Source organism: Corynebacterium sp. c3Ub_189 (assembly GCF_039907195.1).
Lineage (GTDB): Bacteria > Actinomycetota > Actinomycetes > Mycobacteriales > Mycobacteriaceae > Corynebacterium.
In genome coordinates this window covers 228,553-270,830 of record NZ_JASBOF010000001.1, presented here as the reverse complement: position 1 = coordinate 270,830, position 42,278 = coordinate 228,553, and the positions used below count along the sequence as shown (strand labels likewise).

At 58.2% G+C, this 42,278-nt stretch carries 38 protein-coding genes (1 of these 38 running past the window's edge); 17 read left to right on the top strand and 21 right to left on the bottom strand.

The annotated features are described in order from the left end of the window. Nucleotides 1-88 precede the first annotated feature (88 nt). Nucleotides 89-805: a TVP38/TMEM64 family protein gene (locus tag QKD99_RS01290; protein ID WP_284814763.1), complete on the top strand. Its 717-nt coding sequence runs from the start codon at nt 89-91 to the stop codon at nt 803-805. A gap of 54 nt (nt 806-859) precedes the next feature. Beyond that, nucleotides 860-1,438 carry a MarR family transcriptional regulator gene (locus QKD99_RS01285; protein WP_198493063.1) on the top strand — a complete coding sequence of 193 codons (579 nt, stop codon included), beginning with the start codon at nt 860-862 and terminating at the stop codon, nt 1,436-1,438. Here QKD99_RS01285 and QKD99_RS01280 read toward each other — a convergent pair. Continuing rightward, entirely contained in the window at nt 1,435-2,274 is an 840-nt protein-coding gene (locus QKD99_RS01280) for a DUF3097 domain-containing protein (RefSeq protein WP_347950499.1), read from the bottom strand. The genes QKD99_RS01285 and QKD99_RS01280 overlap by 4 nt on opposite strands. 33 nt (nt 2,275-2,307) lie before the next feature. On the opposite strand from QKD99_RS01280, the gene QKD99_RS01275 reads away from it, so the two are divergent. Further along, nucleotides 2,308-3,081, top strand: a complete 774-nt coding sequence (locus QKD99_RS01275) for a hypothetical protein (protein ID WP_284867938.1) — start codon at nt 2,308-2,310, stop codon at nt 3,079-3,081. Here the strand turns inward: QKD99_RS01275 and QKD99_RS01270 are convergent. The 3 genes from QKD99_RS01270 to QKD99_RS01260 all read right to left on the bottom strand — a co-directional run bounded on the left by QKD99_RS01270 (nt 3,078) and on the right by QKD99_RS01260 (nt 7,820). Next, nucleotides 3,078-4,151, bottom strand: coding sequence for a ferrochelatase (locus tag QKD99_RS01270; protein ID WP_347950498.1), 1,074 nt, complete (start codon nt 4,149-4,151; stop codon nt 3,078-3,080). The two genes, QKD99_RS01275 and QKD99_RS01270, sit on opposite strands and share 4 nt — an antisense overlap. Nucleotides 4,152-4,182: 31 nt before the next feature. Further along, the gene (locus tag QKD99_RS01265) at nt 4,183-5,637 is read right to left on the bottom strand and encodes an NlpC/P60 family protein (RefSeq protein ID WP_347950497.1); all 1,455 of its coding nucleotides are present in this window, start codon (nt 5,635-5,637) and stop codon (nt 4,183-4,185) included. 1,718 nt (nt 5,638-7,355) lie between these two features. Then, a complete protein-coding gene (locus tag QKD99_RS01260) occupies nt 7,356-7,820 on the bottom strand; it encodes a DUF6676 family protein (protein ID WP_347950496.1) in 465 nt (154 codons plus the stop codon). 329 nt (nt 7,821-8,149) lie between these two features. Between QKD99_RS01260 and acnA the strand changes: the two genes are divergently transcribed. Both acnA and QKD99_RS01250 read left to right on the top strand, forming a co-directional pair. Further along, nucleotides 8,150-10,963, top strand: coding sequence for an aconitate hydratase AcnA (gene acnA / locus QKD99_RS01255; RefSeq protein WP_239277736.1), 2,814 nt, complete (start codon nt 8,150-8,152; stop codon nt 10,961-10,963). 190 nt (nt 10,964-11,153) lie between these two features. Further along, nucleotides 11,154-11,729 (top strand): TetR/AcrR family transcriptional regulator, encoded by a 576-nt coding sequence (locus tag QKD99_RS01250; RefSeq protein WP_204609017.1) that lies wholly within the window; start codon nt 11,154-11,156, stop codon nt 11,727-11,729. Between the two features lie 75 nt (nt 11,730-11,804). Here QKD99_RS01250 and QKD99_RS01245 read toward each other — a convergent pair whose 3' ends face one another. The 5 genes from QKD99_RS01245 to QKD99_RS01225 form a co-directional block, all read right to left on the bottom strand. Continuing rightward, on the bottom strand, nt 11,805-12,941 hold the full coding sequence (locus QKD99_RS01245) for an ATP-binding cassette domain-containing protein (RefSeq protein ID WP_347950495.1): 1,137 nt from the start codon (nt 12,939-12,941) through the stop codon (nt 11,805-11,807). Continuing rightward, nucleotides 12,932-13,624 (bottom strand): energy-coupling factor transporter transmembrane component T, encoded by a 693-nt coding sequence (locus tag QKD99_RS01240; protein ID WP_347950494.1) that lies wholly within the window; start codon nt 13,622-13,624, stop codon nt 12,932-12,934. Before QKD99_RS01240 ends, QKD99_RS01245 begins: the two co-directional genes overlap by 10 nt. After that, nucleotides 13,624-14,370: an ECF transporter S component gene (locus QKD99_RS01235; RefSeq protein WP_284766500.1), complete on the bottom strand. Its 747-nt coding sequence runs from the start codon at nt 14,368-14,370 to the stop codon at nt 13,624-13,626. Before QKD99_RS01235 ends, QKD99_RS01240 begins: the two co-directional genes overlap by 1 nt. Nucleotides 14,371-14,516: 146 nt before the next feature. Continuing rightward, on the bottom strand, nt 14,517-15,488 hold the full coding sequence (locus QKD99_RS01230; RefSeq protein ID WP_347950493.1) for a nucleoside hydrolase: 972 nt from the start codon (nt 15,486-15,488) through the stop codon (nt 14,517-14,519). A gap of 21 nt (nt 15,489-15,509) precedes the next feature. Beyond that, entirely contained in the window at nt 15,510-16,184 is a 675-nt protein-coding gene (locus QKD99_RS01225) for an NAD(P)H-binding protein (protein WP_347950492.1), read from the bottom strand. A gap of 104 nt (nt 16,185-16,288) precedes the next feature. Between QKD99_RS01225 and QKD99_RS01220 the strand changes: the two genes are divergently transcribed. Beyond that, nucleotides 16,289-16,558 carry an ACT domain-containing protein gene (locus QKD99_RS01220; RefSeq protein WP_179386521.1) on the top strand — a complete coding sequence of 90 codons (270 nt, stop codon included), beginning with the start codon at nt 16,289-16,291 and terminating at the stop codon, nt 16,556-16,558. A 1-nt stretch (nt 16,559) separates the two neighbouring features. Continuing rightward, nucleotides 16,560-17,924: a PFL family protein gene (locus QKD99_RS01215; RefSeq protein ID WP_284766504.1), complete on the top strand. Its 1,365-nt coding sequence runs from the start codon at nt 16,560-16,562 to the stop codon at nt 17,922-17,924. Nucleotides 17,925-17,948: 24 nt separating this feature from the next. Here the strand turns inward: QKD99_RS01215 and QKD99_RS01210 are convergent, their stop codons facing one another. The 9 genes from QKD99_RS01210 to QKD99_RS01170 all read right to left on the bottom strand — a co-directional run bounded on the left by QKD99_RS01210 (nt 17,949) and on the right by QKD99_RS01170 (nt 27,296). After that, nucleotides 17,949-19,271 (bottom strand): DUF2254 domain-containing protein, encoded by a 1,323-nt coding sequence (locus tag QKD99_RS01210; protein WP_347950491.1) that lies wholly within the window; start codon nt 19,269-19,271, stop codon nt 17,949-17,951. 6 nt (nt 19,272-19,277) lie between these two features. Beyond that, a complete protein-coding gene (locus QKD99_RS01205) occupies nt 19,278-20,909 on the bottom strand; it encodes an ABC-F family ATP-binding cassette domain-containing protein (RefSeq protein WP_005328391.1) in 1,632 nt (543 codons plus the stop codon). A gap of 114 nt (nt 20,910-21,023) precedes the next feature. Beyond that, nucleotides 21,024-21,431 carry a metal-sulfur cluster assembly factor gene (locus QKD99_RS01200; RefSeq protein ID WP_239235298.1) on the bottom strand — a complete coding sequence of 136 codons (408 nt, stop codon included), beginning with the start codon at nt 21,429-21,431 and terminating at the stop codon, nt 21,024-21,026. Then, entirely contained in the window at nt 21,432-21,884 is a 453-nt protein-coding gene (sufU, locus tag QKD99_RS01195; RefSeq protein ID WP_005324831.1) for a Fe-S cluster assembly sulfur transfer protein SufU, read from the bottom strand. It lies immediately after the preceding gene. Continuing rightward, complete coding sequence (locus QKD99_RS01190; RefSeq protein ID WP_347950490.1) at nt 21,881-23,128, bottom strand: cysteine desulfurase; 1,248 nt, start codon at nt 23,126-23,128, stop codon at nt 21,881-21,883. Before QKD99_RS01190 ends, sufU begins: the two co-directional genes overlap by 4 nt. A 45-nt stretch (nt 23,129-23,173) precedes the next feature. Further along, nucleotides 23,174-23,932 carry a Fe-S cluster assembly ATPase SufC gene (gene sufC / locus QKD99_RS01185; protein ID WP_284766507.1) on the bottom strand — a complete coding sequence of 253 codons (759 nt, stop codon included), beginning with the start codon at nt 23,930-23,932 and terminating at the stop codon, nt 23,174-23,176. A 30-nt stretch (nt 23,933-23,962) separates the two neighbouring features. Beyond that, a complete protein-coding gene (sufD, locus tag QKD99_RS01180; RefSeq protein ID WP_005328395.1) occupies nt 23,963-25,117 on the bottom strand; it encodes a Fe-S cluster assembly protein SufD in 1,155 nt (384 codons plus the stop codon). A gap of 5 nt (nt 25,118-25,122) precedes the next feature. Continuing rightward, complete coding sequence (sufB, locus tag QKD99_RS01175; RefSeq protein ID WP_005324837.1) at nt 25,123-26,562, bottom strand: Fe-S cluster assembly protein SufB; 1,440 nt, start codon at nt 26,560-26,562, stop codon at nt 25,123-25,125. Further along, nucleotides 26,559-27,296, bottom strand: a complete 738-nt coding sequence (locus QKD99_RS01170) for a metalloregulator ArsR/SmtB family transcription factor (RefSeq protein WP_284867923.1) — start codon at nt 27,294-27,296, stop codon at nt 26,559-26,561. Before QKD99_RS01170 ends, sufB begins: the two co-directional genes overlap by 4 nt. A gap of 269 nt (nt 27,297-27,565) precedes the next feature. Here QKD99_RS01170 and mptB point away from each other — a divergent pair, with 269 nt between their 5' ends. The 5 genes from mptB (at nt 27,566) to QKD99_RS01145 (ending at nt 33,188) form a co-directional block, all read left to right on the top strand. Then, nucleotides 27,566-29,290 carry a polyprenol phosphomannose-dependent alpha 1,6 mannosyltransferase MptB gene (mptB, locus tag QKD99_RS01165; protein WP_347950489.1) on the top strand — a complete coding sequence of 575 codons (1,725 nt, stop codon included), beginning with the start codon at nt 27,566-27,568 and terminating at the stop codon, nt 29,288-29,290. Nucleotides 29,291-29,296: 6 nt separating this feature from the next. After that, complete coding sequence (locus tag QKD99_RS01160) at nt 29,297-30,226, top strand: ABC transporter ATP-binding protein (protein ID WP_347950488.1); 930 nt, start codon at nt 29,297-29,299, stop codon at nt 30,224-30,226. A gap of 57 nt (nt 30,227-30,283) precedes the next feature. Beyond that, nucleotides 30,284-31,048 (top strand): ABC transporter permease, encoded by a 765-nt coding sequence (locus tag QKD99_RS01155; RefSeq protein WP_284766511.1) that lies wholly within the window; start codon nt 30,284-30,286, stop codon nt 31,046-31,048. A gap of 69 nt (nt 31,049-31,117) precedes the next feature. Beyond that, nucleotides 31,118-32,146, top strand: coding sequence for a heme A synthase (locus QKD99_RS01150; RefSeq protein WP_347950487.1), 1,029 nt, complete (start codon nt 31,118-31,120; stop codon nt 32,144-32,146). A gap of 64 nt (nt 32,147-32,210) precedes the next feature. Further along, nucleotides 32,211-33,188, top strand: coding sequence for a quinone oxidoreductase (locus tag QKD99_RS01145; RefSeq protein ID WP_284766513.1), 978 nt, complete (start codon nt 32,211-32,213; stop codon nt 33,186-33,188). A gap of 85 nt (nt 33,189-33,273) precedes the next feature. Here the strand turns inward: QKD99_RS01145 and QKD99_RS01140 are convergent, their stop codons facing one another. Beyond that, nucleotides 33,274-34,218, bottom strand: coding sequence for a heme o synthase (locus QKD99_RS01140; RefSeq protein WP_239277702.1), 945 nt, complete (start codon nt 34,216-34,218; stop codon nt 33,274-33,276). 348 nt (nt 34,219-34,566) lie between these two features. Here QKD99_RS01140 and tkt point away from each other — a divergent pair, with 348 nt between their 5' ends. The 5 genes from tkt (at nt 34,567) to pgl (ending at nt 41,138) form a co-directional block, all read left to right on the top strand. Beyond that, a complete protein-coding gene (gene tkt, locus QKD99_RS01135; protein WP_284843952.1) occupies nt 34,567-36,639 on the top strand; it encodes a transketolase in 2,073 nt (690 codons plus the stop codon). A gap of 27 nt (nt 36,640-36,666) precedes the next feature. Continuing rightward, nucleotides 36,667-37,752, top strand: coding sequence for a transaldolase (tal, locus tag QKD99_RS01130; RefSeq protein ID WP_284843930.1), 1,086 nt, complete (start codon nt 36,667-36,669; stop codon nt 37,750-37,752). Nucleotides 37,753-37,851: 99 nt separating this feature from the next. Continuing rightward, entirely contained in the window at nt 37,852-39,384 is a 1,533-nt protein-coding gene (zwf, locus tag QKD99_RS01125) for a glucose-6-phosphate dehydrogenase (protein ID WP_347950486.1), read from the top strand. 14 nt (nt 39,385-39,398) lie between these two features. Then, a complete protein-coding gene (locus QKD99_RS01120; protein ID WP_347950485.1) occupies nt 39,399-40,334 on the top strand; it encodes a glucose-6-phosphate dehydrogenase assembly protein OpcA in 936 nt (311 codons plus the stop codon). A gap of 42 nt (nt 40,335-40,376) precedes the next feature. After that, entirely contained in the window at nt 40,377-41,138 is a 762-nt protein-coding gene (pgl, locus tag QKD99_RS01115) for a 6-phosphogluconolactonase (protein WP_239277698.1), read from the top strand. A gap of 145 nt (nt 41,139-41,283) precedes the next feature. Here pgl and secG read toward each other — a convergent pair whose 3' ends face one another. Beyond that, nucleotides 41,284-41,517, bottom strand: coding sequence for a preprotein translocase subunit SecG (gene secG, locus QKD99_RS01110; protein ID WP_005324856.1), 234 nt, complete (start codon nt 41,515-41,517; stop codon nt 41,284-41,286). Nucleotides 41,518-41,701: 184 nt separating this feature from the next. Beyond that, nucleotides 41,702-42,278, bottom strand: partial view of a triose-phosphate isomerase gene (gene tpiA / locus QKD99_RS01105; RefSeq protein ID WP_225746913.1) — the 3' portion only. Its footprint extends 206 nt past the window's final position; the window shows 577 of its 783 coding nt (coding positions 207-783); the start codon falls outside the window, past its right edge — the gene reads right to left on this strand; the stop codon is at nt 41,702-41,704.

Sequence of the window (42,278 nt, the reverse complement as noted above, 5' to 3'; positions counted from 1 at the left end):
CCCTCGGGCACAACGGACCGGCGGCTACCACTAAGGTAGCCGCCGGATTTTTCTATTCAGTACTCCCACAAGGACTACGATCTCCCCCATGACCACATTTTTGAGTTGGGCGCGCAGCTTCGGCCAGTTCCTCATGTCGCTCGCCCAGTCCGCCTGGCGGTCAATTCTCCAGTGGTCGATGCGTCGTTGGGTAGCCGTCCTCGCCGCCATCGCCACCGGCGCGATACTCTTTTACTTCTTTGATCTGCCGAACGTGTCCCAGCTTCGCGTCGCCTCCACCCGCTATGGTGCGTGGTTTCCTCTCCTTTTTATCCTAGGTTATGTCATATTTACGCAGCTTCCATTTCCTCGGACGTTGTGGACAGTAGCCGCAGGAATACTTTTTGGCCCATGGAAGGGCCTCGCCCTCTCCTTGTGCGCCTTGACGGTGTCAGCGACCCTCTCGCTCCTCATCGTCCGCACGCTCCTCGGAGACTGGATCCGGCCGCACCTAACCCACCCAGCAGTGTTTAAAATCAATGCCCACTTAGAGCGGCGCGGCTGGCTGGCCATCGCTTCGCTGCGGATGGTGGCCGGCGTCCCCTTCAGCCTCCTGAATTATGTTGCCGCACTAACACCCGTGAAGCTTAGCCACTTCACCGTGGCCACTCTCCTCGGTTCCGTCCCAACTACTGCCCTCGGCGTCTTCTTCGGCGATGCCCTCACCGGCCACACCTCGCCCAGCATCATTGTTGCCATGGTAGCTTTTGCCGCCATCGGTATGGGCGGGCTGTATATGGATTCACGTCTACCCACTCGCCCATAAGTCAAGTACGAGCGGTAGACTAATTCGCAATTGGTTCCTTAAGGAGGATTTTCTGTGCTTGCTGTCCACGCTCGCTACCGGGGCCGCTCCGTGCGTCGCGCAGAGTTGGTCCAACGCTCCGCAACGGCTCTATCCACCCTCAATGGTGTGGGCGAGTTCCACGTGCTCGGCGTGGAAGATATTTGCGCCGTAGTTGATTCAGCAACTGCCGTGTGCGACGTGGTCATGGCTTTGCTTGCCGACGGCGACTGGGCCATCGGCATCGGCATTAGCCCCGGCAACCAAGAAGATGAGGAAGGCGCGCGCCAGGTAGCAACCGCTGCATTGCGGAAGTCCGCCCGCATGGGGCAGGTCTACGCCAAACTCAATAAGCGCGGCCGCGCCTCGGAGGCGAGCGATATTGCGGCCACCTTTGCTCTGCTTGGATACGTTCTGCACAAACGCACCATCGAAGGGCGTGAAGCAACCTCACTCGTCCGTGCGGGGCTCAACCAGAATGAGGCCGCCGAAGAGCTAGGAATTTCCAAGCAAGCCATGTCGCAACGCCTCCAAGCGGCCGGCTGGAGCGCGGAAATGGCGGGGTGGCAGTTGGCCGTCAACCTCATTGAACGCGCCAACCTTGCCCACCCCTAGAGCAAATCAGATTTGCTCAACTCAGGTGTAGTAACGAAGTCCACGAGGCGCTCCACGGCACCGATTAGGCTGGAGTCTAGGTCGCGGAAAGAATGCACGGCGTTATAGACATGACGCCACCCATCCTTCGGGTCGCTCCACCCTACGCGGCGGCAAATACCGGTCTTCCAATCCTCGCCATAGGGAACATCTGGCCATTCGCGCAGGCCAACGCGCTGTGGTTTTACCGCCGCCCAGATATCGATGAAGGGGTGTCCAGTCACCAGGACATGCTCTCCCACGGTTTCCGTTAATCGGGTTTCCTTGGAGCCTTGAACCAAGCGATCCGCCAATACTCCGACCCTGCGGCCTGGCCCTGGCTGAAACTCTGCGAGGCGCGCCTCCAAGTTGTCCAAACCCTCGAGGTATTCGACTACCACGCCTTCCACACGCAGGTCGTGGCCCCACACTTTTTCTACGATGGCAGCATCATGCACGCCTTCTACCCAAATGCGCGACGGCGCGGCGACTTTAGCCTCCACATTCTCTACGCGGCGGGAGCCGGAGTTGGACTTACGAGGAGCCTGCTTTTCGACGTACCGGGTAAGCGTCACAGGTTTTCCTTCCACCAGGAACCCGCCTTTAACCAGGTTAAAGACCCGTTCTACGCCGTGGCGATCCTCAAGGCGTACCACCTCACCGAAAACGGTTTTATCCACGCCCATAACAGCGCCCACAAAGTCGTCGCCGCGCACTTCCACTACCATTCCGGGCTCGGCTGGCACTTCTGGGTACTGGCGCGGCTTCGACCGCGAGTGGCCAGCAAAAATATCTCCGCCATAAGGATCAAAACTCATGGCCCGTTAGTCTATCTACTAGACTGGCTCGCCATGGATATGCGCGCCGAAGTATGGTCACCTTTACAAAACACTGCCGTATGGCTTGGCTCGTGGCTGTGGGGACATGAAACCACCGATGACCTACTGGACGCGCTTACTGAACTAGGCGGACGTCCAGAATGCTGGGACGAATCCCCCTTCGTCGATCTATTAGCCATGCTGCGCGCGGAGACCACCGAGCTCACCGCTCATCGCGGTGTACGTGCAGAGCCTATTGTGCGTCTCGCACTGTCCGGGCCAGGCGAGCCGCCCGCATTGCCTGCAGGATCGGAGTCCTATCGCGCGGCCACACAAAGTTCTGCCGGAGCAATCATAGTTCGTACCAATGATCCCTTGCGTAACTTAGTCCTCGTACCCCACATTCGCCACAGCCATACTGCGTGGCAAGTGGTCGTCGAAAAGCAGCAGCTCCCCGCGCCCGCCTGGCTAAGCCCCGGTGAAGCCGACGCACTCCTCTCTCAAGCAACCAATGAGTCCGCCGATCTCATCGCCGCAACTGGGTATAGCACCGAGGCCTTGCCCAGCCCACGCCTCACCGTGGGAACCCTGAGCGACTTCTATGACACGCCCGGCCTTCCCCACTCAACGCCAGCTCGAGCAGCCAAGCTCTTTGCCCGGGCCGACCGAGTGGCCGCGATCATCGAAACCGTTACTGACCGCATCAATGACCACAGCCTTGATCCACAATTGCTTCGCTTGTGGCGCCATATCCGCCAGGCGCGCATGACGGGCGTGTCTTATGCGCTTGGAGAATTTGCCCGTTAACGGGACCGAATATCGCAGCACCCCGCTGCACACGGCTCACCATTGACTGTGCACCCTTGCACCGTGACACTCCCGCTGGTCTCCCACTCGCGGCTCTGCTCTAGCTCATCGATGAGATCAACAACCATCTCCGCAAAACGTGGAGTCGGACCCGCTGTACGGGTGCGCAGGACCTTGACACCCATCTCTTCGGCTGCCTTCTGCAACTCGGAATCAAGATCCCAGATAACCTCCATATGATCGGAGATGAAGCCAATCGGGCATACCACGACCGTGTCGACGTCTTCGTTGTTATGGATGTTTGTGGTGTGATCAACAATGCCTGGCTCGAGCCACGGAGTGCGGGGATTACCCGACCGTGACTGCCATACAAGGTCATAATCAGAAATACCGGCCCGTGCGGCCACCAACCGCGACGCCTCAGCCACCTGGCGGGAGTAAAGGTTTTTGTCGCCTTCCGCGCCGCCCGCGTTATCGTGTGCAATGGGAACCGAATGGGCGGTAAATAGCAAGCGAGTGGATTCCTTCTTTTCTTCCGGAACCTCTCCCCAGACCTCCGTGACAGCGGCTGCCATTTCGGCAACAAACTTCGGATGATCGAAGAATTGGCGAATCTTAGTAAATTCAATGTCCGGCAAACCCTGCTCCGCCAGATGCTCACGCATCTGCTGAATGTCCTCATCATATTGCCGGCATGCGGAGTACCCACCCCATGCAGAGGTAGCGAAGACAGCTACCTTGCGCACCCCGTCCTGAGACATCTTCTCCGCAGTCTCACTGGCAAAGGGATGCCAATTTCGATTGCCAAAGTAGACCGGTAGATTATGTCCGCGTTTGTTCAGCTCCCCTTCGAGATGATCGATGATTTCGCGGTTAAGAGCATTGAGCGGACTTACCCCTCCGAAGTGGTAATAATGCTCGCCCACCACTTCTAGCCGCTCGCGAGGGATACCTCGACCTCGGGTAACGTTCTCCAAAAAAGGAACGACCTCCTCGTTTCCTTCCGGGCCACCGAAAGAAAGAACGAGGAGGGCATCGAAGTTTTGGGCATTCTGTTGTGCGTCAGTCATGCCCTAAACCATACCAACCAAAAGTTGGAGATTAGAGAAGGCGCACGACATCGGGAGTAGCGCCACCCCAGCGAACCGGAACTACTGAAACAGTCTGACCAGACTGTGGCGCTTCAATCATTTGGCCGTCGCCTAGGTAGATAGCTACGTGCTGGCTTCCACCAGGTCCGTAGAAGATAAGGTCACCGCGCTGTGCGTTCTCGCGGGGAACCTTCTTACCCTGCTGGTACTGCGCACCAGTGTAGTGAGGAAGGTCCAGGCCGGCTGCCGCGTAGGCGTACTTGACTAGCCCCGAGCAATCGAAGCCAGACTGTCCATAGTCCCCGAAGGAATCAGCCACGCCACCATCGCGAAGCCCACCAGTAGGACCGTTATTATCGCCGCCACCCCACACATAAGGGACGCCGACCTGAGACTCAGCGCGAGAAATGACGGCCTCGATCTGAGCGTCTCGGCCCGCGTCTGCACCGGTGGTGCTTTCCTCTACTTCAGCCACCTCATCCACCTCGGGAGCGTCAACACTGGCGGCAGGTGCCGTATTCGGGCTGCCCAAACCTAGTAGGTCAGACGAGCTCTGCATGAGGGTGCGCACATCGTCCTCATCAACGGCTGCAGCGATATCATTCGCAAGTCCGAGCGCATCATTCACGGAAGACCCAGTGCCGAAATCGACGTTCTGGAACGTAGGCGTTGCACCCTTATTGAGGGCGTTTCCAAAGTCCGCTTCTGGAGTAGTCTTCTGCTGCTCTACAACGGATGAATCCTCCGGATTATCGGCAACGTCCGCACTGCCCGGAACCTCGGACGGTCCCTGATCCACTACCTCATCCGTAAAGTCTTGCGGCTTGACCTTTCTCGTCAAGTCATGAGGGTTGACCGAGAAAGCATTTGTTGACACCTCAGAATCAAGATTATCGCCTTGATTTGGCGCAACTGGAAGAGAATCCTGCTGCGAGAGCTGCACCCCGCTTGCTACCTCCCCTTGAGGCGCAGCCTGCTGCTGGCGGGCAAAAGTGGCTTCCGCAAATCTTTGGGTAGCGTTTAGTCGCGCTTCATTCTGGGCCAGCTCTCGGCGCTCCTGCGCAACACGATTCTCGGCTTCTCGCTTTTCCTCACCCGCCTGGCGCAGCTCATCTGACAAGCTGGCAACATACTCTTCATTAGTGCCCGGCTCGCCGTTCACTTGTTCCAATTGGGTTCGAATCTGAGCAATACGGTCTTCCGCTGCGGAAACATCTGCTTCCGCGCGACCTAGCTCTGCCCGGGATTCCTCTACAGCGCCCTGCAGTGAATCTGCGTTGGCAACCGCACGGTCAATTGCTACGTGGTCTGAGTTTTGATCCTGTACCGTACCTGGGTTTGGCGTCGATACTTCATCGGCGCCCGCTGGGGCTACGGTGGAAAGCGTTGAAATAGCTGCAGTACCTGCTACTGCAGCAATGAAAGCGCGAACATGTCGAATGCGCGGAAGGCGAATGGTGGCCACTGAAATACTCCTAGTTTGGGCCCACGTTGCTCCTTTAGTGAGGGTCCATGAAGACCTCCGGACATAGGTATGCCCGGGCTCCCCGCCTGCATATTTCGCACAAACACAGGCGTTATCGCATGCCTTATTGGGTGGCCCAGAGGTTCGCCTCGAGTCGGTATCAATAGATACACGAAGCCAACCCCTTGGTGCCCTCAGACACTAGAGCGGTAATTATTGATGGACTGCCTACTTCGGCTGAGACTTCACTCCGGGTGTGCACTTTCGGTGGACCCTCAGCAGCCTTAGGGCTTCCATGTAGGAACTAGAGAAAGTTGTGGACTTGCCGCGCCAAATTTTGGCCGCCTCAAATCGCTACTGTTTCCCCACAACAGCGACATCCAGACAATTCGTACCCCGGCAAGAAAGCCTAAAGGTCTACTTGCACGAGCCCGACAAGTCGGACACAGATGGTCTACAACTATCCCCTGTTCAAACAAAGTCCCACGGACTGTGAAATCCACTTCTACTCTTGCGCTGCGCGCGACATACGCTCCAGGGTGCGTTTTACAACCCGCGGTTCCGTATGCCCCGATCACGTCTTCGTTGCACTGAGCACTGTGAGAACTGCTCTACGGGTTCTGGCGGACCTCGCCGCGGCGCCAACTGGAGTCCAAAAGGTCTAACCTTTTGAGCACTACCGAGCCGTCGAGGGCAAGCAGCCACAAACCATGAACAGGCCACACGAGGCTGACCCTTGTGGAGTGATTCGGTGTTCCCGGACCCTATCCCTATGGACCTCTCCGTACGCACCTTCTGTGACGACAGGCTTTCAGCCTTAGCCATATAAAGGTTCGCACCAAAATTTCCACACGGTGGAGTTCTAATGAACCCGTCTCACCTCATAAACGGAAGGTGGGTTGATGTGTAATTTTTCGAACATTGCAATCGCTCAAGTTCTTTGCCTGCGTCCCAAATCACTTTCGATGGGTCCCGGTTCATTGACTCCCAAGAACGGCCACTCGACGTTCTAACTTTCGCTCGAGGCGTGCTTCCCCACATACCCGTGCGAGCTCTGTCGTGACAGTCAAGGCTAAGCCCATGAACCCAGGAAGCAAGAAATGTCTCCTGAGTCGACAACCGAACCTTACGTCACGACACGCCCGTTTCGCACAATTTTCCCGCAATTCACATGAGTCAAGTTAATTCACATGACTCAACATGTGCACCTAACCTGCAATGATTTTGTTACCATCCCGTTATTGTGACTTTAATCACTAAATAACTGGGGTTCTATACGCCCCTCCGACCTCCAGCCAGGCCACGACTGGAACAACTGAACCACTCCCCCACTTGATGTCAACCCCTAAGGGTTTACTTTGACCACTCCCCTGCCCCATTCATGATCCTTAATTAGATACCCGATTCACGCTAAGTCCTGAGCGAACTTCTACCCCTCCAATCCACAACCGACCCTCTCGACAAACCGTGAGTGAACGAAACTGCGCCATCCGCATTCACCCAGAGTCCTTCAGTTCACGCCTTCGGGCTAGTTGCCCGAAATTTTCGTACATCTATGGCTCGCAAAAGTTTCGCCCTTTAACCCAATACTTTTTCGAACAAACTTATTTTTCAAGAAGCATTTGTTCAATTTTGGAAAGCCAAGTTCCTCGTTTCCCGCCCGGCTTTCTTCACCCGCCCGACTCGCACCCCCAATTTCCGTAGATCCTTTTCAACTATTAGGGCGTGTGACGGCCGGCCGCTAGGAAAGAGCTAACGAATACAATCACGGCGATTACGACAACCGCTCCCACCACTGTGCCCACCGGGAAGCTGATTTGGTCTAGTCCCCTGTAGTACTCAGACAGAAGGTCTACTTGTTCAACTCCAGGCGGGATCAGCGCCTGTACCGACTCAATGTCAGCGCGGCTATAAGTGTCACTAACGGAAGAAACATGGCGAGGGGTTTGTACGATGACGGTATTCAAACCTGTCGCGTCTTGGAGCTCTTGGGCAATGTCACGGACATCAGGCGCACGATCAGCTATCACATCAACCACGGCTACACCGTCACCGTCTCGCAAGCCTTGAGCTACCTCCGCGTTGAGCAGTGCATCTTGGCTGAGTGCTGGGGACGTGTAGGCCACGCCGTCCACTTTGAGCTGACCTGCCAAATCAGCTATATCTACGCCCGCGGGAACCATGTGTATCTCTTCCTTATATAGGGCTCCTAAACTAACTTCTTCTCCCCAAGATACGGTCGGATCACGGGAACCCATTTCCTCAACTCGCCGATTTTTCAGAAAAGGTGAAAACAGAACGCTTGTACTGTTACAATGGCAGCGACCGAAGGTTTTAGCCTCTACAATATCTAGGTGAACCATCGCGTTCTTTGTCGCCTTCAACACAGCGGGCCCCATGGTCGCGTCGCGTCACACTAGTGACCAGTGACGCCGAGCACTGCCCCGCGGTGACGACTGGCGACGAGTACCAAACAGAACACACTGTTTATTAACAAGGAATGGAGCTCCCTGTGACTGAAAGCTTGAACTCCTTCGAGGCCAAGAAGACCCTTGATGTCAACGGTAAGTCTTATGACTACTTTGACATCAACACCGTCTCCGGTCTGGAGAAGTTGCCCTACTCCCTCAAGGTGCTGGCAGAAAACCTGCTGCGTAACGAGGACGGCAAGAACGTAACCAAGGATCACATTAACGCCCTGGCAAACTGGGATCCGGAAGCAGAACCGGACACCGAAATCCAGTTCACCCCGGCACGCGTCCTCATGCAGGACTTTACTGGCGTTCCTTGCGTTGTTGACCTCGCTACCATGCGTGAGGCCGTCTCCGCACTGGGTGGCACTCCGGATCAGGTCAACCCTCTCAACCCGGCCGAAATGGTCATTGACCACTCCGTCATCGTTGAGGCTTTCGGCTCTACCGATGCGCTGGAAAAGAACGTTGAAATTGAGTACCAGCGCAACGAAGAGCGCTATCAGTTCCTCCGCTGGGGTGCCGAGAACTTCTCCAACTTCCGCGTTGTCCCTCCGGGAACCGGCATCGTCCACCAGGTAAACATCGAGTACCTGTCCCGCGTTGTATTCGACAACGAGGGCCTTGCTTACCCGGATACCTGTATCGGTACTGACTCCCACACCACCATGGAAAACGGCCTGGGCATTCTGGGCTGGGGCGTCGGCGGCATCGAGGCAGAGGCTGCCATGCTCGGCCAGCCGGTGTCCATGCTCATCCCGAAGGTCGTCGGCTTCAAGCTGACCGGTGAGATTCCTACCGGCGTTACTGCAACCGACGTCGTTCTCACCATCACCGAGATGCTGCGCGAGCACGGCGTTGTTCAGAAGTTCGTTGAGTTCTATGGCAACGGTGTTAAGTCTGTCCCGCTGGCAAACCGCGCCACCATCGGCAACATGTCCCCTGAGTTCGGTTCTACCGCTGCAATCTTCCCGATTGACGAGGAGACCACCAAGTACCTTGAGCTCACCGGCCGCCCGCAGGAGCAGATTGACCGCGTCGAGGCCTACGCCAAGGCACAGGGAATGTGGCTGGAGGAGGACGCTCCAGAAGCAAAGTACTCCGAGTACCTCGAGCTGGACCTGTCCACCGTTGTTCCTTCCATTGCCGGCCCGAAGCGCCCGCAGGACCGAATCCTGCTGACCGAGGCCAAGGAGCAATTCCGTAAGGATCTGGCTAACTACACCACCGACGAGGTTTGCGTTGACGAATCCTCTGTCGAGGCAAAGCGCATGTCCGCAGAAGGCGGCGCCCCAGCTATGGAGGACGTCACCGGCGGCTTGAACAAGGCCCGCGAGGGTCACGGCGAGTCCTCGGCTACTGGCGCGAAGGGCCGTCACTCCAACCCAATTACCGTGGAGTCCCAAAACGGTGGCGAGTTCACCTTGGACCACGGCATGGTTGCCATTGCCTCCATCACTTCCTGTACCAACACCTCTAACCCATCCGTCATGGTGGGCGCAGGCCTTATCGCCCGTAAGGCAGCAGAAAAGGGTCTGCAGTCCAAGCCATGGGTTAAGACCATTTGTGCTCCTGGCTCCCAGGTTGTTGATGGCTACTTCCAGCGTGCAGACCTGTGGAAGGACCTCGAAGCCATGGGCTTCTACCTCTCCGGCTTCGGCTGCACCACCTGTATCGGTAACTCCGGCCCACTGCCGGACGAGGTTTCTGCAGCCATCAACGAGAACGACCTCGCTGCCACCGCGGTACTTTCCGGTAACCGCAACTTCGAGGGCCGTATCTCCCCGGATGTCAAGATGAACTACTTGGCTTCTCCAATCATGGTCATCGCCTACGCCATTGCCGGCACCATGGACTTTGACTTTGACGCTCAGCCGCTGGGTCAGGACAAGGAAGGCAACGACGTCTTCCTGAAGGACATCTGGCCATCCCCGCAGGAGATTGAGGACACCATCCAGTCCGCTATTTCCCGCGAGATGTACGAGGCCGACTACGCCGACGTCTTCAAGGGCGACGATGCTTGGCGCGCCCTGGACGTGCCGGAGGGCGAGACCTTCAAGTGGGATGAGGATTCCACCTACATCCGCAAGGCTCCTTACTTCGATGGCATGCCAACCGAGCCGAACCCGGTTGAAGACATCAAGGGCGCACGCGTTCTGGCAAAGCTGGGCGATTCCGTCACCACTGACCACATCTCCCCTGCTTCCGCTATTAAGCCGGGCACCCCGGCTGCGCAGTACCTCGATGAAAACGGCGTTGCCCGCCAGGACTACAATTCCCTGGGCTCCCGTCGCGGTAACCACGAGGTCATGATGCGCGGTACCTTCGCGAATATTCGCCTAGCTAACCAGCTGGTCGACGTCACCGGTGGCTACACCCGTGACTTCACCCAGGAAGGCGGCCCGCAGGCCTTCATCTTCGATGCTTGCCAGAACTATAAGGAAGCCGGCATTCCGCTCGTTGTCATTGCTGGTAAGGAGTACGGCACTGGCTCTTCCCGCGACTGGGCAGCCAAGGGCACCAACCTGCTTGGTGTGAAGGCTGTTATTACTGAGTCCTTCGAGCGTATCCACCGTTCCAACCTGATTGGCATGGGCGTTATCCCACTGCAGTTCCCGCAGGGCGAGTCCCACGAGTCCTTGGGCCTGGATGGTACGGAGACCTTCGACATCGAGGGCATCTCCGCCTTCAACGATGGCTCCATCCCGAAGACCGTCCACGTCACCGCTACCAAGGAATCCGGCGAGGCCGTGGAGTTCGATGCTGACGTTCGCATCGACACCCCGGGTGAGGCTGACTACTTCCGCCACGGCGGCATCTTGCAGTACGTTCTGCGTCAGATGGTGAAGAACTAAGCGTCTTCGCGCAGTCCTTTAGCCCAACCGAGGGGCTAAAGGACTAAGTTCAGTCGACAACGCGGGGTTGCACCGCCCTCCCCAGGAAGGGCAATGCGGCCCCGCGTTTCGTCACGTCGATTTTATTTCTTATTTAAAATTACTGATTAAACTATCTTTAGACATCCCCCATTAAGGAGAGTTCCTTACTATGCCCATCGTGAGCGAATCTGAACTTAGCCGCCGCCGGCACGACATTCTCGTAGGTGCCCGCCGCTGCTTTGCAGAGCACGGGTACGAGGGAGCGACTGTTCGGCTACTCGAACAAGCGACGGGTAAGTCACGTGGCGCAATCTTTCACCACTTCGGTGACAAGGAGTCACTATTCCTTGCCTTGGCGCAAGAAGATGCCGCTCGCCAGGCCGAAGTCGTGGCTCAAAATGGCTTGGTAGAAGTCATGCGGGAAATGCTCCAGCATCCAGAGCGCCACGATTGGCTAGCCACTCGCTTGGAAATCACCTCCCTACTACGCACGGACCCCTCGTTCGCCGCTCGATGGAAAGAAAATCAATCGGTTCGTGATGAAGCCGTTCGCGCACGATTGGCATCTAATGCGGATAAGGGTCGCCTACGAGATGATGTAGGAATCGATACCTTAGCCATCTATCTTGAGGTATTCATGGACGGATTCATTAACCGGCTTGCCTTGGGCGATACCGCGGAGCTGGAAAATGTTCTTGACTTAGTAGAGCAATCCATCCGCGGTGCTCAGGCGAGCCCACAGTAACCCCATACACCTACTTCTGCTCCCGGCTGCTTCTCTACTGATGCTGGAATCAGCCGGGAGCAGTGTTATATGCGCTTATAGGTGCTGCGTCGGCAGTGTCTTTTCCGTTACTTCGGCATAGGTTTCTATTTCAGCCACAAACTTAGGATCGTGGCAGGTAACCACGAGGGAACTGCCGGACTGCAGTGCGTAGTGGATGAGTTGGTGCATGAGCCAGCGGTCGGCAGCGGAAAGCAAGGTGTCTGGTTCGTCGAGCAGGACCACCTGTCGGTGCTGCCCGATCACGTGGGCAATTTGCGCAAGTCTCAGACGAGACGATGATAAATCGAGAGGATGATCTGCAGGATTTAGTCCCAACAGGTTGCGCAAGGTGTCATTGGGGACGAACTCCTCCACCGTTGGAAATACCGCCTGATCAAACGGCGATTGCAAGGCAAGAGCGGGTGGATTCGGGATAGCTCCGGCGCCATCGAGCCCAGCAGCAGCCCGCAGGAGCGTGGTTTTGCCACTGCCATTATCGCCTCGCAGCCACGTAACCGCGGATTTCGTGATAGGGATTTCTACCGGTCCGACGCTGAAAGGCGTGCCACTGGGCTGAGAAAAGTGCCACCATTTCTTCTTTGCTGCACCCCTGCGTGCCGTTAGCGGACCGATACTCCCCGTCCGGGGGCTTGCAGAAACCCGCGGTAAGTCGACGGCCGCTACAAGTGGGTCTGTTCCAATGATGTGCCCACCCAATTCTGGCCAGGAGGAACTAGAAACGGAAATGACGCAGGTTTCCGGCAATTCCTGCAAGAGGCGAACCACTTGCGTACGCGAGTTTGCGTCTAGCCCGGCTGCAGGCTCGCACACAATCATGACCTTTGGCTCGCGAATGGCGACACAGGCAGCCGCAAGCCTGCGTGTTTGGCCACCGGATAGCTGTGTTGGGTCATGTTCGCAGTAGTCAGACAGTCCTACAGCGCGAAGCATTCGCTCCCCGCGCCGCTGCATTTCGGGGGCAGGCACGCCGGCATTTTCGAGGCCTAAAACTACTTCTTCGATGCAGGTTTCCCGCAGGAAGCTAATCTGTGCTGAGGCATCCGTGCCGATGATGGCTTCGGTAGATAGCTGCTCGGCTAGGTGCACGGCAACGTCTTCGACGGCTGTGTCAGGTTCGACGAGTACTTGATAAATGGCCCCAGGGGTGGGCTTTATGCGGGCTAAATCCATGTAGCAATCACCACCGCAAAGCTAACTAATGGAATGACCAGGCGTACGACGCGAGAGACCATGGAATCGGCAACAGGACGCAGGAGGGTGCGTTGACCCTCTTGGTCGAATCCGACGGCGGCTAGGGCCTGGCCACGTTGGGTTCCTTGGGTAAGGAGGCGAGCGATGACGGGAATAATGACGCGCGAGATGGTATTGCGCCAGGTCACGGTGATGCCGGCGAGCTGGTTGGCCTCACGGACGCAACGCCAAGCGTGCGCACCTTGGGGCAGGGTTTGCAGGGAGGCTCCAACGATATATGCGACTTTGTGGCCAGCGCGCGAAACTTGCAGCCATTTGGCGATATCAGCAATGCGCAGCACTGCCATGGCCGCGATGAAGCAGGCCATGAGGGCGCAGAACCGGAGGGTGAGGGTGGCGGCGAGCACCAGGCCGTCGCTAGTTAGCAGCGGCAGTACCGGGTCATCACCATACGGGGCGTGAATGACCAGCATGGAAAGGGCCGCTGGGGCGCTTAGCGCCACAGTTGTCAAAATCACGGAAGCATTGCGGGTAGCGGCAGTACCACAGGCTAAAGCGATGAGCACGACGCTTGCCGACGCCACCGGGGTATTCAGCGCCAAAGTAAGGATCCAGCCGCAGGCCGCGATCGTGACAACGGTGGCGGGATGAAGGCCCTGCATTAACGTGGCTGGAGGGATTCTCGGGTGCGCTGCGGCAGTGCCTTGACCGCTGCCCAGACAATGAGGAAGACCAGTGCCTTATCCAGGGGATCCGAAATAAAGGACTGCAGCGTAACCGAGGCGATGAGGGAATTGCCCAGCTCTCGAAAGAGCGAAACAACCGCGCCCGTACCAAGACCTGCGGTACCGCCATAAACAAAGGCAGCCACTGGTGCGGCGAGCATGCCGGAAATGATGCCGATGATGGCGCCGCTGAGAATGACCCACCAGACCTTGGTAAAAGCTCCCTTCTTGATCACTAGTCCGGAGAGGAACCCCGTGGCGGCAGACACGGCGGCGAAGGGCAGAGCGGCAGGGTTCAACAGTCCCCATACGACGGAAGACAATGTACCGGTAGCCAATCCGGCGATGGGTCCCGCAAGCGCGGCTACCAGGATTGTTCCCACGGAGTCGATATACAGCGGAACGCCGATAGAACCGATGATTTCGCCAACAACAATATTGAGCACTAGAGCTACCGGGATGATGGCGATGGTTCGCGCCGGTAGCGCCGGAACGGTGCCGGTGAGAAGGAGCCCGGCGCCGACGAGATAGCCGGCGAGCGTAATGAGCGCCTCTGTCGAGCCGGCGACAGATTCCCAATCAGTAGGACGCAGAAGAACCAGATAAATCCAGGTCGCGGCGACGATGAGCGCACCCGCGATGACTATCGCCTTGCGGGCGGGGGTGAGAGAAAGCTGTGACACAGTAAAAGTCCAAATCCATATACCGAAAAATGGGCAAGATAAGCGACGACCGCGGATGGTGCTGCTTTCCTATGTCACCTCGGAAAGCGAGCTCGCACGGCACGTGCGCCGCGGATAATAGTAGAGGTTCTGCGTGTTAAAAGCCACTAATGCGAAGCCAATAGCGTCAATCCCCGCACGCATTCGTGATGTGCGGCCTCCATGTCTGCGATTGTTACCAGCCGCGCATTGTGGGCGCGGCCCCAATGGTTGCGCAAATCCGCAACGCTCGTGCCCCGCAGCAGTGACGATTCCGCCTCGACGTCCACGGTGGTTTCTATCGCTTCATAAGGGATGCGCCCCAGGGCAATCATGCAGGTCAAGAGGTCGTGGATTTGAGCCTGATATCCCTCCCCTTGTGCCTGGTGGAATTCAAAATAAAAACGCAGCACGTCCGGCAGGATGTGTGCCGTGGGGTGCTCCCCCAACAATTCAAGGACCTCGTCTAGGCGCTGCGGAGTAATGAGAAACTGTTCGGTTACTTCGAGGGAACACAGTGTGGTGGGAACGCGTGGGGCGGTTGAATGAAAATGTTGGGCGGCGGCGTGTGGATCCACCCAAAAGTTCCACTCGGCAGTTGGCGTGGTGTTTCCGCGGTAATTGACCGCGCCGCCCATGATGGTGATGGCGCCGAAGCGCGCGGCAGCCTCGCTATGGGTTGCTTCGAATGCAGCAAGGTTAGTGACCGGCCCGGAAACGATCAGCTGCAGATCGTCGTGGGTGGCTAATGCTTCTTCCCATACCTGCTGCCAATCGCGCTGTTGCAGCCTGGCGGTGGCAGCGGGGGCATGTGCGTAGCCCAGCCCCGTTGGGCCATGGGTCTCAGGGGTGGTGGTGAGATCTACCTTGAGGGGTTGGGGAAGGCCGGGGGCTACGGGGACGTCGGCAAGCGAGCACAGGTCCACAATCCAGCGGGCATTAGCCGCGGTCTGGTGAGCTTCGACGTTGCCTGCCGTGGTGGTAACCCCCACCAGCTCGATCTCACCGGCATGATGCAGACCCGCCAAGTACATAAGGGCGAGGCAATCATCGATGCCGGGATCGCAATCAATAAGTACAGCTGGTGGCTTAGCAGTCATAATGCCAGCCAGTCTAGCGCCTTACTTGATGGAGCTCACTGGATTGTCGCCATCAACGAAGGCAAGCGGGGATTCCGGCAGGTTTTCGCGGCCAAGGGCCTCGACGATGACGTCTGCAACGAGCTCGCGGGAAGAAGTCAGAGACTCCTTCAGCATCTTATCCTCAATCTGCTCAATGCCTTTGGCTGGTTCCTCGGTCAGCATCGCTGGCTTGAGGATGAGGTGCGGGTAACTTGCCTGTACAAGGCGGTTGTCTACTTCCTTCTTAGACTCCACGTAGGCATACCACTTCTCATCGGCAGGATCCGTGGTGGCTACCTGGGAGCCGACATAAGAGATCATCACATAGGCAGGCACATTCTTGCCCTCCTGCTGCAACTTATCCATCGCGTCGAGGGTAGCGAGGGCGCCGTCGCGGTCGACGGCCCAGGTGAGGTCTGCCCCACCGCGGCCGCCATTGCCGGCGCCCCAGACTACAGCGTCATAAGCGGCGAAAAGCTCTGCCCACTGATCCACGGTTTGTTCAGTAATATCCGCCATAACCGGGGTCGCGCCGATCTTTTCAATCTCGGGCTTCTGTTCTGGGTTGCGGATGAGGGAGTGGACCTCGTGGCCGGCGTCAACCAGCTTAGGGGCAGTCAGCAGTCCGACCTTGCCGTGTCCACCGATGTACAGGATCTTCTTCTTATCAGTCATGCCTCCCCACCGTAACAACGGAGCGGCCGGCGTGCAGACGGTCTCCTTACTCCGGCACGTACAAACCACCGCGGCGCGTCCGGCAAGCAGATAGAATTGCATGCATGTATGCCATTATGACCGTCACCGGCGCCGATAGCACCGGCATCATCGCCGCAGTGACCACTACCCTTGCAGAACTCGATATCAACGTCATCGACGTCTCCCAGACGCTGATGGGCGGATACTTCACCATGATCCTGCGCGTCGAATTCGATGCGGACAAGGTCTCCATCCAGACCATCAAGGAGCGCATGCGCCCCGTGGCGGAGGAAAAGCACCAGTCCATCCGCATTCAGTCCGAAGACCTCTTCACCGCCATGAACGAGATTTAGAATGAGTACGCGTTTTAATACCACCAATATCTTGGACACTATCGAGATGATTGAGAACTATCGTCTCGATATCCGCACCGTGACCATGGGCATCTCCCTCCTCGGATGCACCCGCTCCACCATGGAGGCTACCTGCCAGGCCATCTATGACCGGGTCACCCAGCAGGCAGGGCGCCTCGTCGAGGTGTGCGAAGGCATCGAGGGCGAGCTCGGTATCCCCATCGTCAATAAGCGCATCTCCGTAACGCCCATCTCGTTGGTGGTGGCCGGCGTAGAGGGAAACCCCGTTGATGCAGCGAAGGCGCTGGATAAGGCAGCCAAGGAGGTTGGCGTCAACTTCGTGGGTGGCTATTCCGCCCTGGTAGAAAAGGGCGCCACGACCGCGGAACAGAAGCTCATCAGCTCCATTCCGGAGGCGCTGGCTACTACCGACGTCGTCTGTTCCTCCGTGAATATCGCTAGCTCCCGCGCCGGCATCAACATGGATGCAGCCAAGAAGATGGGCGAGGTTATCAAGGAAGCGGCCGAGCTAACTAAGGATGATTCCGCCATAGCGTGCGCCAAGCTCGTGGTCTTTGCTAACTCCGTGGGAGATAACCCCTTCATGGCCGGCGCCTTCCACGGCATTGAGGAACCCGATTGTGTGGTCTCCGTGGGCGTTTCTGGCCCGGGTGTGGTCGACCGTGCCTTGGGCTCGCTCGAGGGGGCCAGCTTAGACCAGGTTGCAGAAGAGGTGAAGAAGGCTGCTTTCAAGATCACACGCGCCGGGCAGCTGGTGGGCACCATGGCCTCGGAGCGCCTGGGCGTTCCTTTCGGCATCATCGACCTTTCGCTTGCCCCCACCGCCGAATTGGGCGATTCGGTTGCGCACATCTTAGAGCACATGGGCTTAGACCAGGTGGGCACCCACGGCACCACTGCAGCCTTGGCTCTGCTTAACGACGCCGTAAAGAAGGGCGGCATGATGGCTTGTTCCCGCGTGGGCGGTCTGTCTGGTTCCTTCATCCCTGTCTCCGAAGACAAGGGCATGATCGATGCGGTCAAGTCCGGCTCCATTTCCATGGACAAGCTGGAGGCCATGACCGCTATTTGCTCGGTTGGCTTCGACATGATTGCCCTGCCGGGCGATACCTCGGCCGCGACGATCTCGGGCATGATCGCCGATGAGGCCGCCATTGGCGTGATGAACCATAAGACCACCGCAGTGCGCGTCATTCCGGTACCTGGCGCCCAAGTAGGAGATGAGGTCAGCTTCGGCGGCCTATTGGGCTATGCCCCAGTCATCCCCGTCAATCAGGTGGGCAATGCGCAGTTCATTAACCGCGGCGGCTTCATCCCCGCCCCGGTGCATGGATTCCGCAACTAGCGCCAGCGAGAACCGCGCCGCGGTCTAGTCCGCGGCGTGCTCCTCGCCCGGCTTATCGGATTCCGCCCACGCAGCTAGGTTGGCCTGAAAGTGCTGGTAGGAGGACTCCAACTGTTTCAGCTCCACCTCGCCGCCTACTTGGCGGCGGGCATCGGAGTAGATGGCCTGGGCGGCGTCGTCAAGCACGCGCCGGCGTTCCGCTGTGCGAAGAAGGGCAACGACCTTAGCGAGGTTATCCAGCATGCTGAGGTAAATCTCCGCATTATCGGCCGCATCGCGCCGAATCTGTGCAAACATCGCATCGACGATTTCGGCATAGCTAAAGGTCTGATAATCCAGCCGAAACTCGCCGCCCACATGCACAATGCCCTGCGGAAGCCGCTTATCCCCAATCACCGTAAGAATCTGGGTAAAGCGGTCAATGATGTCAATTACCGTAAATGGGTCATTAACGCCGGTGCTCAAAGCGCGGGCGGCAATCTCAGCAAGGTGACGGGCGGTAAAGCGTGGATCGTGGGCGGAGGCGTTTTCGCGGTGCTGCGTAAGCACGATATGACGTTCTATATCTTCCGGCAAACGCGGTACGCCGTGGGCAATGACCTCGCCTTCCAATACGAGGTCTCCCGGTGCCACGCCGAGGTGCACCGCACAATTTTCCCGCGCCGCCGCCTGAGCAATGGCGTCATAGTCCACGAATTTGAGATAGCCAGTCTCACTACTGCGGCGCTTTTCCGCGTTCGCGTAGAACTCTGGCCCCGGCGCTTTTACCTTCTCTTCCTCCTCACCGCGGCGGATGAGCCGGCGCATGTGGCTTTCTACATCTTGGGCAACCACGTGCACCACGTGGGACATGCTGATCGATTGCGCAATATGCACGATGAAGTAGATGAGGAAGACAACGCAGGCGATGGCCAGCAGAACCGTGACGGCTACATTGAGGGAAGGAACGTATTCTTCTTCCCCACCGCCGCCGGTACGGACCGCGCGCAGGGATAGGAGCGCAAAAATGAAGGTTGCCAGGTAGATCGCCAACGTGGATTGAATGGAGCGATCCTTTAAAAACTCGTGCAGGAGGCGCGGGCCCATCACCGTGACGACACCGGATAGCGCGGTCAGCGTAATGAAAAAGACGGTGCCGGCCAAGGAGAGTGACGAGGTTGCTACCGCGCTTAAAATCCCTTGCGCGCTATCGGCGCTGCCGTCATAAAAGGGCGTGGCCGACACGTCAAAATTGCTACCAACCGCAATGAGCAATTCCGCGCCGATCGCGGCGATGGCCACCGCCACGGCGGGGATGAGCCAAAACTTCTCTCGCCAAGCGGGCATCCTCTCCAGCAGTGTCTTCATATATCCCTAAGCTAGCTCCACGATCTCCATATAATCATCGGACCACAGGTCCTCATCACCATCGGGCATGATGATCACGCGTTCCGGATCCAGTGCCTTAACCGCACCCGGGTCGTGCGTCACCAGAACCACAGCGCCCGTATACGTTTTCAGTGCATCAAGCACCTGCTCGCGGGAAATTGGGTCCAAGTTATTGGTGGGCTCATCGAGCAGCAGTACATTCGCACGGCTGGAGACCAAGGCGGCCAGTGCAAGGCGCGTCTTCTCACCGCCGGAGAGGGTACCCGCAGGCTGCTCCAGCTTCTCGCCGGAAAACATAAAGGCACCAAGCAGGCTGCGCAACTCCTGCTGATCCGCATCCGGGCAGGCATCGATGGTGTTTTGCCACACGGACTTATCCGGGTCGATGGTGTCATGTTCCTGCGCGAAGTAGCCGATGCGCAGGCCGTGGCCGCTGACGATGCCACCTTCACCATCGGTGCGTTCCACACCGGCCAGCAATTTCAACAGGGTGGTCTTACCTGCACCGTTGTAGCCGAGAACGACCACTCTAGAGCCTTTGTCGATAGCGAGGTCGACGCCCACGAAAACCTCCAGCGAGCCGTACATCTTGGTCAGGCCCTTGGCATTCATTGGCGTCTTGCCGCACGGCGCCGGCTCAGGGAACTTAATATTGGCCACCTTATCGGCCACGCGGACTTCATCGAGCTCGCTCATCATGCGCTCAGCACGGTGGAGCATCTGCTTTGCCGCAGCGGCCTTAGTTGCTTTGGCGCCCAGCTTGGCTGCCTGTTTTTGCAGGGCAGACGCCTTCTTTTCCGCATTGGCGCGCTCTCGGCGGCGCCGCGCTTCATCGGTAGCACGGGCATCGAGGTACTTCTTATAGCCCATGTTGTACACATCGGCCTCGCCGCGGACCGCGTCAAGGAACCACACCTTGTTGCACACGGCCTCTAGCAGTTCGACGTCGTGAGAAATCATAATGAGGCCACCCTCATGCTTGGACAGGAATTGGCGCAGCCACGTTATAGAGTCCGCATCCAAGTGGTTAGTCGGCTCATCCAAGAGCAGCGTGGTCTGGGACTTGCCAGAGCCTTCTGTAGCGGCAAAGAGGATCTGTGCCAACTCCACACGGCGGCGCTGGCCGCCCGAGAGAGTCTTGAGCTTCTGATCTAGGACGCGCTGTGGCAGGCCCAAATTATCGCAAATCTGCGCACACTCAGAATCAGCCTCATAGCCGCCGAGCGACTCGAATTGCTCCTCTAAGCGGGAGTACTTACGGATAGCCTTATCCCGGAACTTATCGTCCGTGGCCGATTCCATAAGCTCTTGTTGCTTCGCCATTCGGCGCTTAAGGTCATCCAGACCGCGTGCGGAAAGAACGCGCTCGCGCGCCGTTTGCTCGATATTTCCCTCGCGGGAATCCTGGGGCAAATAACCAATGGGGCCCGAGCGAGTCACAGAACCACCATAAGGCTCCGTCTCCCCTGCCAAAATGCGCATGGTCGTCGTCTTGCCCGCGCCGTTGCGGCCGATGAGGCCGATTCGGTCGCCAGGCTGCACGCGGAGGTGCTGCCCGGGGGCGTCGAGAAGCGTGCGCGCTCCTACCCTGACTTCGAAATCATTGGTTACAATCACGAAGAAATAGTCTAGCAATTGACGCGGCCAACGCTAAGACGCACTAACGCCCCCACCAGCCACTTCCCGAATCCGAGAAATGCGCTGTTGGGGGCGTGTGATTAATACGCGATTTTAAACCGCGAAACCGAGGGCCTGAAGCTGCTCGCGGCCCTCCTCAGTAATCATCTGCGGACCCCATGGCGGCATCCAAACCCAGTTGATGCGGACGGCATCTGCCAGCTTATTGGCCTTAACGATGTCTTCCACCTGCTCTGCAATGACATCGGTCAGCGGGCACGCCGGCGAGGTCAGCGTCATATTGATCATGACGATCTCCTTGCCATTGTCCTCTTCAAACCAAAGATCATAGACAAGGCCCAGGTCAACGACGTTAATGCCGAGCTCGGGGTCAATGACATCACGCATGAATTCGGTGACATCAAAGGCCTTAGAAATCTGCTCTTCAGTCTGCTCCGGGCGCTCGCCGCTGCCGGAGAATGAAGAGCTCTCGTTCTGATAAGGATCTACGGGTTCGGTCATCTAGTTCTCCACTTCAGTTAGTGCATCGGCGGATGCAGCCTGGAAGGCCTTCCATCCGAGGAGGGCACACTTGACGCGCGCTGGGTACTGGGACACGCCGGCGAAGGCAACACCGTCACCGATGAGGTCTTCATCGCCCTCTTCTTGTCCACGCGAGGTAATCATCTTTTCGAACTCGGCCAGCTTCTCATTGGCTTCCGCAAGCGGCAGTCCAACGATCTCTTCAGCCATAACCGAGGTAGAAGCTTGCGAAATGGAGCAACCTTCCGCGTCATAGGAGACGTCCTCGACGGTCTTGCCGTCGTCGGAAAGGCGCACGCGCAGGGTCAGCTCATCGCCGCAGGACGGGTTCACGTGGTGGACCTCGGCCTGATATGGCTCCCTCAGGCCGGCGTGTTGGGGGTTCTTATAGTGATCCAGGATGACGTCCTGGTACATGGAATCTAGGTTCATGAGGCAACTCCAAAGAATTCGCGGGCAGCCTTGATTGCATCCACCAGCTTATCTACTTCTTCCTCGGTGTTATAAAGGTAGAAGCTAGCGCGGGCGGTGGACTGTGCGTCGCAGGCACGGTGCAGTGGCCACGCACAGTGGTGGCCAACGCGAATGGACACGCCGTGGTCATCGAGGACCTGGCCCAAGTCGTGCGGATGAACGCCCTCCACAGTGAAGGAAATGGCGCCACCGCGATTTTCGGTGGTCTCTGGACCGATGATGCGCAGACCAGGGATTTCCTTGAGCTGGCGCAATGCGCGCTCGGTGAGCTTCTTTTCGTGCGCGTGAATATTGTCCATGCCCACTTCTTCCAAGAACTTCACCGCTGCGCCAAGGCCAACCACCTGGCTGGTCATCTGCGTGCCCGCCTCAAAACGCGTCGGCGGCTCGGCAAAGGTCGTCTCTTCCATCTTGACGATCTCAATCATGGAGCCACCGGTCAGGAAGGGCGGCAGCTTCTTGAGCAGCTCATCCTTGCCGTACAGCACGCCCACGCCGCTGGGGCCACACATCTTATGGCCGGAGAAGGCTGCGAAATCCACGTCCAAGTCATGGAAATCCACCGCCATATGTGGCACCGACTGGCAGGCGTCGAGGACAACCATGGCGTCCACCGCGCGGGCGCGGCGCACCAGTTCATTCACGTCCGCCACGGCACCCGTGACATTGGATTGGTGAGTAAATGCAACTACCTTGACGGAATCATCGAGCTCGAGCGAATCGAGATCGATACGACCGTCTTCGGTCATGGAATACCACTTCAACGTAGCGCCAGTGCGAGCACACAGCTCCTGCCATGGCACCAAGTTGGCGTGGTGCTCCAATTCGGTGATGACGACGGTATCGCCCTCGCCCACGTAGAGGTCCCCCGCGCGCTCGTCGCTCAGCGCATAGGCAACTTCGTTCAGGGCCTCAGTGGCGTTTTTGGTAAAGGCGATTTCGTCGCGGTCCGCGCCCACAAATGCGGCGATAGCTTGACGCGCGGACTCGTAGGCATCATCGGCCTCCTCTGCCAATTGATAGGAACCGCGGTGAACAGGGGCGTTCGTGTGCAGCACAAACTCCTCTTCCGCCTTCCATACCGGCAGCGGGCGCTGGGAGGTAGCGCCCGAATCCAGATACACCAGTGGCTTATCGCCACGCACCGTGCGCTGGAGAATCGGGAACTGTTCCCTAATTGCGTTTACATCAAATCCAGACATGAATCTTCTTTGGATAGTCGCGGTTGACCGGCCGAGGGTCGGTCCTTACTTGAGGAACTGGTCGTAGCCGTCAGACTCGAGCTGGTCCGCCAATTCAGCGCCACCGGTCTTGATGACGTGGCCGTCAGCGAAGACATGGACGAAGTCCGGCTTCACATAGTTCAGGATGCGCTTGTAGTGGGTAATCATCAAGATGCCACCATTAGTTTCCTTCTGGTAGCTATTGATGCCGTCAGACACGATGCGCAGGGCGTCAACGTCCAGACCGGAGTCAGTCTCATCCATGACTGCGAACTTCGGCTTCAGGATATCCAGCTGCATAACCTCGTGGCGCTTCTTTTCGCCGCCGGAGAAGCCTTCGTTGACGGAACGGGAGATGAAGGACTTATCAATCTTCAGGTTCTCGCGGGCCTGGGTAAGCTCCTTGTTCCATTCGCGCAGCTTCGGTGCCTCGCCGCGAATGGAGGTGACTGCGGAACGCATGAACTGGGAGACCTTGACACCTGGTACCTCAGTTGGGTACTGCATCGCCAAGAAAAGGCCGGCGCGAGCGCGCTCGTCGACGGGCATCTCCAGCAGATTTTCGCCGTCGAGAAGCACCTCGCCCTCGGTGACCTCATACTTTGGGTGGCCGGCGATGGTGTAGGACAAGGTGGACTTGCCTGACCCGTTCGGGCCCATGATGGCGTGGATCTCGCCGGAGTTGATGGTCAGGTTAACGCCCTTGAGGATTTCCTTCGGCTCGCCGCCTTCTTCCGTCGGCAGCACCTGGGCGTGGAGGTTCTTAATTTCCAGAGTAGACATAATGTGTGTGGGTTTCCTTCTATGAAAGATTTAGGCGGAGATCTTTTCCAGTTCTTCGGAAATGCGGTTTTCCAATTCCTCGGACAGGGACTGCACCGGAATACGGTGGATGACCTCATTGAAGAAGCCACGGATGATGAGGCGGCGGGCTTCAGCCTCTGGAATGCCGCGAGACATCAGGTAGAACAACTCGATGTCATCGAAGCGACCAACGGTGGCCGCGTGGCCTGCACCGGTAATTTCACCGGTCTCAATCTCCAAGTTAGGGATTGCGTCCGCGCGAGCGCCCTCAGTCAGAATCAGGTTGTTATTGGTCTCGTAGGTATCGGTGCCCTGTGCATTGGAGCGGATAAGGACATCGCCCACCCAGCAGGTGCGGGCCTCATTGTCCTTGGTGCCCTGCAGTGCGCCCTTGTAAAGGACGTGGGAGCGGCAATTAGGGACGGAGTGATCCACCAACATGCGGTTTTCAAAGTACTGGCCTTCATCAGCGAAGTAGACGCCCAGCAGCTCTGCGTCGCCGCCCTGCTCGGTGAAATTCACGCGAGGCACGATACGTACCACCTCGCCGCCAAAGATGGCGGAGTTGTGGCGCAGCACGGAATCGCGGCCGAGCTGTGCCACGTGGTTAGACAGGTGTACGGCATCGTCTTCCCAATCAACGTCGACAACGACGGTCAGGTGAGCACCATCGCCCACGATAAACTCGACGTTATCCGCGTGGGTGCCAGAGCCGACGTACTTCAAGATGACGGTAGCTTCCGCGTGGTGGCCTACCTCGATGGAGGTAGCGCCAAAGGAAGTTACGCCCTCGCCCTTGCCGGTGTAGGTAATGACCACGGGCTCTTCCACCTGAGCCTCGGCGTCAATGGTGACAACCTGGCCTTCAGGCATAGAAGTCCACGCCTGTGCCGCAACGCGGTCAGACGGGGTACCAACGCGGCCCAAGCGCTCGTCATCGCGAGCGACGGTCTCGGAGCTTACACCTGGATGTTCGCTCACGGTGACGTCCTGTGCCACTGCCTCAGCGAACTCGCCATTGTGCAGTCCACGGAGCTTGCGCAGGGAGACAAAGCGCCACACCTCATCGCGGCCGTGCGGCACCGGGAAGTCCTCCACGTTGGTGGAGGTAAAGACATCACCCTTGGTGATCTTATCCGGGTTGAATTCGTTCGAAGCGACCATTTTCTTTAGCCGACCGATCCTTCCATTTGCAGTTCGATGAGGCGGTTGAGCTCGAGGGCGTACTCCATCGGCAGCTCCTTAGCAATCGGCTCAACGAAGCCACGCACGATCATCGCCATTGCTTCTTCTTCCGCAATACCGCGGGACATCAGGTAGAACAGCTGCTCCTCAGAAACCTGGGAAACGGTTGCCTCATGGCCCAGCGTGACGTGGTCATTGCGGATGTCGTTATACGGGTATGTATCCGAACGCGAGATATTGTCCACCAGCAACGCATCGCACTCGACGTTAGAGGTGGAATGGTGCGCGTTCTGATTAACCTGCACCAAGCCGCGGTACGCGGCGCGGCCGCCGGCACGGGCAACCGACTTAGACACGATATTGGAAGAGGTGTGCGGAGCCATGTGAGTCATCTTGGCACCCGTGTCCTGGAACTGGTTCTCACCAGCAAAGGCAACAGAGAGAACCTCGCCCTTGGCGTAAGGACCGGTCATCCATACGGCCGGGTACTTCATGGTGACCTTGGAGCCGATGTTGCCGTCGACCCATTCCATGGTGCCGCCTTCTTCTACCTTGGTGCGCTTGGTCACCAAGTTGTAGACGTTGCTGGACCAGTTCTGAATGGTGGTGTAGCGGCAGCGGCCGCCCTTCTTCACGATGATCTCCACTACTGCGGAGTGCAGGGAATCAGACTTGTAGATAGGAGCGGTACAGCCCTCGACGTAGTGCACATAAGCGTCCTCGTCGACGATGATGAGGGTGCGCTCGAACTGGCCCATATTTTCCGTGTTGATGCGGAAGTAAGCCTGCAGTGGAATATCTACGTGCACGCCCTTGGGCACGTAGATAAAGGAGCCACCGGACCACACTGCTGAGTTCAGCGCAGAAAACTTATTGTCGCCGGCTGGAATAACGGTGCCGAAGTATTCCTTGAAGAGCTCAGGGTAGTCACGCAGTGCGGTATCAGTATCCACGAAGATGACGCCCTGGCTTTCCAGGTCCTCACGGATCTGGTGGTAGACAACCTCGGACTCGTACTGGGCTGCCACGCCGGCAACGAGGCGCTGCTTCTCGGCCTCTGGAATGCCCAACTTATCGTAGGTGGCCTTGATGTCGTCCGGGAGGTCTTCCCAGGTCTGGGCCTGCTCCTCAGTGGACTTCACGTAGTACTTAATCTGGTCGAAGTCGATGCCAGACAGATCCGCACCCCAGGTGGGAACGGGCTTCTTATCAAAGATGTTGAGGGCCTTCAGGCGCTGGTTAAGCATCCATTCTGGCTCGCCCTTCTTGGCGGAAATATCGCGTACTACATCTTCGTTCAAGCCGCGGCGAGCAGAAGCACCAGCCGCGTCCGAGTCGTGCCAGCCGTACTCATATGCACCAATGGAATCAATGATTTCATCATCGGTCATCTTGTTCTCGGGTGCCGATTGTGCCTGGGTCATGACTCGCTCCTTTCAGTATTTGTATTAACGGGTGTCAAGGGGATGTTCGTGGTACAGATCCCGTGGCCGCCAGCAATGGAGGCCAAAGGCTGTACGTGTTTGCCTAATAGAGCAGAAAAGACTTCTTGTTCCGCCTCACACAGCTCTGGATGCTCGGCCGCCACGTGGGAGACCGGACAATGATGCTGGCAGATTTGCACTCCCTGACCAGCGCGGTCCACCGTGGCGGCGTACCCGTGCTCGTCCAAAACCTCGGCCAGCTTACGGGCCACATCCTCTACAGATTCGCCCTCTTCTATCAAGGGACGCACATCTGCAACGAGTCGCTCGAAGCGGACTTTGGCAAAGCGCTTAACAGCCTCAGACCCGCCGACGTCGCGGAGCGCCGTCAAGGCATCAGAGGCCAAATCATCGTAGGCGTGGCCGAATTGCGCTCGACCACGATCAGTGAGGCGGAAGTGTTTGGCTGGTCGCCCGCGACCAGACCCGCTGCCCGTTGAGCCGCGAGTAACTGGGCGGCGGCGCACAACCTCCGTCAGTTCCTCTTCCACCAAATTGTCTAAGTGCCGGCGAATTCCGGCAGCAGAAAGGCCAAGGCGTTCACCCAAGTGGGAAGCGGTAACGGGCCCGTCCTTCAGCAGCAACAGCATCACCTGCCGGCGGGTATCACCATCCGTAGTGCGGGATTCCTTAGCCGCCTTGTAGGTAGTTTCTACACGCTCAGGTGCACTCATGCCGGGACCTCCCTTCGCGCTTCGGTCACTTACAGTCGCCCTGCAACCGACTCCCATAGTTCCGAGAGTCGCGCCGCAGTCCAACTGCGCCTCCTTTATTAGACAACACTAGTGTTCCTTAATTCATTCCAGAATGCCACCATTGGCCATTCTTCGGCGTGGCACGGGGGTGGCCAACTCCCCTCATCGCCACGACTGGCGGCGCTGCCCACGCTAAAAGAGCGCCCCTGCTGGGGTTGAGACGGAGGATTCGCGTAAGGTCTTATCCCATGACAGGCAAATTCCGCGGCTTTCTTTCCGGCGTCAAGGCCGAGCTGCCGCAGCTGGGCACCGCTGGTTCTCGGTCTGCGCGACTGCACGCCGAGGACACCGGAGCCGCAGAACCTGATTCTCGTTTTGATTTTGTCCCCGCCAATGCGGATGGTCTAAAGCGCACCACCACCGCACAATGGCGGACATTTTTTATCCTGCGCTGGGTAGGCACAGTGGGTTCTCTGCTTATCGCCTTCGGCGCGTTAGGTGCCGGCGCTCTCCCAGTAGTGGGAAACCCCTATGACAACGTGCCCTTCGGCTCCCTCATGTCTCGCATGCTGCAGACCTCTTCTGCCATAGTCATGGTGGGAGTAGGCCTGTTGGTGGCCGCCTGGGTTTTCCTTGCCCCTTTTGTAGGCACGCCGCTGCGCCAACCCCAAGAAGGTGCCCTCACACCAGCGCGCGCCCGCCGGCTCGTGACCACACACCAGCTGTGGCGCACGTGGGCCGGTTGGGTCCTCCCGCTGATTTTTACTGCCCCGCTCTTTACCCAAGACATCTACTCCTATTTGGCCAACGGTTCCATCGTGATGCAGGGCATGGATCCGTATTCTGCAGGACCGGTGCAATTGCTTGGCGCGGGTGATGAACTCGCCCGATCCGTACCGTTTATCTGGGCCAACTCCCCTTCCCCCTATGGCCCCGTAGCGCTCGGGCTCGCTGGAGTGGTGAGCGCAGTTACCTCAAATTCCATCCTTCTAGGAGTTATCGCCCACCGCCTCCTATCCATCGCCGGCATCATGGTTGCTGGGTGGGCAATTAGCTGTCTCGCGCGACGCTGCCGGGTATCTCCAGAATCTGCGCTGTGGCTCGGCATTCTCAACCCACTCACTATCTTGCACCTGGTGGGCGGAATCCATAATGAGTCCATAATGCTGGGCCTGCTCTTGGTAGGCATGGAGCTGGGCCTCAGGGGCGTCGACAAGCTAGAAGAGTCCACGCGCAGTGCCTACCTAGCACTGATTGCTTCTGGATTTTGTCTGTCCTGCGCCGGAATGGTCAAGGTTACCGGCTTTATCGGACTGGGCTTTGTGGGGATGGCGTATGCCCGCCACCTGATAGACAAGGACGGCGCATCACGCTGGAAAGCCTTGGCCTATGCCATTGCCCTGCAGCTAGTTATCTTAATCGCAAGCATTGCCCTTATTAGCGCTTTGACCGGCATTGGCCTGGGGTGGATCACGGGACAAGGCGGGGCGGCCTCCATCCGCTCGTGGCTTTCGACCTCCACCGCCGTAGGCGTGGGTACCGGCTTCATTGGAATGCTGCTGGGCCTAGGTGACCACACCGAAGCGATTCTCACCGTTACCCGTACCTTTGGCGTGCTGGTGGCAGTAGCTTTCATGGCCCGCATGCTCTTTGCAACGTTGCGCGGCCGCATCCACCCTGTGGGAGGACTCGGCACCGCCTCCTTAGTGCTGGTTATCTTCTTTCCCGTCGTCCATCCGTGGTACATCCTGTGGGCGGTACTGCCTTTGGCCGCATGGGCCAACCGGCTTATCTTCCGTTTCTGCGTCGTGGCTTATTCGGCAGCTATGAGCTTCTTTGTGCTGCCACGCGGCCTCGGGTTGCCGCCCAGCACCATCATCGTCATCTATGTGTCGGCTGCCTGCACGTTTGCCGTCATTACCGCCCTGTGGTGGGTTGCAGTGCGGCGCAGCGGAATCCGTGTCCTAAACTAATCCCACGTGAATTCCATTTCAGCCGATCGCCCAGCCCTCACCATGGACAACGTGGTGAAAAAATATGGCTCCACCACCGCCGTTAATGGTCTGAGCCTTAGCGTTACCGCAGGTGAGATCTTTTGCCTCCTTGGCCCCAATGGCGCTGGAAAGTCCACGACGATTGAGATGTCAGAGGGTTTTATCCACCCCACCAGCGGCACTATCGACGTTCTGGGACTAGACCCGAGTTCCGCACCGGACAAGGTGCGCGAAAAGGTCGGCATCATGTTGCAGGGTGGTGGTTCCTACTCCGGCATCCGTGTTCTGGAGATGCTAGAACTTACCGCTAGCTACAGCGCTCATCCCCTCTCCCCGCACTGGCTACTGGAAATGCTCGGGCTTGAAGGAGTAGCCCGCACCCCCTATCGCAGACTCTCCGGCGGGCAGCAGCAACGGCTTTCCCTTGCTTTAGCAATTATCGGTCGGCCCGAGCTAGTTTTTCTCGATGAGCCCACCGCCGGCATGGATGCACAATCCCGTTTGGCGGTGTGGGACCTTGTTCGAGCCCTAAGGCGCGATGGCGTCACCATCGTTCTTACCACCCACCTTATGGATGAGGCAGAGTCACTAGCGGACCGAGTGGCCATCATGGATCATGGCCAGCTAGTAGCCCACGGCACCCCCGCGGAACTTACCTCGCAGTCGGACTCGGCAGGCCTTAGTTTCAGCACCGACATCGATGTTGATGTGGAGGCTTTGGCTGAGGCTGGAATTCGGGCGACCAAATCCCGGCCGCTGCATTACCGCTTGACCCAAGCCGGCACGCCCGAGACCATCGCTACGCTTACCGCCGAACTTGCCCGCCAAGGAGTCCTGCTGCGGCGCCTAGACGCGGCTCACCGCAACTTGGAGGAGGTCTTCCTTGACCTTACCGGCCGCCATTTGCGCAGCTAGCTGCACCCTCCGCCAGGACCGAATTCAACAAACTGCGTTGCGGAAAGAAGCCACCACATGAGCACTACCTTTAACACTGGAACCTTTACCCCGGCCCCCAAACGGGCCAGCGCCGGCGCCATGTTGCTCGCGCAAGGAAAGATGGAAGCAAAACTCATGCTGCGCCACGGCGAACAGCAATTGTTGAGCGTCATCATACCGCTGGCCTTGCTCATTGGCGCGGCACACCTGGAGTCGCTCACCGGACACGGCTTGCACGAGGTATTTCCCATGGTGCTTGCAGTAGCGGCCACCTCCGCAGGCTTTACCGGTCAGGCCATTTCACTTGCCTTTGACCGGCGCTACGGGGCCCTTAAACGCACCGGCGCGTCCGGTGTGCCAGCATGGGCCATTATTGGCGGCAAGATCCTCGGCGTGCTCACCATGGTGGTATTCCAAATCCTCGTCTTGGGCATAGCTGCCTATATCCTGGGTCTCCGTATCAGCCCGGGCGGGGTGCTGCTCATGATCCTTTCGCTATTTTTTGGCGTTGCGGCTTTTACCGCCATGGGGCTGCTACTCGGCGGAACCCTCAGCTCTGAGGTAGTACTCGCACTGGCTAACCTCATCTGGTTCCTGCTCCTCGGCGTAGTCGGGTGGACCCTCTACTCCCAGGGCCTTGGCAATAATGGCGTCCTCAACGCAGTGCCGACTGTCGCCCTAGCAGGCGCGCTTACCGACGCCTCAAATTCCGCCTTCCCCAGCCTCGAGCTCCTATCCTTGTTGGCGTGGCTTGCGGTGACGTCGTTCGCGGCGGTCCGTTGGTTCCGCTTCGATGGCTAAATGTGACTTTTGTCCGGTTCCTTTCGAAACGAGAGGAATTTTTAGGCCCGAAATCTTCCGACTAGTAGGATGCTATGCGTGAATTACTGGACGAAGATCAAGCGCTTCTTTAAGGAAGCCGCCCCTACACTGCAACAGCAGCGCCTCATCGCGCTCATCCTTCTCTTGTGCCAGGGTGGCATCACCGTGTCTGGTTCCATTGTCCGCGTGACCGGCTCGGGATTGGGCTGTCCCACCTGGCCGGAATGCCAACCAGGCTCCCTTGTCCCTATGGAAGGCGCTGCGCCTGCTCTCCACCAGGCCATCGAGTTTGGTAACCGCCTGCTTACTTTCGTCGTAACCGCAGCGGCTGTCGCCGCCGTCATTGCCATGCGCATGGCGCGTCGCCGCGCAGAGCTCAAGGTATACGCCTGGCTCAACGTCGCCGGCATCGTCCTGCAGGCGATCATCGGCGGTATCTCTGTCCACCTAGACCTACGCTGGTGGTCGGTGGCACTGCACTTCCTGCCTTCCATGCTCTTGGTATGGCTAGCGGCAATGCTCTATTCCCGCATTTTGGAACCCGATGACGGAACGCCACGCGCTCGCTTCCCTCAGGCGATTCGCCTCCTTGCAGCGGTCGCAACCGTTGCCCTGAGCATTGTGCTGATCACCGGCACGATGGTTACCGGTTCGGGCGTTCACTCTGGCGATTCCGGGGTGGGAATGGAAGGCCGCCTGCAGGTAGATACCGAAGCCATGGCTGTCACCCACGCCATGTGCATGTACGTCTACCTGACGCTAACGGTTATTACCGTCTTCCTGCTTTATAAGAACCGCGCACCTCAAGACGCTAAGAAGGCTGGCTGGGTCCTCGTTGTATGCATCCTCATTCAGTGGGCAGTAGGCGTTTACCAGTTCTACATGAGCATTCCGCGCTGGACTGTCCCCTTCCATATTGGTCTCTCCTCCTTCGTCACCGCGTATACCGCCCTGCTTTGGGCGCACGGTGTACGCCGCACCGACGGCACCGCGGATCTCATCACCGGCTCTCCCAGCGGCGATGAGAAGTACGCGGCGCGCCAAGCATCACTCGAACAAAAGCGAGCGACCGCTTAACCCGTAATACTCCCAGCCGGCCGAAGTACTGCACTCGGCCGGCTTTTTGCGCTAGCCTGACCATATGCACGCAATTCAGGTCACAGAAACCGGCGGACCAGAAGTGCTTCGCTATACCGAAGTTCCCGCCCCCACCCCTAATGACGATGAGGTATTGGTGGACGTCATCATGGCTGGCGTCAACTACATCGATACCTATTATCGTGAGGGTATCTATAACGCGGCCACCCCGTTCATTCCCGGATTCGAAGGCACCGGACGCGTAGTCCACGACCCCAAGGGGGAAATTGCCGAGGGCACAATGGTGGCCTGGAACCAGGCTTTTGGCTCCTACGCTGAGCAGGTCTGCGTCCCACGCGAGGCACTAGTAGCGGTCCCGGATGATTTCCAGCCAGAGGTCGCTGCCTCTATGCTGCTGCAAGGCATTACCGCACACTATTTGGCGCATGGCGTTTATCAACTGGGTGAAGGCGCTTCCTGCCTGATTACCGCCGGCGCCGGCGGTGTAGGCCAGATCCTCACCCAAATGGCATCGTCGCTCGGCGCTACCGTCTATACGGTGGTCTCCACGGACGAAAAGGAAGAACTCTCCTACGCAGCCGGTGCGGATAAGGTATTTCGCTATGGCGACGGACTCGCCGAGCAGGTCCGTCGCTACAACGGTGATCGGGGTGTTGACGTGGTCTATGACGGCGTCGGCAAGGCGACCTTCCAGGAATCGCTCGAAGCGGTGCGCCCCCGTGGCACCGTTGCGCTATTCGGCGCCGCCTCTGGCCCAGTCGAGCCTATCGACCCGCAGCTGCTGAACAAGCATGGGTCTATCTTCCTCACCCGGCCTTCCATCGGTGCATGGACAGCCCAAGAAGGCGAGTTCCAAATGCGTGCCCAGGCGGTCGTCCAAGCTGTGATCGACGGCGATCTGAGCTTCAACGTCACGGCCTCCTACCCACTGGAAGATGCCGCTGCGGCCCATCGCGACCTTCAGGAGCGCAAGACTACCGGTTCCATTGTGCTGCGCGTCCAAGCTGGCGATAAAGCCTAAACCCACCCACAAACGCCAAAAGCGCGGGAAAAGCAGCTGTGCTTTCTCCCGCGCTTTCGCTTTATCCTTGGGTAATTGGGCGCTGTTAGAATAACGTGGCCGACCAGCCGAGCATCCGGCCTAATGGCTCCCAGCCCAATACTGCGTCGATGGACAGCCCAATAAAGAGCACCGAAAGGTAGTTATTGGAGTAAATGAACAGTCGCATCGGCTTAACCTTGGCGCCGTTTTTGACTCCCTTGTGCAGGCGGATAGCCATCCACAGGAATACCGCGCCGGAGGCAAGTGCTGCGACCAAGTAAATCCACGATGCAGCGGGGACGATAAGTAGGGTCACGATAACCGTGCCCACGGTATACCACACGATCTGTCGAGTGACTTCCTTCTCATCAGCAACTACGGGCAGCATCGGCACGCCGGCCTTGCGGTAGTCTTCCTTGTACTTCATGGCCAGCGCCCACGTGTGTGGCGGAGTCCAAAAGAAGATGATGAGGAAGAGCACGATTGCCTGCCACCAGCGGTCAGGCTCTCCAGCAGGAGCATTATCACGGATAACCGCCCAGCCGACCATCGCGGGCATGCAGCCGGCCAAGCCGCCCCAGACGATATTTTGAGCATTGCGCATCTTCAAAAACTTGGTGTAGACGAAGACGTAGAAGAAGTTCGTCAAAACCACGAAAAAGGCCGCCAGCCATGAATGAGCAAGGACTCCCAACCACAGCACGGAGATGATCAGCATTACCCAAGCGAAAATTGCTGCATTCCGCTTAGAAATCGTGGCCCTTACCAGCGGGCGGGCCCTTGTGCGCTGCATTTTTTGATCCAGCTCGTAGTCCACGACGTTATTAAACGTGTGGGCGGCAGCAGCACCCATCCAACCGCCGAAAATGGTCGACACGATAAGCCAGATATTGTCTGAAACGGCCTCCACGCCGCGTTGTGCTTGGAGCATCGCCGGGATTGCGGCCACGAGGAGGAGTTCAATGATCCTCGGTTTCGTTAGCGCAAAATAGGCCTTGATGGTCTCCAAGGGATTCCTCCACTATCTGAACGTTGGTGAACTGTGCCCCGCACACTCCCTGCGCGCGGTCACCCCTAGCGGTCGCACAGGCCCGTGAAAAAGTTCCAGTTCTCTCACTCACAATTTTCGGCGCAAGGGCGAAAGACTACAGGCCTACGGCCGCTAGATTCAGTGCGCGCTCTAGCGCCCACGCGCACTCCACTTAGCCATGCCAGCATACCGTTTATGCCGAGCTTTCTATAATTGCGCACCGCCGGTTAAAAAATTACTAGACTGAATAAAGTTAAGTACTTTTTGCCTAGACGTAAGCGAGGCTTTCCTGTGTCGAAAGATAAGTTGTCCCCAGAACTCCAAACTATGGTCGAGCGCCGTCATCCGGAGGATTGGTCGGAGTTTGACACCCGCGCCGTCGACACCGTGCGAGTACTAGCCGCAGATGCTGTACAAAAATGCGGTTCCGGCCACCCCGGCACCGCTATGTCCCTCGCGCCCCTCGCCTACACCTTGTACCAGCGTGTCATTAACCATGATCCCGCCGATGTACACTGGGCCGGCCGCGACCGCTTCGTTCTGTCAGTTGGCCACTCTTCCCTCACCCAGTACATCCAGCTTTACCTGGGCGGCTTTGGCTTGGAAATGGACGATCTCAAGCAGCTGCGCACGTGGGGATCGCGCACGCCTGGCCACCCTGAGGTGCACCACACCGATGGCGTGGAAATCACCACCGGACCGCTTGGCCAAGGCCTTGCTTCCTCCGTGGGCATGGCAATGGCGGCACGGAAGGAGCGCGGCCTTTTCGATCCTAAGGCACCGGCCGGCGAGTCTCCCTTCGACCACTACGTCTACACCATTGCTTCCGATGGTGACCTACAGGAGGGCGTTACCGCCGAGGCCTCTTCCCTGGCGGGTACGCAAAAGCTCGGCAACTTGATTGTCTTCTGGGACGATAACCGCATCTCTATTGAGGACGATACGAATATTGCTTTCAACGAAGACGTGGTAGCCCGCTACGAGGCCTACGGCTGGCACGTCCAAACGGTCGAATCCGGAGAAGACGTCGTAGCCATTGAGGAGGCTGTCAAGGCCGCTCAGGCAGAGACCGAGCGCCCTTCCTTCATCCGCGTGAAGACCGTCATCGGCTACCCGGCCCCGAATAAGATGAATACCGGCGGCGTTCATGGCGCTGCACTGGGCGATGACGAGGTAGCTGCCACCAAGGAGGTCTTGGGCTTCGACCCCGAGCGCAGCTTCCACATCGACGACGAGGTCATCGAACATACCCGCAAGCTGCGCGAGCGCGGCGCCGAGAAGCACGCCGCGTGGCAGAAGAAGTTCAACGAATGGGCTGCAGCCAATCCGGAGAACAAGGCACTCTTTGACCGCATGCAGGCGCGCGAATTGCCGCAAGGTTTCGACGCTGAATTGCCGGTGTGGGAACCGGGTGAATCTTTGGCCACCCGCAAGGCTTCTGAAGCCACCATCCAAGCATTGGCCGCTTCCCTTCCTGAGATGTGGGGTGGCTCTGCTGACCTTGCCGGCTCCAATAACACCGTGATTAAGGGCGCGGACTCCTTCGGCCCCGCAGCCATTACCACCGATATGTGGTCGGCTCAGCCATATGGCCGCAACCTCCACTTCGGCATTCGCGAGCACGCGATGTCTGCGATCATGAACGGTATTGCTCTGCATGGCAATACCCGCGTTTACGGAGGCACCTTCCTTATCTTCTCCGAGTACCAGTACCCCGCTGTGCGCCTGGGCTCGTTGATGTCTACCGATACCTACTATGTCTGGACCCACGACTCCATTGGCTTGGGCGAGGATGGCCCAACCCACCAGCCGGTAGAGACCCTTTCTGCCCTTCGCGCTATCCCGAACCTGTCCGTTATTCGCCCGGCCGATGCCAACGAAACCGCTCAGGCCTGGGCTGCAGCTCTCGAGTACAAGGCTGCGCCTAAGGGCCTGGCACTGAGCCGCCAAGGACTGCCGGTACTGGAAGGTACCAAGGAAAAGGCTCATGATGGCGTGCGCCGCGGCGCTTATGTTCTGGTGGAAGAGTCCAAGGAAACACCAGACGTGATCCTCCTCGCTACCGGCTCTGAGGTGCAGCTTGCTGTCGCCGCCGCTAAGGAACTGGAGGCCGCCGGAACAGCCACCCGCGTTGTCTCCGCACCGTGCCTTGAGTGGTTTGATGAGCAGGATGACGCATACCGCGAGTCCGTGCTTCCTAGCGAAGTGCAGGCCCGCGTTTCCATCGAAGCCGGCATCGCTATGCCGTGGCACAAGTACACCGGTTCTTTCGGCCGGACCATTTCCATCGAGCACTACGGCGCCTCTGCTCCTGCGGGCGAACTCTTTGAGAAATTTGGCTTCACCACTGCAGCGGTTGTTGAAGCGGCAAAGGAATCGCTCGCTGCCGCGAAGAAGTAAACCTCCAGGACTGGAAAAGGAGTAATCATGAACCACATTTCCGAACTTGCCCAGCTGGGAACCTCAACCTGGCTCGATGATCTTTCTCGCGAGCGCCTAGTTTCGGGCAATCTCAAGGAGATAATTTCCGCTAAGTCCATCGTGGGAGTTACCACCAACCCGGCGATCTTCGCCGCGGCGATGACCAACGGCACCGCCTACGACGCCGAGCTTTCCACGTTGAAGGAGACCAAGGCCACCGCCGATGAAGCGGTGTACGCATTGGCCATCGAGGACGTCAAGAATGCCTGCGACCTCTTTGCGGATATCTACTCCTCTACTAACGGTGCAGATGGCCGCGTGTCCATCGAGGTCGACCCACGCATTTCTGATGACGCGACTGCCACCCTTGAACAGGCGCGTGAGCTGTGGTCAAAGGTCGATCGTCCCAACGTAATGATTAAGATTCCGGCCACGACCGGCTCCCTCCCGGCCATCGAAGATGCCTTGGCAGAGGGAATCAGCGTCAACGTCACCCTTATTTTCTCCGTGGATCGCTACCGCGATGTCATTGAGGCTTTCCGGACCGGACTCAAGCGTGCCGCCGAAGCCGGCAAGGACGTCTCTACCATTCACTCCGTGGCTTCCTTCTTTGTTTCCCGTTTGGATACCGAAGTAGATAAGCGCTTGGAAGCCATTGGCAGCGAGATTGCTCTGGCACTGCGGGGTAAGGCGGGCGTCGCCAATGCACAGCGCGCCTATGCCCTCTTCCAGGACGCCTTGCTTGACGACGCCGACTTGCCCGAAGGCGCCCACCTCCAGCGTCCACTGTGGGCTTCTACCGGCGTGAAGAATCCGGAGTACCCAGCCACCTTGTACGTATCGGAGCTGGCTGGACCGCATACGGTCAACACCATGCCAGAAAAGACCATCGATGCGGTTCTTTCCGAGGGCAACCTTCACGGCGACGCCCTGTCTGATAGCCGCGAGGCTGCAGAGGACGTCTTTGCCCAGCTAGAAGAGGTCGGCATTGATTTCGATGATGTCTTTGCAGTGCTGGAGCGCGAGGGCGTAGATAAGTTTGTCGCTGCGTGGGAGGAACTGCTTGCTTCCATTCAGGAGCGACTCGCGTAAACTAGCCGTGTGACTTGTGCCCCGCCGAGAATTCGGCGGGGCATTCTGCCGCTAAAATATTAGCGAGCTTAAAGCCCATAAACTCAGGAAGGATTCTTCGTGACCGACTCAGCCGCTTGGGTCAACCCCTTGCGCAATGCCAGCGACAAGCGATTGCCGCGAATCGCAGGACCCGCGGGCATGGTCATCTTCGGCGTTACCGGTGACCTAGCATATAAAAAGCTACTGCCCGCCATCTACGACCTAGCGAGCCGTGGTCTCCTCCCCGCTGGCTTTACCCTTGTGGGTTATGGTCGCCGTGACTGGGACAAGGTCGCATTCTGTGACTACGTTCGCTCAGCCGTCATCGCTGGCTCACGTACCGAGTTCAATGAAGATGTCTGGCAGCATTTATCCCAGGGAATCGAATTTGTGCAAGGTTCCTTCGATGATGCTGGATTCGATCGCCTTTCGGCGCGTTTGGGCGAGCTTGATCGCGAGCGCGGCACCGGAAGCAACTGGGCATACTACCTTTCGGTTCCCCCGGAGTTCTTCTCCAATATCTGCCACCAGCTGGAGCGGGTGGGTATGGCCAACTCCGTCGAGGACTCGTGGCGCCGAGTAATCATTGAGAAGCCTTTTGGCCACGATCAAGAGTCTGCCCGCAAGCTCAATGAGATTGTCAACGCCGTCTTCCCCGAGTCCGCGGTCTTCCGCATTGACCATTATTTGGGCAAGGAGACGGTGCAAAACATCATGGCTTTGCGCTTTGCCAATCAAATTTTTGAGCCCATGTGGAACGCCCACTACATCGATCACGTCCAAATCACCATGGCCGAAGATATTGGCCTGGGCGGCCGCGCTGGCTACTATGACGGCATCGGTGCGGCTCGCGACGTCATCCAGAACCACCTGCTGCAGCTTTTGGCTCTGGTTGCGATGGAAGAACCCTCCTCCTTCGAGCCTGAGGCCCTGCAGGCAGAAAAAGTCAAGGTGCTGCGCGCTACCCACGCCGTGCACCCACTCAATAAAACAACTGCTCGCGGCCAGTACTCCGCCGGCTGGCAAGGCTCCGAGTTTGTCAAGGGCTTGCGCGAAGAAGAAGGCTTCGATCCGGAGTCCACGACGGAGACCTATTCAGCCTGTACCTTGGAAGTAAACTCCCGCCGCTGGGGAGGAGTGCCTTTCTACCTGCGCACGGGCAAGCGCTTGGGCCGGCGCGTGACCGAGATTGCGCTGGTATTCAAGGCAGCGCCAAATCAACCATTCGTTGACGGCCAGACCGATGCGCTGGGACGAAACGCAGTGGTGATCCGCGTACAGCCGGATGAAGGTGTCACCATGCGCTTTGGCTCCAAGGTGCCCGGTTCCACCATGGAGGTCCGAGACGTCAATATGGACTTTGCTTATGCTGAGGCCTTTACCGAGGAATCTCCGGAAGCATACGAGCGCTTGATTTTGGATGCCCTCCTCGATGAGTCCTCGCTCTTCCCCACCAACGAAGAGGTGGAACTTTCCTGGTCGATTTTGGATCCCATCATCGATTACTGGGCCGAAGCTGGTCAGCCGGAGGAATACCGCGCTGGCACATGGGGCCCGGAATCCGCCGATAGAATGTTGCGCCGCCGGGGCCACTCCTGGCGCCGCCCATAGGAGGGACGCAGACAATGATTATTCCATTGCCCAACACCACTACGCGTGAAATCTCCAAGAAGCTAGTAGAGGCCCAAGAGCATTACACCCTTACTACCGGCCGAGTACTTACCCTAATCGTGGCTGCCCGCGAGGACGATGATCTGGAAAACATCCTGGCCTCCGTGCGCGATGCCTCCCACGAGCACCCGTCGCGCGTTCTGGTCGTCGTGACGGGCGACCCGCAGGCAGATACCCACCTGGACGCGCAGCTTCGCGTGGGTGGTGAAGCGGGTGCTTCTGAGATGGTCATCATGAAGTTGCACGGCGCCTTGGCAAACCAGGACGAGGCAATCGTTACTCCACTGCTGCTTCCCGATACCCCCTTGGTCGCCTGGTGGCCTACCTTGTGCCCGCCTGATCCAGCTTCCAGCTCGGTGGGTAAACTGGCTCAACGCCGCATCACCAACGTTGCCTATGACGGACGCGTCACTGGCGAAGATCTGCGCACCTTATCCGCCGGTTACACGCCGGGCGATTCCGATATGTCCTGGGCCGCCATCACTTTGTGGCGCGGGGTCGTAGCCTCCGCATTGGACCGCCATCCTCACGAGCCCGTGCAGTCCGTCGAGGTGGCGGGCCCTGCGGGCCACCCAGCGCCAGACTTCGCGGCCGGATGGCTCCTCGATCGTTTGGCAGTCCCCGTCCACCGCACTGTGACCGATTCTCAGGAGCTGCACTTCCCAGTGACCCACTTGCGGTTTAATCGGGAAACGAGCCACGTCGACGTTGATGTCGTCGACGAGCGCACGGTGCGTGTGTGCGTTCCAGGTTCCCCGGATTCCTTGGTGAGCCTTAGCAAGCGCTCCCAAGCTGAGGTTCTCTCTGAAGAATTGCGCCATCTGGATGCCGATAAGACTTATGCGCAAGCGCTCCGTGCGCTCGCCCAAGTAGACTACAGTAAGCAGTAAAACGGCTTAACTCTGATTCTTTGCAAAGGATAGCGATACCTCATGGTAACTCTTCACCGCGTAAGCGATGTGGATGACCTTATCTCCCAGGCCGCGCTGAAATTCGTGGATACCGTAGCGCGCATCCAAGCCGCCGGTGGCGGGCTCCACCACGATGGGGTCGCGCGAGTTGTCCTAACCGGCGGTGGCGCTGGAATTGGCGTTCTTCACGAGCTAGCTCGTTTGGATTTCGCGGCACAGCAACAAGGCGAGAATTTTCCCGCCCAACGCATCGATTGGTCGCGCGTTCACGTCTTCTTCGGCGATGAACGTAATGTACCCGTCTCTGATGCAGATTCTAATGAGGGTCAAGCACGCAGTGCCCTGCTCAACCACGTAGATATTCCAAACCAGAATATCCACGGTTTTGATCTGGGCGCGGTGTCTATGGAAGCCGCGGCGAGTGCGTATGAGCCAGAGCTGAAGGAATTTGCCCCGAACGGCTTCGACCTCCATCTGCTGGGCATGGGCGAAGAGGGCCATATCAATTCCTTGTTCCCCCATTCTGAGGCGGTTCGGGAACAAGAAGAGCTAGCTGTTCCCGTTCACGACTCTCCCAAGCCGCCGAGCGAGCGCATCACCCTTACTCTTCCCGCAGTCAACAAGTCTGATCGTATTTGGCTTCTTGTAGCAGGCGAGGCCAAGGCGGAAGCTGCCAAGCACGTCGTTGAAGGCGCTGAGCCTGAAGAATGGCCAGCTGCAGGCGTGCACGGTAAGGAAGAAACCATCCTCTTCCTTGCCGATGACGCCGCATCCGAGCTCTAGGCACGTCAGCCTAGCGTGCAGCCGAGCTGAACTTTTGGCTCGGCGCCAAGAAAAAGCGCCGGTACCGCTTCCCCACCTACAGTTCCCACAGGAAACCAGGAGGTTGGAAGCCGGTACCGGCGCTTTCGCTATTCCAGCTGGTGGCTTAAGCGAATGCCTGGATGAGGTTGAGGCCTACGATGCACGCAAGCCAGATAATTACCATGACCACGGTATAACGGTCCAGGTTCTTTTCCACGACGGTCGAGCCGGACAGGTTCGACTGCACGCCACCGCCAAAGAGGCTGGACAGGCCACCACCTTTGCCCTTGTGCAGCAGCACGAAGATGGACATCAAAATAGCTGCGATGACCAAGATGATTTCCAGTGCCAAGACCATGAGGATAATCCTTATTTCTAACGTGCGCCCTGCGGTTGACTCTCGCCACCCGCTAGCGCGGAATCGTACTTTTAGGCTTCGCGTACAGCGAAGCAATCACACCGGCCCACTGTACACGATGGCGCGGGCTGGAACCATTCCAACCCGCGCCTTAGCGCGAACCTGTGACGGGTGATAACTCCTGTTAGCTCAGGGCATTAGCTGCGTTGGCGGCCAACTTGGCAAACTCCTCGCCGACCAAGGAAGCGCCACCGATAAGGCCGCCGTCGACGTCAGGCTTGCTGACGATCTCTGCAACGGAATCAACCTTGACGGAACCACCGTAGAGAATGCGGATACCTGCAGCAACCTCCTCGCCTGCGAGCTCCGTTACGAGCTCACGGATGGCGGCGCAGACTTCCTGGGCATCGTCTGCGGAGGCAACCTTGCCGGTGCCAATCGCCCAAACTGGCTCGTAGGCGATGACAGTCTTGGCAAGCTGGTCTGCGCTCAGGCCGGCCAAAGAATTGCGGGTCTGGTTAACCACGTAGTCCACATGGGTACCGGCCTCGCGTACAGCCAACGGCTCGCCTACGCACACGATGGGGCTGATGCCATTGTCCAATGCTGCAGCTGCCTTCTCTGCAACGAGCTTATCGGTCTCGCCGTGGTACTGACGGCGCTCCGAGTGGCCCACAACCACCCAGCTGCAGCCGAGCTTGGCCAACATCTTGCCAGATACTTCACCAGTGAATGCGCCGGACTCGTGCTTAGAAATGTCC

Excerpts from the sequence above, each read along its gene's own strand:
- QKD99_RS01120 (WP_347950485.1), top strand. The coding sequence starts at position 39,399 with ATGATTATTCCATTGCCCAACACCACTACGCGTGAAATCTCCAAGAAG.
- QKD99_RS01240 (WP_347950494.1), bottom strand. The coding sequence starts at position 13,624 with ATGCAGGGCCTTCATCCCGCCACCGTTGTCACGATCGCGGCCTGCGGC.
- QKD99_RS01215 (WP_284766504.1), top strand. The coding sequence starts at position 16,560 with ATGAGTACGCGTTTTAATACCACCAATATCTTGGACACTATCGAGATG.
- sufB (WP_005324837.1), bottom strand. The coding sequence starts at position 26,562 with ATGACCCAGGCACAATCGGCACCCGAGAACAAGATGACCGATGATGAA.
- secG (WP_005324856.1), bottom strand. The coding sequence starts at position 41,517 with ATGGTCTTGGCACTGGAAATCATCTTGGTCATCGCAGCTATTTTGATG.
- QKD99_RS01245 (WP_347950495.1), bottom strand. The coding sequence starts at position 12,941 with ATGGATTTAGCCCGCATAAAGCCCACCCCTGGGGCCATTTATCAAGTA.
- QKD99_RS01220 (WP_179386521.1), top strand. The coding sequence starts at position 16,289 with ATGTATGCCATTATGACCGTCACCGGCGCCGATAGCACCGGCATCATC.
- QKD99_RS01280 (WP_347950499.1), bottom strand. The coding sequence starts at position 2,274 with ATGAGTTTTGATCCTTATGGCGGAGATATTTTTGCTGGCCACTCGCGG.
- QKD99_RS01290 (WP_284814763.1), top strand. The coding sequence starts at position 89 with ATGACCACATTTTTGAGTTGGGCGCGCAGCTTCGGCCAGTTCCTCATG.
- pgl (WP_239277698.1), top strand. The coding sequence starts at position 40,377 with ATGGTAACTCTTCACCGCGTAAGCGATGTGGATGACCTTATCTCCCAG.
- QKD99_RS01270 (WP_347950498.1), bottom strand. The coding sequence starts at position 4,151 with ATGACTGACGCACAACAGAATGCCCAAAACTTCGATGCCCTCCTCGTT.
- mptB (WP_347950489.1), top strand. The coding sequence starts at position 27,566 with ATGACAGGCAAATTCCGCGGCTTTCTTTCCGGCGTCAAGGCCGAGCTG.
- QKD99_RS01155 (WP_284766511.1), top strand. The coding sequence starts at position 30,284 with ATGAGCACTACCTTTAACACTGGAACCTTTACCCCGGCCCCCAAACGG.
- QKD99_RS01260 (WP_347950496.1), bottom strand. The coding sequence starts at position 7,820 with ATGGTTCCCGCGGGCGTAGATATAGCTGATTTGGCAGGTCAGCTCAAA.
- QKD99_RS01150 (WP_347950487.1), top strand. The coding sequence starts at position 31,118 with ATGCTATGCGTGAATTACTGGACGAAGATCAAGCGCTTCTTTAAGGAA.
- sufC (WP_284766507.1), bottom strand. The coding sequence starts at position 23,932 with ATGTCTACTCTGGAAATTAAGAACCTCCACGCCCAGGTGCTGCCGACG.
- QKD99_RS01190 (WP_347950490.1), bottom strand. The coding sequence starts at position 23,128 with ATGTCTGGATTTGATGTAAACGCAATTAGGGAACAGTTCCCGATTCTC.
- QKD99_RS01275 (WP_284867938.1), top strand. The coding sequence starts at position 2,308 with ATGGATATGCGCGCCGAAGTATGGTCACCTTTACAAAACACTGCCGTA.
- tal (WP_284843930.1), top strand. The coding sequence starts at position 36,667 with ATGAACCACATTTCCGAACTTGCCCAGCTGGGAACCTCAACCTGGCTC.
- QKD99_RS01170 (WP_284867923.1), bottom strand. The coding sequence starts at position 27,296 with ATGAGTGCACCTGAGCGTGTAGAAACTACCTACAAGGCGGCTAAGGAA.
- sufD (WP_005328395.1), bottom strand. The coding sequence starts at position 25,117 with ATGGTCGCTTCGAACGAATTCAACCCGGATAAGATCACCAAGGGTGAT.
- QKD99_RS01225 (WP_347950492.1), bottom strand. The coding sequence starts at position 16,184 with ATGACTGATAAGAAGAAGATCCTGTACATCGGTGGACACGGCAAGGTC.
- QKD99_RS01145 (WP_284766513.1), top strand. The coding sequence starts at position 32,211 with ATGCACGCAATTCAGGTCACAGAAACCGGCGGACCAGAAGTGCTTCGC.
- sufU (WP_005324831.1), bottom strand. The coding sequence starts at position 21,884 with ATGAACCTAGATTCCATGTACCAGGACGTCATCCTGGATCACTATAAG.
- QKD99_RS01250 (WP_204609017.1), top strand. The coding sequence starts at position 11,154 with ATGCCCATCGTGAGCGAATCTGAACTTAGCCGCCGCCGGCACGACATT.
- QKD99_RS01210 (WP_347950491.1), bottom strand. The coding sequence starts at position 19,271 with ATGAAGACACTGCTGGAGAGGATGCCCGCTTGGCGAGAGAAGTTTTGG.
- QKD99_RS01200 (WP_239235298.1), bottom strand. The coding sequence starts at position 21,431 with ATGACCGAACCCGTAGATCCTTATCAGAACGAGAGCTCTTCATTCTCC.
- tkt (WP_284843952.1), top strand. The coding sequence starts at position 34,567 with ATGGTCGAGCGCCGTCATCCGGAGGATTGGTCGGAGTTTGACACCCGC.
- QKD99_RS01230 (WP_347950493.1), bottom strand. The coding sequence starts at position 15,488 with ATGACTGCTAAGCCACCAGCTGTACTTATTGATTGCGATCCCGGCATC.